The following is a 57,671-nucleotide window of genomic DNA, read 5'->3' on the forward strand; positions in this document are numbered from 1 at the left end:
CAGGTTCGGAATGCTCTACGCGCACCATTCTTGTATCGTAACAATTTATACGATGAATTTCAGGCGCAGGACACTAGCGAGCGAAGGATCGAAATCGCCACCATCGCGAGCGCCACAAAAATGATCATCTGAAAAGCTTCGGTCAAATCGATGCAGGATTCGGTGACGCCACTACTTCGGGTCTTGCTGAGAAACGAAACCTGGTCGAGATCGTATCGGCGTCCGACACAGGCCGGACGCCGATACGTGTTTCACGTCAGCTCACAGGAGCGCCACCGCTCCCGCCGAGGTGGCGGACGAAGAACCGAGCCGAACTGTCGCGCTCGTAGTCGGGCACCGGATAGTGCCTGCCCGAGTAGGCGTGCAGCGTCTTCTCCGTCGAGCCGAAGGCATCGAACAACGCTATCCCCGACGTGCGGTCGTAATCCTTGTCGTCCCAAGGGATCCGGTACTCGACCGGGACCGTGAGCTTTCGTGCCGCTTCGATGAGGGAGTCGTCCACAAAAACTCCACCGAAGCTCACGGCAGCGATCCTGGATTCGACCGGGGCCAACATCAGCCCGGTCACGACCCCTAGCGACACGCCGCCAAAGCCGATCGGAGCGTCGGCGTTGACGTCGGGCAGCGTTTGCAGAGCGTCGATGGTCGCCTGCCATTCCGGCACTGCACGCTCCGCCAGCGATCGGTTGTACTCGACGACGATCGGAGCGATCGGCTCGTGGGCCGCCCTAGCCTGGTGGATCGCCTCGACCCACTGTTCGTCCTGTGCGTTCCGCGGCCGATCGCCATGTCCGGGCGCGTCGATCGCGGCGACTGCGAACCCGTGGGAGCTCACACTGTGGAGTGCGCTGGCAACCAGTCCCGGCGCCTTCTTGTGCATGCCGCCGGAGTGCCCGGACAGCAGAAGTGGTGATCTGACGGATCCGGATGGCGGTGACCAGAGCACGCCGGTGATGTCGTCTACAACGAAATGGCGTTCGATGACACCGTTCGACGTTGTCTCGGAGGTGAATTCGATGGTCTGAGAATTGGATTGCATGGTGTTACCTTTCGGGATTGCCTACTCGGGGCGCTCCCGGCGACACCTACGTCAATCGCCGATCCGTGAACACGAGTGGGAGCACCCACATGGTTACAGCGTTCATGGGTCTCACCTCCTGGCGTGTTGTCACGGTCTCGCACAAGCTATCAACCCGAACCGAAGCTCGTCCAATCATTTTTCCAGCGCGCCCGGCAGCGGTCATACCCGCGATCGGGCGACGCTCTGGCGGACGGCACGGATGTAGCGGCGCGTGACAAACGCCTGTACTCGACGTCCGATCGGAGCGCCGAGACGCACCCACCACGTTCCGGGCTTGGAGAACGCAACGATCTCGATACGAACCGCTTGGCTGGCCTCGTCGAACTGGACGACAAACAATTCCTCCCCGCATTCGGGGTGGCCCGCGCGGGTTCCGTACGCGAAGCCCTTGCGATTGGGTTCGTCTACGACATAGACGATCCGAACGGGGATAGTTACCGGACCGAGTCCGAAGGTCGCATCCTGACCCGCCACGGCGGTCGGGGCTGCCGTCCGTACGGCCAGTCCGGCTCCGCGGTGCATTCCCCAATTCGCGACGGTTCGAGCGGCAACCTCGAAATCCTCCCGTCCGGATCCGACCGTCGCGCTCTCGTGAACGTGGTGATAGCCGGCGGGGAGAACGCCTGACGTTGCGCCCACCTCGAGGTACGTCAGCCCGCCCGGGCGGGACGCCATCATTGCTCGCGTCGGTGGCTGAGGATGTTGATCACGTGGCCGTCGGGGTCGGCAGCGAAGAACCTGCGGACACCCCACGGCTCCTCGGTGACGGGATAGACGATGGTGTCGCCGCGCTGCACCGCGGCCTCGTACGCCGCGTCGAGATCGTCCACCTCGACGGAGACGTCCGGTACTACGGGCGCATGAGCGTCGTGCGTCATGACGCTGATCTGCAATGACGGATCCGTCGGCGAAGCCAACGTCACGATCCACCCGTGATCCATGACAACTTCGAGGCCCAGCACTTCGGTGTAGAAGCGCTGCGCGGCCTCGAGCGAGCTACTCGACAGATCCGAAACTATCCGCGTGACGGCCATGTCCCGCAGGCTACGCCGCCGCCGGAGTCCACCGCGACTTGACGAGGCGCTCGATGTCACCGGAAAGTTCGTCGCTGACGATTCCCGGAAGCAGGATCTGCCACATCTCGTCGACACGATCCGGAAGATCCGAGCGTCGGGTGAGGACGTTCGAAACCAGCTGTACCCCCGTGAATGCCGAGGGCATGAACCTGCCGAACGATTCTGCGCTGACCGATTTTCGGATTTCACCTTCCGCCTGAGCTCTGGCGGTGAGATCGGTGATTGCCGAGATCCATTCGGCGTACGGTTCCACCGGCCCCTCGTACGTGCTCAGTTCCAGCGTGAGGCGAATGCCCGCGCGAACGATCGGCTCGTCGACAATCTGGCGTGCCATTTCGTGCGTGAGCATGATCATCTGTTCCAACGGGTCCTTGCCCGTCGCGGAAATCGCCTGCACCGACTCGATCGAGAGCCGATGCTGTTCGGCAATGATGAATTGCGCGAGCTCGTCCTTCGACGCGAAATGGAAATACAACGCGCCCTTGGTAGTACCGGCCCCCGAGACTATGTCGGCCATGCTGGTGCTGCCGTAACCAGTCTTCTCGAACTGCGCGGCCGCGCCGGCAACGATTTGCTGCCGAGTCAGCTCGGCGCGTGCTTGCTTGACCACTGAATCCCTCTCGTCCTCCAAAGGCCCCGCCCAGCAAACCCCACGGTTCGCGCCACATTCCAGCTATACCCAAAAACTTCACAATTGCCCCACATTACCAGCGCTCCTTCCATTGCTTCAATTACGAATGCAACAAAGTCGCTGGTCAGACGTCCGATTTAGAGGGAATCTCCTCTCCCCAACGTGCTTTCGTCAACCCGCGCACGGTCCACCAACTCTCCGACGAGGAGCGTCAACTCCATCATCTGGTCGGTGATTTCCTCACGCAGCTGCGTTGCATCCGCCTCGGAAATCGCGCTGGACTTGGTATCGAAAGACATCAACAACTCGATATTGGTGCGAAGTGCAGTCAAAGGAGCCAGAAGGTCCTGGCCCGCTTCGGTGATCAGACTTCTCTGGCGTGCCCGCGATTCCGACAACGTCCCGAGCATCCGATTGAAACTGACTGTCAACGACGCCAACTCGTCGTCACCGGTCACCGGGATCGGCGCAAGATCATCCGTTTCGGCGACCCGCCGCGTCGCCGCAGTAAGTCGCGCAATCGGCCGTAATCCTGTGCGTGCCACAGCATCTCCGGCCGCGTAAGCTAGGGCGATTCCGGCCGCCCCGAGTGCCGCCAACACCACTGCCAGTCGCTTGAGTACCGAACGCGTCGGCCCCAGGGATTGCGCGACAACCAAAGTCTGGCCCGCAACCGAGGGCTCGACAAGAATTCGATACGCATCAACCGTCGCGATTGTCTGCGACGAATTGCCGTCTGCGATCGACCTGATGGCGTCTGCGCTCGTGCTGAACGGCGGCAGACCGGGAGTCGCCGTCACCAAGGCGCCGTCGGCAGTGAGAAGCCCCACCGCCTGGATGACCGCTGTATCCGCGCCGGCCGTCAATCCCAGAACCGGTGTGACACCGCCGAAATTGACGGTGTCGGTGATCGCGTCACTCGTGCGCTCGAGTTGTCGATCGACGTTGCCTTGCAAATACGCGTTGAACACTATGTACACCGCCGACGCCGACACGATCACCGCGATCGCCACCAGGCCTGCAGTCAGCAATTTCACGCGAGCATGGAGCGTCCGCACGTGAATTCCCGATGGTTTTCGACGGCTCATTCCGGGAACCGACACTCTCATGCGCGGTCCCGCAGTGCGGCGTCGAAAAATCCCAACATCCCTCCAGTATGGTCACGGAACCTTAGACGAACCTGAAGCGAACGCGATGTCGGCCTCACAGCGCCGTTCCACGACCGAAAGCCGTGAGCCAGTCCATCGCCTCGGCTTCGGTATCGAATGCCGGGACGGTCGCCGGGATCGGTGGTCGTTCGACGACGATCACCGGGATCGACAATTGCCTGGCTGCGGCGATCTTTGCGTACGTCTGCTCGCCGCCACTGTTCTTGGTGATCACGACGTCGATGCTGTGAGTTCGCATCAGATCGACTTCCGCTTCGATGTCGAATGGACCACGTGCGAGCAGCAATTGCGAGTGAGGCGGCAATGTCCCTGAAGGCGGATCGATCGAGCGCACGAGAAACGAGACGCTCTTCACGCGGTCGAACGCCGAAACTCCTTGCCTCCCGATCGTCAGAAAAGCGCGTGAGCCGACCGTCGGCACCAACTCTGCGGCGTGATCGAGATCGTGTGCCGGAAGCCAAGTGTCACCGAGTTGCTCGCGCCAGGGCGGGCGTCGGTACATGGCGTACGGCACGGAATTCGCAAGGCACGCTTCGAACGCATTCTGGGTGATGCGAGCGGCAAACGGATGCGTGGCGTCGAGCACTGCACGAATATCATTGGCCGACAACCACTCCGACAGCCCTTCGGCTCCCCCGAACCCGCCGATACGCACTTCCCCCTCCGGCCATCGAGGATCACGAACCCGGCCGGCCAGCGATGTGACAACCTCGAGGTCGGCTGAACCGGCCAAGCGAGAAGCGATCACTCGACCTTCGCCTGTGCCGCCGAGCAGGAGCACGCGACGACGAGTACCTGTCGAGGTCAGTGTGTGCTTCTCTCGCGCGCTGCCGAGTAGAGGTAGCTGTCCGGAAACCCCTCCGCAGTCAACACTCGGCCGACGATCACGACGGCCGTCTTCGTGATGCCGGCCGCATGAACAAGTTCGACGATCGTCTTCAAAGTGCCTCGAACAACGATCTCCTCGGGCCGTGAGGCGAAGGCGACCACCGCGACCGGGCAGTCCTCGCCGTAATTGTCGGCCAACTCGGATGCGATCTGTTCGATGCGATGAGCGCCGAGGTGAATCACCATCGTCGCGCCGCTGCGGCCGAGGGACCGCAGATCCTCGCCCTCCGGCATCGCCGTCGACAAGGTGGAGACTCGGGTGAGAACAATGGTCTGCGAGACGCCTGGGACAGTCAGCTCGCGCCCCAGCGCGGCTGCAGCCGCGGTAAATGCAGGAACACCGGGAATCATGTCGAAATCGACTCCTGCGGCGTCCAGGCGACGAGCTTGCTCTGCCACTGCACTGAAGATCGACGGATCACCGGAATGCAAACGCGCGACGTCCAGCCCAGCGGAATCCGCTTCGACAAGAATCGCGGTGATCTCGTCCAGGCTCAGCCGAGCAGTGTCCACGACCTGAGCTCCGACCGGGCACCACTCGAGCAACTCCGCTGGAACAAGGCTGCCTGCGTACAAGCACACAGGGCTCGCAGCGATGATCCGTTGCGCGCGGACAGTGATCAAATCTGCCGCACCGGGACCCGCACCGATGAAATGAACGGTCATTGTGTGGATTCCTCCGGCGTATCTGTGTCTGCGCCTGCAGACGGCTGACGTTTTGTGACGGACCATTGGACCACCGGAAGTTGCGGTCGCCAAACGTTGAACGTTCCCAACGGCTCGGCGCGCTGCACCTGAAAGCGTCGCAGCGTCCCACCATGGCGACTCATCCAGCCGAGCAGCAACGATTCGGACTCGGCGGTCACGGCGTTCGCGACCAGACGACCACCCACGCTCAACTGCTCCCAGCATGCTTCGAGCATTCCCAGTTGCGTGACGCCGCCGCCGACAAACACCGCATCGGGACGTCGGACTTCGTCCGCAAACGCCTCCGGCGCGGCCCCTTTCACGTTCAACGCGGGCACGCCGAGATTGAGTGCATTGGCACCGATCTGCGACACGCGGCTCGCCATCTTCTCGAATGTTGTTGCAGTGCAACGTGGGTGAGTTCGCATCCACTCGATGGCGACGGTTCCCGACCCACCGCCCACGTCCCAGAGGTGTTCTCCCGGCGCCGGTGCGAGTGCACACAACGTCAATGCGCGGATCTCCTGCTTGGTCATCTGACCGTCGCCGACAAACGCAGCATCCGGTAGCCCCGGGATTCGAGTCAGCCGCAAGAGAGGATCGGCCGCGATGCACTCGACGGCCAGAACGTTCAACGCGTCCACGTCCTCGTCCGCGTGATCCCACTCGTCTGCGACCGTGACGGTCCGCGATTCCTCGGCCCCGCCCAGCTGGGCCAGCACGGTCACGATCGATCGTCCGAAGCCCGCGCCGGACAACAGACGTGCCACCTCCCCCGGTGTCGAGCGCCCGTTGCTCAGAACCAACAGGCGCGCGCCATCGACCACTGCCGCCAAGACGGTCGCCGAGTCTCGGTTCACCAGGCTCACGACGTCGACCTCGGCCGATGCCCATCCCATTCGCGCGCTCGCCAACGCCACCGACGACGGGTGCGAGATCACTCGCACGTTGTCCGCGCCGAGCAGCCGGACCAACGTGACGCCTAGGCCGTGGAACATCGGGTCACCACTGGCGAGAACACATACTCTGCGGTCCGCGTTCTCGGCGAACATCGACGGCAACGCCGGAATCATCGGAGACGGCCAGGTGAGCCTGGTGGGCGCACGCCGTGCCCCGAGATGTGTCGCCGGGACCAAGTCCAGCTGGCGCGGCGACCCCATCAGGACCTCCGCACCGAGGATTGCGCCCTTTGCGCTCTCGGACAGCCCGTCCCAGCCGTCGGCGCCGATGCCGACGATCACCACCGGGTGTGCGGTCATCGCGGCATCCGGCGCCAGATCGTCTGAGGCAGAAGCCGCATGACGAAGAACACCGGCTGCAGAATTCGCGGAACCCACACACGCGTCGCCCCGGATTTCAGTCCCCGTACGACGGCGTCGGCGACCTGCGACGGAGTGCTCGACATCGGGGCAGGCGACATTCCCTCGGTCATCTTCCCGATGACGAACCCTGGCCGTACCAGCATCAACTGGACGCCCGAACCGTGCAGCGCGTCGCCGAGACCGCTGGCAAAACCGTCCAAGCCGGCCTTTGCGCTCCCGTAGACGTAGTTGGCGCGGCGAACCCGGACGCCGGCGACGGACGAGAACACCACGATCTTTCCGGTTCCCTGTCGGCGCATGATCTCTGCGAGGTGGGTGAGGATGCTGACCTGTGCCACGTAGTCGGTGTGCACCACCGCGACCGCGTGCGCCGAGTCGGTTTCGGCACGCGCCTGATCGCCGAGAATTCCGAAGGCCAGCACTGCAACCGAAATCCGACCGTGCTCGGCGACGACGGCGCCCAGGAGCTCTCCGTGAGTGTCCACGGCGTCGGCGTCGAACTCGACGGTGGAGACGTCGACAGCGCCGGCGTTTTTGAGCATCTGCTCCTGCTCCGACAGCTCTCCGCTGCGTCTGGCAGCCAGAACGATGTTGCGGCCCGGCGCGAGCCTGACCGCGATCTCGAGGCCGATCTCACTTCGTCCGCCGAGGAGCAGTACCGTCTCGATGTCATTCACGTTCGCACCCGCAGTCACCGCTCCAGTGTCCTGGATTACCGTCGTGGCATGACGCTCACCCCCTCCACCACGCCATCGTCACAGCAGACTCTCACCGAAGACGGGCTGAAGTTCGTCGGTGAATACCACCTCGCGACACTCACGACGTTGCGTCCGAACGGCACCCCACACGTCGTTGCCGTCGGGTTCACCTGGGACCAGGAAGCCGGAAAGGCGCGCGTGATCACCAGCGGTGGCTCACAGAAGGCGATCAACGCAGCGCGTGGCGGATACGCCGCCGTCAGTTCGGTCGACGGTGGCCGTTGGCTCACGCTCGAGGGGCCGGCACGCGTGCTCACCGACGCGGACTCCGTGGCCGACGCCGTTCGGCGCTATGCCGAGCGGTACCGCCAGCCACGGGTCAATCCCGCGCGCGTGGTCATCGAAATCGACGTCACACGCATACTCGGGTCCGCTGCGTTCAAGGAAAGCTGATCAGGCGAGGACAGTCAGGCCGTGCGGACGGTTGTTGAACGACTCGCAACCGTCGGCGGTCACGACGACGATGTCCTCGATACGGGCACCCCAACTGCCGCGGAAGTAGATTCCCGGTTCGATGCTGAAGGCCATACCTTCGACGAGTTCGATGGCGTTGCCCTCGACGATGTACGGCTCCTCGTGCACGGACAGCCCGATACCGTGACCGGTGCGGTGAACGAATACCTCTGCAAGCCCTTGTGCGGCAAGCACTTCGCGGGCTGCAACGTCCACGGATTCTGCGGAGACTCCTGGCCGCACCGAATCGACCGCAGCCTGCTGCGCCGCCTCGAGTACCGCGAACTGTGCGGCAACCTCCGCGGACGGCTGCCCCATGCTGTACGTGCGAGTGGAGTCCGAGTTGTATCCGGGCTCGACCGGTCCGCCGATATCGATGACCACGATATCGCCCCTCTCGATCACCCGGTCCGAAACCTCGTGATGCGGATCGGCGCCGTGCGGGCCCGAACCGACAATCACGAACGCGGCCTCGGTATGCCCCTCTTCGAGAATCGCCGCCGAAATCGCTTCGCCTACTTCAGCTTCCGTACGTCCGACGACCAAGAACTCGGCCATGCGGGCGTGGACACGGTCGATGGCCGCACCGGCTCGCCGCAACGCCTCGATCTCGGCGCCGTCCTTGACCATCCGCAATTCGCGCAAGACGCCGGTGGCGAGAATCGGCAACGCGCCCAAGGTGTCTGCGAGCGGGATCAGATGCAGCGCAGGCATCGCATCCGTCACCGCAACCTTCGCGCCGGTCGGGAGTTGCGCCGCCACAATCGCATACGGGTCGACACCGTCGACCCAGTCGAGGACGGTCAACCCGAGATCGCCCACTGCCGATTCCTTCAGCGACGCCAACTCCAGCCGAGGAAGTACGACGGACGCCTTCGCCGTGTCCGCGGCGATGACCAACGCGGTCAAGCGCTCGAACGAGTCAGCCCGAGAACCCGTCAGGTACCGCAGATCCGGACCTGGAGTCACCACCAGACCGTCGAGACCTGCTGATCGAGCCAACTCGGCGGCACGAGCGATACGTGCGCCGTACACGGCGCTGGAGAATCGGGAATCCTGTTCGGCTGGAGACGTCATGGCTTACAGGTTAGTGCCGACTGGCAGGATGGTGACCATGAGTGGGCCATTGCTTCTCCTCGACGGTGCCAGCCTGTGGTTTCGTGCGTTCTACGCGCTGCCCGAATCATTCGTCGACCCCGACGGAAGACCTGTCAACGCGGTGCGCGGTTTCACCGACATGGTTGCTTCCCTGATCACCAAACACCAGCCGAGTCGTCTCGCCGTGTGCCTGGACTTGGACTGGCGACCGCAGTTCCGCGTCGATGCAGTCCCGACGTACAAAGCGCATCGCGTCGAGGAAGGCTCTGACGGTGCGTCCGAAGAAGTTCCGGACACGTTGACGCCTCAGGTCGACATGATCATGGACGTGCTCGCTGCAGCGGGTATCGCGACGGCGGGTGCAGTCGGACTCGAAGCCGACGACGTACTGGGAACGCTTGCCGCCACCGAGCGCGAAGATCTCACCGTCGTCGTCAGTGGTGACCGAGACCTACTGCAGGTCGTCACCGACGAGTACGTGCCCGTCCGTGTCCTGTACGTGGGCCGTGGCCTGTCCAAGGCGGAACTCTTCGGACCGGTCGAGGTTGCGGAGAAGTACGGAGTACCCGGTGACCGTGCGGGCGAGGCTTACGCCGAACTCGCGGTACTGCGCGGAGACGCCTCCGACGGTCTACCCGGCATCAAAGGTGTCGGTGAGAAGACTGCGTCGACACTGATGCTCCGTTACGGCTCGTTGGCCGGACTTCGGGCGGCCGCAGCTGATCCTGAATCGGATATGGCCAAGGGGATTCGCGCAAAACTGACCTCACCTGAGGCAATGGCTTACCTTGATGCTGCGTTGCCGGTCGTACGAGTGGTTCGCGACGCGGACGTTCAGTTCTCGAAGGACGACCGACTCCCGGCGACCCCCGTCGATCCCGCACGCCTCGAGGAAGTGGCGGCCTCGCTGAACATCGAGCGCTCGGCCGGCCGGCTTGCCGCCGCGCTCGAGGCTGCGGCGGCAGGCCGTTCCGACCAATAGGGCGTCAGCTCGGGCGGCTGACCTCGTACGTGCCGTTGTCGTCGACAAACGTCACGGTCACGTTCGACTTCACACCCGCGATCGAAAGCGTGCAGGTGAACTTGTTGCCTGACTTGACTTCCTGGTCCGCGGGGCACTGAACGTTGCTCACGTTCTTCGCCCCGTAGGACTCGGTGACGATCTTCTCGACGCCGGCCTGAGCCGCGCTCTGATCGAGTGTGTTCTTGCCGAAGACTCCGAACACCAGGGCCACCACGACAGCGGCAAGAACGACGAGAACGCCGATCGCACCGAAGATCAGGGGCTTCTTCGACTTACCCGACTGGTTTCCGGGCGCACCGGGACTCGGGAACGGCTGAGCCTGGTTCCACTGGTTCTGCTGTCCCGGAGTCTGCCCGGGGGCCGTGGCGCCCCACGCCTGCTGCGGTGCGGCAGCCGGAGGCTGACCCCACGCCTGGGTTGCGTCAGGTGACTGCTGTTGCCCGGGCTGACCCCACGGCTGTGCGGGAGGTTGTTGCTGGGGTTGTCCCCACGGCTGTTGCTGGCCGGGTTGTCCTTGTCCAGGCTGTTGCGGCTGACCGTACGCAGGCTGACCACCCGGCTGGCCGTAGGCAGGTTGTCCCCACGGCTGTTGCTGGCCGGGCTGCTGACCGGGCTGCGGTGTTTGACCAGGCTGACCCCACGGCTGTTGCTGGCCGGGCTGCTGACCAGGCTGCTGTTGTCCGCCCGGCTGCTGAGGATTCTGCCCCCACTGCTGCTCGTTCGGCTGCTGCTGATCACCAGGACCCCATTGCCGATTCGGATCGTTCGGTCCGTAAGGCCCGCTCATGTTCGCCTCCCACTCGAAATACCAGTCTGCGAATCAAACCACATAGTTGCGGTCATGCTGCGTCGACAGCAACTACCCCGCGACGAATTGCAGCTACCGCCCGCGCCGCAGTCTTCGCGACGTCGGCATCCGTCGAAGTCAGGCGGACCTGATCGAGGAGATCGATCACCTGACGACACCAACGTACAAAGTCACCCGCAGACAGCGCACGACCCTGCACTCCAGCCGCGATCAGTGCGTCGACAAGCGAGTTCTCGCTCGCCCAGTGATAAACGGCAGTGACGAATCCGAGATCCGGTTCCCGCGTCGGCGGCAGCTTGTGGCGAATCTCGTCCGACCGCAGTTCGCTCCACAATCGTTGAGTGTCGTTGAGGGCGTGACGAAGCGCCGCTGTCGGCACCCGATCGACGGTGTCCCCGTCCCGACGTGATTCGTAGACCACCGAGGACACGACGGCCGCCAACTCAGCCGGGCTGAGTCCTGTCCACGCCCCGGTCCGCAGGCATTCGGCGACCAGAAGGTCGCTTTCCGAGTAGATGCGGCTGAGTCGTCGTCCGGATTCGGTGACTTCGGGCGCTGCTTCGGCAGTCATGTACTCACGCTCTTTGAGTAGCTTAATGATGCGGTCGAACGTCCGCGCCAACGAGTTGGTGGTGGCCGCAGCCTTTTCCCTCATCGACTGCGTTTCCCTGGCCAGCCGGTTGTAGCGCTCACCGATCCGGCTCAGATGTTCACGATCGGGCCAGCTGTGGCACGGATGCGAGCGAATAGCACGTCGCAAAGTAGCGACCTCGGCATCTTCGGATGCGCCCGCCTTGTGGCGCTTCTTTCGCCGGGGGGCACTGATCCCGGTACTACGCAACGCCGAGGCCAGATCGCGCCGGATCCGGGCGGTGTGGTGATCGACATGCTTGGGCAGTCGCATCTTTCCCAGAACGTCGGCTGCTTCCGGGAAATCACCCGAGGAGAGTCGGCCGGCCCACTGATCGGCCGTCAGAACCAGCGGACGCGGGTCCTTCGGATCGTTGTCCGGGACGAGGACCACTGCCACCCCTGAATGACGACCGATGGGAATTGCGATCACGTCACCGCGGGCGAGTGCACGGAGGGACTCCACCGCATCTCCGCGTCGGTCTTCGCGGCCCTTACGTTCGAGCGCGCGCTCGCGCGCACTGAGCCGCTCACGCAACGACGCGTATTCGAAGTACTCACCGTCCGCACCGCCGAGTTTCTCCTGCAAACCCTTCAGTGCTTCTTCGTTCCGCTCGATGCCACGCACCAGGCCGACCACCGAGCGATCCGCTTGGAACTGCGCGAAGGAACGCTCGAGCAGCTTCCGTGAATCCGCCGCGCCCATGCGTTCGACGAGATTGATCGACATGTTGTACGAGGGGCGGAACGAACTGCGGAGCGGGAACGTCCGTGTCGACGCCAAGCCGGCGACATCCGTCGGCTCGACCCCGGGCTGCCACAGGACCACAGCGTGGCCTTCGACGTCGATGCCGCGTCGGCCGGCCCGACCCGTCAGCTGCGTGTACTCCCCCGGCGTCAGTTCGGCGTGCGATTCACCGTTGTACTTGACCAGACGTTCGAGCACCACCGTGCGTGCCGGCATGTTGATGCCGAGGGCCAGCGTCTCGGTCGCGAAGACCGCCCGCACGAGCCCCTTGACGAACAGTTCCTCGACTGTCTGGCGGAATGCCGGCAGCATGCCGGCATGGTGAGATGCCAGTCCGCGTCGTAGTGCCTTGCACCAGTCCCGATATCCGAGAACTTCGAGATCCTCTTCGGGTAGTTCCCCGGTGTGTTTCTCGATGATGGTGTCGATCTCGCGGACCTGCTCCGGCGAAGTGAGATCCAGTCTGGACCGCAGGCACTGTGCAAGAGCCGCATCACAACCGGCGCGGCTGAAGATGAAAGTGATGGCCGGGAGCAGTCCGGACTGATCGAGCTGAGCGATGACGTCAGGTCGTGGCAAGGGCCGGAAATCGTTGGAGCTCTGGTAGCTGCCGCGTCGTCCGCGGCCACGCGGCTGCCAGCTCTCGACGCGTTCGAGAGCCTGACGCTGCTTGACGTGGCGAACCAGATCCTGGTCGACGAGCACGGTCTTCGGCCCGGCAGCAGGATGACTACGACTGTCGAAGAGATCGAAGATTCGCCTACCGACCATGATGTGCTGCCACAGCGGGATCGGCCGAGTCTCGTCCACGACCACAGTGGTGTCGCCGCGGACGGTTTCCATCCAGGCACCGAATTCTTCGGCATTGCTCACGGTCGCCGACAAACTCACCAGGCGTACGTCCTCGGACAGGTGCAGGATCACTTCCTCCCACACCGCCCCGCGGAACCGGTCGGCAAGGTAATGCACTTCGTCCATGACGACGTGCGAAAGCCCGCGCAGTGCCTCGGAGTTGGCGTAGAGCATGTTCCGCAGGACTTCGGTGGTCATGACGACCACCGGTGCGTCGGAGTTGATACTCGAATCACCCGTCAGCAGACCGACTTCGCCGGGGCCGTACCGCTCGACGAGTTCGGCGTACTTCTGATTGCTCAACGCCTTGATCGGCGTCGTGTAGAAACACTTGCGGCCCGCCGCGAGAGCCAGGTGGACAGCGAACTCGCCGACCACGGTCTTGCCTGCACCGGTCGGCGCGCAGACAAGGACGCCGTGGCCCGCTTCGAGCGCAACGCATGCCTTCACCTGGAATGGATCGAGTTCGAACTTCAGGCTGGACGCGAACGTGCTCAGTTCACTCTTGTTCATAACCACCTCGTCAGGGTTTCACACGCCGCCGACGTGGTGGCACGGCGCTCAGAGAGTGTCAGTGAAATCCTGGCCGGGCGCGTTGTCGCCGGCGGTGTCGGATTTCTCCGCGACCGGAGCCTTGGACTTGGACTTACGTCCGAACAATCCACTCGATTCGGCCTTGGGTTTGGTCGGATTGTCGAAAGCCTCGTTCAGATCGGACGGAGCCGAGATGGAGGAAGCTTCCTCGTCGGACAGTGCGCCCCAGTCTTCACCGGCTCGCTTGGCCTTACGTTTGTCGTTGAGGCGAGCGATCTGGACCGCGACCTCGAAGAGAAGCGTCAGAGCCAGCGCGAGCGCCAACATCGAGAACGGATCCGACCCTGGCGTGGCAACTGCAGCGAATACGAAGAGCCCGAAGATCAATCCTCGACGCCAGGCCTTCAAACGCTCGTACGTCAGAATGCCGGCAAAGTTCAACACGACGACGAGCAGTGGGATTTCGAAGCTGACGCCGAAGATGAGCAGCAGATTGATGATGAAGCCGAAGTACTCCGAACCACTGAGCGCGGTGATCTGGACGTTGTCACCGATGGTCAGGAGGAAGTGCAAAGCCTTCGCCACGACGAGGTACGCCAGGATTGCGCCGAGAATGAAGAGAGCGGCACCTGCGGTGACGAATCCGACCGCGTAGCGACGCTCTTTGGCGTATAGGCCCGGGGTGATGAATGCCCACAATTGGTAAAGCCACACCGGGCAGGCAAGAACGATGCCGGCGGTGAGCGCCACTTTGAATCGCAGCATGAACTGCTCGAACGGCCCGGTCGCCAGCAATCGGCACGCGTCGTCGGTGCTGAGGTTGGCGCGACTCTCGGACGGAAGCTCACAGTACGGTCCGCGAAGCAGATCGCCCAGACTTTCGAGACCGAGTATCGAGTGTGAATACCAGAAGAAGCCGAACGCCGTGGTGATGATCACGCCGAGGAATGCGAACAACAAACGAGTCCGCAATTCGTACAGGTGGTCGACCAACGACATGGTGCCGTCTGGGTTGACCTTCCGCTTGCGGTTACGCGGGTCTAACGGAATACGCACTGTGCATCCTGGTCTTGGTCAGCAGACAACCGGGGTGAACGAATATTTCACCCCGGCTAGAACGCAGTGTGTACTAGAGCGGCTTGACTTCGGTCGGCTGCGCAACAGGTGCTGCTGCACCGTTTGCGACCACCGCGGTGTTGGCCGTCGGCAACTGTGCTGGAGCAGGCTGTGCGACCGGCGCGCTTGCGGGCGCCGCATCGTCGTTCTGCATTTCCTTGACTTCGCTCTTGAAGATGCGGAGGGAACGACCCAGACCGCGTGCTGCATCGGGAAGCTTCTTCGACCCGAACAGAATTACGACGACAACAGCGACAATCAGCCAATGCATCGGCTGCATTGCACCCATAACGACCTCCCATGATCAGATTCCTCGATGCTACCGGACACAACCGGCGCTCGGAGGTGCCAAAGCACTTACTTCAGCTACCTTTTACCTGTTTGTTTCCTGCGAACTCACTGAACGTGAAGTTTCCCGAAGTTTTACGAACCGATTACGTCATAGGCGTCGAGCGCCGCAACGGCTCGATCATGGACTTCGGAGACCAGTTCCGGCGGATGAAGGACCCGAACGCCCTCACCGAATCCCAACACCAGCCTTGCCATCCATTCAAGTGTTCCGAAACTCATCGTCGCCTCGACCGACCCGTCGTCGTTCACGTGCTCGACGTCCAACGGGTAGTAGTCGAGCATCCACACCCACTCTTTGGTGATGAACAACCGCGCTTCCGGAAGGGAACCGTCGCCGCTGAACAATTCGAGATTCGAATCCTCCTCGAGGGCCTGCGGCGGCGGGTCGGCGGGCTCGTCGAGTTGGACGGCGGCGTCGATCCGATCGAATCTGAACAACCGCACGCCCTCGGCTTGACGGCACCACGCCTGGAGGTAGCTGTAGTTGTCGACCAACACGATACGAACGGGGTCGACGATGCGCTCGGAGACCGCGTCACGCGAGGCCGAGTAATACGTCAATCGCAGGGCGGTCTTGTCTGCGAGCGCGGCTCTGACCGTCGCGGCTATCGGGTCTTCGGCGATGTCCGGCGCAGGCGATGTGTCCCGGTCCTGACCGATGGCTCGTGCCGCGGCCGAGCCTGCTGCGTCCTCGATCTTCGCGATGGCACGCTGCGCCGAGGACGGATCGACCATGCCCGGCATTTCCACCAAGGACCGCAGGGCGATCAGCAACGCCGTCGCCTCCGTCGAGGTGAGGCGCAACGGGCGATCGATCCCGGCCGAGAACGTGACCTCGATACTTTCCTCGGAGAAGGACAGGTCGATGAGATCACCGGGACCGTAACCGGGCAGTCCGCACACCCACAGTTGATTGAGGTCGGTCATCAGTTGAGTGGTGCTGACACCGAGCTCCTCGGCGGCCTCGGCGGGACTGATGCCAGGATTCGCGATGAAGTACGGCACGAGGTTGAGCAGCCGTGCCAACCGCGACGACAGTCGATTGCTCATCAGTGGTCCCCCTGTCCATGGCCGGTGATCGGGCTCGCCGCGGCGGCGCGCAGCTTCGCGACGACCTCAGCACGCAAATCCGGTGGGTCCAGCACCAATGCGTCCAACCCGTGACCGGCGATCAACCGAGCGGTCCATTCCCAGGATCGAACGGGGATGGCCAGCACGCTGCCGTCGCGATCGGTCAACCGCCGTTCGGACGACGACGTCGCAAGCCGCCGAAGCTCATGGGCGCGGCCGTCTGCGACCCATACCGTAGCCGTCCCGGTCACGACGCCCGAACCGGTCACGCGATCGACGACCTCGCGAAGGTCGACACCTTCAGGTTTGTGAACCGAACCGGCCGGGCCGAACTCCCTGACGTCGTCACCGATCCGTGAGAGCCGGAAGGTCCTCACCGCATCACGGTCGACGTCGTGCCCGACCAGGTACCACTTGCCGTTGTGCGTGACGACGCCCCACGGCTCGACGGTGCGCTCGGTGAACGGTTCGTTCAATGCGCCGCGGTGCTGAAAATGAACTGCTCGGCCGGCGTCGACCGCTGCAAGAAGCTTGCCGAGCGCGGGCTCCGAACCGCGGGTGCGCGCGGGAATCGCGGTGACCGGGGCGGCACTGACTTCTGAGTCGACCTGGACGCCGGCCGCTCGGAGTTTGAGTAGTGCACTCTGGGCTGCCGAAATCAGTTCCGGCGACTCCCACAACTGCACCGCGACGGCGACTGCAGCAGATTCCTCGCTGGTGAGGTCCACGTCCGGAAGCTCGTAGGCATTGCGATTGATCCGATACCCCTCGACGGTCGAGAACCGTCCTGCCAGACCGGTTTCCAACGGGACACCCAGGTCACGAAGTTCGTTCTTGTCGCGCTCGAACATGCGACTGAACGCTTCGTAGTTCGCGGAATCGTTGTACCCGGCCACACTGTCACGGATTTTCTCCGCCGTGAGGAACTGTCTGGTGGACAGCAATGCGATCACCAGGTTCATCAACCGCTCGATTTTTGATGTCGCCACGCCGAAATCCTAGTGGCTATCCGATAACCGAACGCGCGCCGGACACTTTCGTGCCCGGCGCGTCGCCGCAAAACAGACCTGCCGTCTTGTACATCTCGAAATTGAGTGACCTACATCGAAGCGATCAAACGCTCGACACGCTCGTCGACGGAGCGGAACGGGTCCTTGCACAGCACCGTTCTCTGCGCCTGATCGTTGAGCTTGAGGTGAACCCAGTCGACTGTGAAGTCCCGGCCTGCTGCCTGGGCTGCGGTGATGAAGTCGCCCCGCAATTTGGCGCGCGTGGTCTGCGGCGGATTCTCGACGGCGTCGTCGATCGTTTCGTCCTCGGTGACCCGCTTGACCAAGCCCTTGCGCTGGAGAACGTCGAAGACACCCCGGCCGCGTTTGATGTCGTGGTACGCCAAGTCGAGCTGCGCGATCTTGGGATCGGACAGATCGAAACCGTGACGGTCCTGGTAGCGCTGGAACAGCTTGCGCTTGATGACCCAGTCGATCTCCGTGTCGACCTTCGCAAAATCCTGAGCTTCGACGGCATCGAGGGTGCGACCCCACAGGTCGACAACCTGCTCCACCTGCGGGTCCGGTTCGCGGTTACGCAGATGTTCGACTGCCTTGGCGTGGTATTCGCGTTGAATATCGAGGGCACTGGCCTGACGTCCACCAGCAAGGCGAACCGGCTTTTTACCGGTCACGTCGTGACTGACCTCGCGGATGGCACGAATCGGGTTGTCCAGCGCGAAATCGCGGAACGACACCCCGGCTTCGATCATCTCGAGCACCAGTGCGGCAGAACCGACCTTGAGCATCGTCGTCGTTTCGGCCATGTTCGAATCGCCGACGATCACGTGCAGGCGGCGGTACTTCTCGGCGTCCGCGTGCGGTTCGTCGCGGGTGTTGATGATCGGACGCGAGCGAGTGGTAGCCGACGAGACGCCCTCCCAGATGTGTTCCGCGCGCTGCGAGAGGCAGAACGTCGCGGCCTTCGGAGTCTGCAGTACCTTTCCGGCGCCGCAGATCAACTGGCGCGTGACGAGGAACGGCAACAAGACATCCGAAATGCGGGAGAACTCACCGGCGCGCGCGACGAGAAAGTTCTCGTGGCAGCCGTACGAGTTTCCGGCCGAGTCGGTGTTGTTCTTGAAGAGATAGATGTCGCCACCAATACCCTCCTCGGCGAGTCTCGCCTCGGCGTCGATCAGCAGTTCTTCGAGCACACGCTCACCGGCACGGTCGTGATTGACCAGCTGGATGAGGCTGTCGCACTCGGCCGTCGCGTACTCCGGGTGCGAACCCACATCCAGGTACAAGCGAGCTCCGTTACGGAGGAAGACGTTGGAGCTGCGACCCCACGACACGACACGACGGAAGAGGTAACGAGCAACCTCGTCGGGGCTCAGTCTCCTGTGCCCGTGAAAGGTGCAGGTAACGCCGAATTCCGTCTCGATACCCATGATTCGTCTCTGCACACTTCGACAGTACAACCAGAATGCGAGGTTCACCCGTGTACTTCGATCGCGTCGTAAGTCACGACTCGACAACGTCGGGCGGCAGCATAGTGTGACGGTGTGAGCCTTATTCGCCGAAAAGTTGTCCGAAGCGACGTCAAAGTCATGGAAAGCACTGGAGCACTGCGCCCTTCCGTGCTCGACCCGACCATGCGGTTTCTCTCCAGAGCCGCCGATCACGGCGTTTTGTGGATGGTTGTCGCCGCCTTGCTCGCGATGATCGGCGGGCGGCCCCGTAGGGCAGCAGCACGCGGGCTGCTCGCACTGGCCGGTTCCAGCGCGCTGGCCAACGGCATACTCAAGCCCCTCTTTCCCCGCCGACGCCCACCGGCACGCGTCTGGCTGAGCCCGAAGCGAGGCGTCGACATTCCGACGTCGTCCTCGTTCCCCTCCGGACATTCGTCTTCGGCCGCGGCATTCACCGCGGCAGTGGCCATGGAGTCCCCGGTTGCTGGAGCTGCTCTCGCACCACTGGCCGCAGCAGTGGCGTACTCACGCGTCCACAACGGAGTCCACTGGCCGTCCGACGTCTTCGCAGGCCTCGCGGTCGGCGGTGCTATCGCTGCCGGCACGCGTCGTTGGTGGGCGGTACGCGACGAAGAGCCCGCCGAACTCGGACCCGAGTGCGTGGTTCCCGCGCTCCCGCGCGGAGAAGGCTTGTTGGTCTTCACCAATCCTGGTTCAGGCTCCGAGGACGACGGGATCGTGGAATCGATTCGAGAACTACTACCGGAAGCGATCGTCTACGAGTTCGACGCGGACATCGACTTCGACATGCAGATCGATGCCAAGATCCCCGAGCTCTCGCCGAAAGCGTTGGGTGTATGCGGCGGCGACGGAACAGTGGTCACGGTCGCGACCGCGGCGACAAAGCACGAGCTACCACTTGCGGTTTTTCCCGGCGGAACATTGAACCATTTCGCCCGCGACGTCGGGGCGGTGAATGTCGAGGAGACCGCACAGGCAGTCGAGTCCGGTCAGGCGGCATTCGTCGACCACGCGGTGGTGCGCACGGATTCCGGAGTGACTGCACGGTTTCTCAACACAGCCAGCCTCGGTGGATACCCGGATGCTGTGCGCCTGAGGGAAAAATGGGAACCACGATTCGGTAAGTGGCCGGCCGCAGGAGCCGCGATGATCCGGGTTCTCGCAGCGGCGGAGCCGATGACGGTGACCATCGACGGGAAGCGGACCACAATCTGGATGCTGTTCGTCGGAAACGGGCGATACTCCCCCGCCGATCAGGTGCCGATGTCGCGTCCGGAGATGAACCGTGGACTACTCGACGTCCGCTATCTGCGCGCGGACAAGAAATTCTCGCGCTCACGTCTGCTGTTTGCGGCTGCCACAGGAACATTGGGCAGCTCGCGGGTCTACGTTCGCGAACTCGTCTCGTCGATGTCGGTTCGAGTCGCCGATTCACCGGTAGCCATCGCCACCGACGGTGAAGTGGTGGCAGACGCGCGCCGGTTCGATTTCGACACCGAACCGGGCGCGGTGGCCGTCTACCGAGTCACTCAGTAACTCCAGACCTGCAGTAACTCCCAGACCTACGGAGTATCTACGAGGGTGCGTCGCCGTTTGCCGGCGGCGCATCCTCGACTGCTGCCGGAGCTGGAAGCATCTCTTCCAAAACCGTTCCAGCGATCCGTTTGAACGCACGGCGTGGACGATTGCTGTCGAGTACGGCAACCTCGAGTGCACTCACATCGAGAGTTCGTGGTTCCGCCTCAGTGGTTCCGGCCGGTGCCGGGCCGCCCTTTTGGAGCGCCCCGACTGCAATCCGCACTGCGGATTCGAGGTCGAGGTCTCGCTGGTACGACTCGCGCATCGCCGTCACGATCGGTTCGGTCGTGCCGCCCATGACCACGAATTCCTGCTCGTCCGCGATGGATCCGTCGTACGTGATCCGGTAGAGCTGAGCCGGCGTACTGCTTCCGAAGCGACCGATCTCGGCAACACAGATCTCGACCTCGTACGGCTTGGGCTGCTCGGTGAAGATCGTTCCCAGGGTTTGTGCGTACGCATTGGCGAGAGAACGCCCGGTTACGTCCCGACGGTCGTACGAGTACCCACGCATGTCTGCGTGGACGATGCCCGCGCGGCGCAGATTCTCGAACTCGTTGTACTTGCCCACTGCCGCGAATCCGAGACGGTCGTACAGTTCGCTGACCTTGTGCAGAGCACGCGACGGGTTCTCGGCGACAAAGAGCACTCCGTCGCGGTAGGTGAGAACGACGACGCTGCGCCCGCGGGCAATTCCCTTGCGCGCCAATTCCGAACGATCGCGCATGATCTGTTCGGCTGATGCGTAGTACGGCATCGTCATAGCGCAGACTCCCCTTCCGGACTCGCGGTCGCCGTGCGAGCCGCGACGATCTCCCGGGCGATCTCGGCAGCCCTGCTGGGCGACAACTCCACAGCGCCGGCCGAGGTGATGGTGACCGCCGTCGGATAGATCCCTCGTGTCAGATCAGGACCACCGGTAGCCGAATCGTCATCTGCCGCGTCGTAGAGCGCCTCGACGGCGAATCGAAGCGCGGTGTCCTCGTCGATTCCCGGTGAATACAGCTTCTTGAGCGCCGATTTCGCGAACAGGGAGCCGGATCCGACTGCGTGATAGCCCGCGCGCTCCTCGTATCGCCCACCGACGACGTCGTAGGAGACGATGCGACCGGCGGTGGACGGATCGACCGCGTCCAGGTCGTAACCCACGAGCAGTGGCACAACCGCCAAACCTTGCATCGCTGCTCCGAGATTTCCTCGAACCATCGACGAAAGTCGATTGGCCTTGCCGTCGAACGTGAGTGGGACGCCTTCGATCTTCTCGTAATGTTCGAGCTCGACCGCGAAGAGCCGGACCAGTTCGATTGCGATCCCGGCCGTACCGGCAATACCCGCAGCCGAGTAGTCGTCCGTGACGTACACCTTCTGCACGTCACGGCTGGCGATGAGATTGCCCATCGTCGCTCGGCGATCACCCGCGAGCAGAACACCACCCGCATAGCTGATCGCGACGATGGTGGTGCCGTGCGGAGCTACGTCTCCCCCGCCCATGACAACACCTCCTGTGTCGGCGAAGCGGTTCTGCGGAAGATGCTCCGGTGCATGCACCCGAAGGTATTCCGAGAATGACGACAGATTCGAGCCGAAGCTCAACCGTGTGTCCCCGTCTGTGATCCGGGGCGCGCGATCCACCGTCACTGGCCGCCCTTCTGGACGTAGGCACGGACGAAGTCCTCGGCGTTCTCTTCCAACACGTCGTCGATCTCGTCGAGCAGGTCGTCGGTTTCTGCAGCGAGCTTCTCGCGACGTTCCTGGCCGGCACTGCCGTCGCCACCAGTGGTTTCGTCGTCTTCGCCGCCACCGGCACGCTGCGTCTGTTCTTGAGCCATCGCCGTCGACCTCCTTGTGTGAAGGGAGCTCTCGCGAGCATCCTGTTCGGCCCAGCAGAGTCGGTAACTGATCCCGCTCGGACCTTCACCCTACCGAGCGGCACCGTCAGGTGTGGAGAGACGCGACGGCGAGCCGCATCGGCTGATTTCAGTGAGTGAGCTGATCAACCAGTTCCGCGGCGCTGTCCACGGAGTCGAGCAACGCTCCGACGTGCGCTTTGGTACCTCGAAGCGGCTCGAGGGTGGGGATACGGATCAACGATTCACCGCCGAGATCGAAGATGACCGAATCCCAGCTCGCGGCCGCGATATCGGCCCCGAATCGGCGTAGGCACTCGCCCCGGAAGTATGCGCGAGTGTCGGTGGGAGGGTTCGTGACCGCGTCGAGAACCTGCTGTTCGGTGACAAGCCGCTCCATGGAGCCGCGAGCAACCAGGCGGTTGTACAGGCCCTTGTCGAGTCGCACGTCGGAGTACTGCAGATCCACCAGATGCAATCGCGGCGCCGACCACGCGAGTCCCTCACGATTGCGGAACCCTTCGAGCAGACGCAGTTTGGCCGGCCAGTCGAGGATGTTCGCGCACTCCATGGGATCGCGCTCGAGGAGATCGAGAACCATCGCCCACTTGGCGACGATATCGTCCGCTCGCGGATCACGATCGGTCTCACGGTCGAGGAACTTCGAGACACGTTCGAGGTAAATGCGTTGCAGCGCAAGCCCTGTCAGTTCACGTCCGTCGGCCAGCGCAACGGTCTTGCGCAGAGTGGGGTCGTGACTGATGTGGTGGACGGCCGTGACCGGACGCGCCAGTTGCAGATCGGTGAGGTCGACACCTGCCTCGATCAGGTCGAGTACCAGCGCCGTTGTTCCAACCTTGAGGTACGTCGACATCTCCGCGAGGTTCGCGTCACCGATGATGACGTGCAGGCGGCGATACTTGTCCGCATCCGCGTGCGGTTCGTCGCGGGTGTTGATGATTCCGCGCTTGAGAGTGGTCTCGAGGCCTACTTCGACCTCGATGTAGTCGGATCGCTGCGAAAGCTGGAATCCGGCCTCGTCGCCGGACTGACCGAGACCCACACGACCGGAACCGCAGATCACCTGCCGGGACGCGAAAAACGGCGTCAATCCGGTCACGATCGAGGCGAACGGGGTCTCACGTGAGCAGAGGTAGTTCTCGTGCGTGCCGTACGAGGCACCCTTGCCGTCGACGTTGTTCTTGTACAGCTGCAGCCGTGGCGCACCCGGCACGCTGGATGCGTGCCGCGCAGCCGCTTCCATGACGCGTTCGCCGGCCTTGTCCCAGATCACGGCGTCGAGCGGGTCGGCGACCTCGGGCGCCGAATACTCCGGATGGGCGTGATCGACGTACAACCGTGCCCCGTTGGTGAGAATCATGTTCGCGGCGCCGATCTCGTCCGCGTCGATCACCGGCGCGGGACCGCTCATTCGCCCCAGATCGAAGCCTCGGGCATCTCGCAGCGGAGATTCGACCTCGTAATCCCAGCGTGTGCGCTTGGCCCGTGGCACGCCCGCTGCGGCGGCGTAGGCAAGCACCGCCTGGGTTGAAGTGAGAATCGGATTCGCCGACGGCTCACTGGGTGAAGATATTCCGTATTCGACCTCGACACCGATGATCCGCTGCATGACACAAGAGCCTATGTGATTGCGGCGCGGCACCCACAGGCGTGGCACAGTTGGAGGAATGCACCAACCTCTCACCGCAGACCTGAATCCCGCGGACGAGGTAGTCGCCGTGTACGACCGGACGGGTAATCCGATCGGCCGAGCACCACGTTCCGTCGTCTACTCGGGTGGGCTCTGGCACGCGAGTGCGGGCGTCCTGGTTCGTACCGGGGACGGCTCCCGCATCTACGTCCATCGCCGAACCGACACGAAAGCGGTGTTCGGGGGCTATCACGACTGTCTGGCCGGAGGTGTCGTCGATCCAGGTGAGACGCCGCAGGAAACTGCGATCCGTGAAGTCGGTGAAGAACTCGGAATCTTCGGAACGGCAGACCAGCCACTCCAACTGACGGAGATCGCTCGAAAATCCTGGGACGGCGAGTGGAACAACTCTCCGTTGCGCTGTCACCTGTTTGCGTTCGAACTCAGATACGACGGGCCGATGGCACATCAGCCCAGCGAGATCGCCGAAGGTTGGTGGTGGACGCCGAAAGAACTCGGCGCCCACCTGCAGGACCCGTCGTGGCCGTTCGTTCCGGACTCACGCGCGCTGCTGGCCGACTATTGCTGGAGCTGAACACCGCTGGGACTGAACACCGCTGGGACTGAACACTGGTGGGACCTGTGATCAGCCCGGGGTGATCGCCGAGAGCCACGCAGCGAACGCGCTGGGGTTGCGGGTCTGCGCGAGAACGCGTCCTGGGCCGGTGAAGTCGAAGACAAATCCTTCACCGGACTTCATCGACTGAATGGTGCGCCCCTGAACGGCGCGCCGCATGTTGAAGTTCATCCCGAGGTCGTAGGCGACCACGTGACCGGTATCGATCGTGACCGTCTCGCCTGGCTGCAAGTCGATGACGTCGATCGCGCCGTAGACGGCCAGCACTACTTCACCGTCGCCACTTGCCCGCAGGCCGAAGCCGCCCTCACCGCCGAAGAGGTTGGACATGCCGCCCCACTTGGACTCGACCGTCACACCGTAGGAGTTGGCCAACCAGGTTCCACGGTTGAGGAAGAACGGGCGATCAGAGGTGATGGTCAGCGGGATCAGATCTCCGGGAAGCACGCCAGTCACGTCGACCCAACCACCTTGCGGCGGAGCGGTATACGTCGTGACGAAAAATGATTCGCCGCTCAGCATCGACCGCTTGAGTCCCTGCAGGACGCCGCCCTGCGCCTTCGCTTCGAGTACTACGCCGGCAGAATGCGCGAGCATCGCCCCGCTCTCCACGCGCAGCGGTTCGCCGGGCGCGAGGTAGCAGCGAGCGACTGTGGACGACGGATTGTGTCGAAGATGTATCTGCACGGCGGGACTCTAAACCAGCGCGACCGACCGGTCCAATCGCAACGAAGTCAACGGCAGCGACGCAGAGATCGGGCCGACAACTCTCGCGGAGTGGCCGGCCCGATCGATGTTCGTTTCGCTACAGGTACTGGCCCGTGTTCGACTCCGTGTCGATCGCGCGGCTTGCACTGGCGTTCTTGCCCGTGACGAGAGTGCGGATGTAGACGATCCGCTCCCCCTTCTTGCCCGAAATACGTGCCCAGTCATCAGGATTGGTGGTGTTGGGCAGATCCTCGTTCTCGGCGAACTCGTCGACGATGGAATCGAAGAGGTGCTGCACACGCAAGCCCGGAGCACCGGTGTCGAGCACAGACTTGATCGCGTACTTCTTGGCGCGGTCGACGATGTTCTGGATCATCGCCCCCGAGTTGAAGTCCTTGAAGAACAGAACTTCCTTGTCGCCGTTGGCGTACGTGACCTCGAGGAAACGATTCTCTTCGCTCTCCGCGTACATGCGATCGACGACGCGAACGATCATCGCCTTCAAGCAGGCAGTGCGATCTCCACCGAACTCTGCCAGGTCGTCTGCATTGATCGGCAGACCGTCCACCAGGTACTTCGAGAAGATGTCCTGAGCGGATTCCGCGTCGGGGCGCTCGATCTTGATCTTCACGTCCAGTCGGCCCGGACGCAGGATGGCCGGGTCGATCATGTCCTCACGGTTGGAAGCGCCGATGACGATGACGTTCTCGAGCCCTTCCACACCGTCGATCTCGCTGAGCAGCTGCGGAACAACCGTTGTCTCGACGTCGGAGGAGACTCCCGAACCACGGGTACGGAAGATCGAGTCCATCTCGTCGAAGAAGACGATCACCGGAGTGCCCTCGGACGCCTTCTCACGAGCACGCTGGAAGATCATCCGGATGTGACGCTCGGTTTCGCCGACGAACTTGTTCAGAAGTTCCGGGCCCTTGATGTTCAGGAAGTAGGACTTGGCGTCCTTGCTGTCCTGACCGCGGGCTTCGGCGATCTTCTTGGCCAACGAGTTGGCGACGGCCTTGGCGATGAGCGTCTTGCCGCAACCAGGCGGACCGTAGAGCAGTACACCCTTCGGCGGCCTCAGCGAATACTCGTGGAACAGATCCTTGTGGAGGAACGGGAGTTCGACGGCATCACGGATCTGCTCGATCTGACGCCCGAGACCACCGATGTCGTCGTAGTGAACGTCCGGAACTTCTTCGAGAACCAGATCTTCGACCTCGGCCTTCGGGATGCGCTCGAAGGCGTACCCGGCCTTGGTGTCGACGAGCAACGAGTCGCCCGGACGCAGTTTCCTGGTCGGAGAATCGGCGTCGTACGCGATGATGTCGGCTTCGGGGTCGGCGAAGACGGCTGCCAACGGCGCTGCGAGCCAGACGATGCGCTCTTCGTCGGCATGACCGACCACCAGTGCGCGCAAGCCGTCGTCGAGTACCTCACGGAGCGTGCTGATCTCACCGACCTGCTCGTAGGTGCCGGCCTCGACGATGGTGAGTGCCTCGTTGAGGCGAACCGTCTGCCCGAGGGCGAGGGTGTCCGTGTCGATGTTCGGTGAGCACGTCAACCGCATCTTGCGACCCGACGTGAACACGTCGACGGTCTTGTCCTCGTGTACCGAGAGAAGGACTCCGTAACCGCTCGGCGGTTGACCGAGTCTGTCGACTTCTTCACGAAGCGCGATGAGCTGCTGACGGGCCTCTTTGAGGGTGTCCATCAACTTGCTGTTTCGGATGGACAACGAGTCCACCTTCGACTCCAGCTCACGCACCTGCTCCGGCGATTGTGCAAGTTGTCGGCGCAGTACTTGTGCTTCCACTCGTAGCGCGTGGAGTTCTTCTGCTGCCGCAACCGAATCCGGGTTCTCTGTCGAGCTCATGTGCGTCTCCTCCCAGTGCGATCCATCAACGCTACCGGCATAAGGCCCCAACTGTCGCCAGACACGGTGCGCGAGTGCGAATTCACACCTGCGCGCGGACCGTGCCGACTGGTCTCGAGCCAGAATTTGGTCATGTTAGCCTTGCCTACAAGATGGAGACAGCGCCTGTCTCTCTTTACAACGAAAGGTAACGCTGTGATCATCCGCAAGACTCTCATCAGCGCTTGTGCTGTCGCTGCCGTCCTGACCATGGGTGCATGCAGCTCGGACGACAACAAGGATTCGACGGCTGCAAGTTCTACTTCCGCCGCCGCCTCGAGCACCACGGCCAAGGCCTCGGCTTCCGCCACGACGTCAGCTGCCGCTGCCGCAGCGGCTCCGACGGCCGAGGAGCTCAACGCTTCGCTCGTCGCTCTGATCGATCCGGCCAAGCCGATCGAGGAGAAGACCGCTCTGGTGGTCGACGGAACCAAGCGTCAGGCCAACATCGAGACGATGAGTGCTGCACTGGGCGGTAACCCGGCCTACGCGATCACGTTCAACGTAAACAACGTCAAGGTCGACGGTCAGACCGCAACTGCAGACGTCGCCGTCGTCAGCCCGCACGGCGCCGCCCCGGCCACCCCGTGGACCTGGGAGCTCGAAGACGGCTCCTGGAAGCTGTCCGACACCTCGGCTTGCGTGCTCCTGGAAATGGGCCGCGCGTCCTGCACCGCATAACTTCCAGCTACGACAAGAGCGGCGATCCGGATACCGGATCGCCGCTCTTGTTGTTTTCGTGTGACTACTTGGCCGCGGTGTTCGAGCCCTTGCCCGCACGCCGCTGCGGCTTCGGGGTGACAGTTCCTTCGGCGAGACGACGAGCGCTCACGAGGAACGCGGTGTGGCCTTGCATCCGATGTTCGGGGCGCACCGCCAATCCGACGACGTGCCAACCGCGCACGATCGATTCCCACGAGCGGGGCTCGGTCCAGCATTCCTGCTCCCGCATCGCCTCGACGACCTTCGAGAGCTGAGTAACGGTCGCGACGTAGACGATCAACACGCCGCCCGGCACGAGTGCCTTCGAGACGGCGGGCAGGACGTCCCACGGGGCCAGCATGTCGAGTACGACGCGATCGACTTTGCCTCCGTGCGCTTCCGGATCGAACTCGGCGAGATCGGCGATGGTCAGTTCCCAGTTCGGCGGACGTTCCCCGAAGAAGGTCTCGACGTTGCGAACCGCATGTTCGGCATGATCGTCGCGGACCTCGTAGGAGATGACCTTGCCCTCGGGTCCGACGGCACGCAGCAGCGAACATGTCAGTGCGCCGGAGCCGGCTCCGGCCTCGAGCACGCGTGCTCCTGGGAACACGTCGCCTTCGTGGACGATCTGAGCTGCGTCCTTCGGGTAGATGACCTGGGCACCGCGCGGCATGGACAGCACGTAGTCCACCAGCAGGGGGCGCAGTGCGAGATAGGGCGTGCCGTTGACCGACTTGACGACGCTGCCCTCGTCGGCACCGATCAGATCGTTGTGAACGATTCCGCCCTTGTGGGTGTGGTATTCGCGGTTCGCCTCGAGAACGATCGTGTAGTGGCGTCCCTTGCCGTCGGTCAGCTGTACTCGGTCGCCGACGCGGAACGGACCTGACGGCCGCTTGCCCGGCGCAGTGAGATCAGCTTCTGGAAGCTCTTGTTCGGGAATCTCGGCGACAGCGGACTGCACAACCTCATCCACTTCGGTCGTGCCTTCTTCTGGTTGCAGCTCGTTCGCCATGCGCAGATGATCCCTGTTCGCTTGTTTCCGGTGTCCTCGCCACCGGCTCCGACGGAGTTGTCGGACCAACCGCATAGCCTGCCAGGTGTGAGCTCTGTCGAATTGCCAACCCCCACTCCAACGGGTGCAACATCACACGAGCGCCCGCGTAGTCGGCCGGCGCTCTCTCCGTCTCGGGCGGGTGACTACAAACAATGCCCCCTGCTCTATCGCTTCCGAGCAGTCGACAGAATTCCGGAAACGCCAACCAGAGCCCAGGTCAGAGGCACCGTCGTACACGCGGCACTGGAAGCACTGTTTGCACTCCCGACCGGTCACCGGGTTCCCGATCGCGCAGCCGAACTCGTCCGTCCCGCGTGGGAACGTGTCAGTGCCGAGTCTCCCGAGGCCGCTGACCTTGTTCCGGAGGGCGAGCTGGATTCGTTCCTCGACGAAGTCGGCAAGCTCGTCGCGACGTACTACACGCTCGAAGATCCCACTCGATTCGATGCCGAGGCGTGCGAGGTCTACGTCGAGACCGAATTGGAGAACGGCGTTCGACTCCGCGGCTTCGTCGACCGGATAGACGTTGCACCGACGGGTGAGGTGCGGGTGGTCGACTACAAGACCGGAAAAGCGCCTCGCGAGTTCACCGAATCCAAGGCGCTCTTCCAGATGAAGTTCTACGCGCTCGTACTGCTGCGCACTCGCGGAATCGTTCCCGCACAACTGCGCCTGATCTATCTGGCCTCCGGCTCGATTCTCACGTACGCCCCGGATCACGACGAGCTCATCCGATTCGAGCGAACCCTCTCCGCCATCTGGAAAGCGATCCTCGCAGCAGGTGCGACCGGAGACTTCAGACCCAAGCCTGGCAAACTGTGCGACTGGTGCGATCACAAGTCACTGTGCCCCTCGTTCGGCGGAACACCTCCGCCCTATCCAGGTTGGCCGGACCTGCTGAGCACCGAACCTGTTGCCGCAAAGGAGAATTCATAACATGACGGACAGTTCGTACTACCGCTACCTCGGAACGACGGAGGAAGGGCACGAGCGGTTCGCGAGCACTCAGGCAACTGTCAGCATCTGGGGCCCGACACTGCAGCACGGCGCTCCCCCGTCGGCGCTATTGGTTCGAGCCCTCGAGCGGTGCGGTGCGCGCGACGAAACCCGTCTGACGCGCGTCGTCGTCGAGATTCTCGGACCGATTCCGATTGCCGACCTCGAAGTCCGGTCCTGGATCGAACGACCCGGTCGCCGAATCGAATTGATCGTCGCCGAACTGTGGGCAACCACCGCCGACGGATCTGCACGCGCGGTTGCGCGCGGTACGGCGTGGCGGATGGAGACGGTGGATACCGGCGACGTCGTCCACGTAGTCGATCCCCCGCTCGAACCCCGCGACAGCGGCACCCCGGGCGTTCTCGAGGGTCTGTGGAGCGTCGGCTATCTCAAGACCCTCGACTGGTCCTGGATTGCTCCGATCGGGTGCGTGGGAACCGGGAAGGTATGGGCGCGCCCCAAGCCAGAGCTGGTCGAGGGTGAGAAGATGTCTGCTCTCGAGCGTTTGTTCGCGGTGGCCGACATCTCAAACGGGGTCGGCGCCAAGCTCGACCCGGAGCACTGGACGTTCCTCAACACAGATCTCACGGTGCATATCTTCCGTGTGCCCGAGGGAGAGTGGGTCGGTGTCGCCGCCGAAACCACAACGGGTCCGGACGGCGTCGGCATGTGTGCGGGCGTGCTCTACGACGAGCAGGGTGCGGTGGGCCGTATCGCCCAGACTTTGCAGATTCGCGCCCGTTCCTGATTTCCAGGAACGGGCGCGAATGCGCGTAAATCTATTCAGGCAGTGATCAGAAAGCGCGTACCGAGCGGATGTTCGACGCGAGGATGGCCTTGGCACCGAGTTCGGCCAAGGCATCCATCACCTGGTTGTGTCCCTTGATCGGGACCATCGCGCGAACCGCGACCCAGTCGGGATCGGCCAACGGCGAGAGCGTCGGCGACTCCATACCCGGAGTCATCTTGATGGCGTCGTCGAGGATGGTGCGCGGGCAGTCGTAGTCGATCATCAGATTCTGCTGCGCGAAGACAATTCCGCGTACGCGTTCGATGAGCTGGTTGCGTGCGGGATCGTCCTGCGGAGCGCCGGTGCGCTCGATCAGGACACCTTCGGAATCGCAGAGCGATTCACCGAAAGCCACGAGGTTGTGTTGGCGGAGAGTACGGCCCGATCCGACCACGTCGGCGATCGCGTCGGCGACGCCGAGCTGAATCGAGATTTCCACTGCTCCGTCGAGACGGATGACGGTGGCGTCGAGTCCGCGATCTGTGAGGTCCTTACGGACCAGGTTCGGGTACGACGTTGCAATGCGCAGGCCGGACAGATCCTCGACGGCCCAGTCCTTGCCGGCCGGTGCTGCGTAACGGAACGACGAACGGCCGAAGCCCAGTGACAGACGCTCGGATACGGGAGCACCCGAGTCGCCGGCGAGATCACGACCGGTGATGCCGAGATCCAGCTCACCGGAGCCGACGTAGATCGCAATGTCCTTGGGGCGCAAGAAGAAGAACTCGACCTGATTGGCCGGATCCAGGACCGTCAGATCACGGGAATCGGTGCGTCGACGGTAGCCGGCCTCGCTGAGAATCTCGGCGGCGGACTCGGACAGTGAGCCTTTGTTGGGAACTGCTACGCGCAGCATGGTGGATGTCCTTTCGGAAGGTGTGGGTGACGTGAGACGACATGAATCGGAAGCCCTGGACGAGCGAGACGGAGTACATCTCGCTGGTCAGCTCCGATCACAGATGTCGGTACACGTCCTCGAGGGTCAGTCCGCGACCGACCATCAACACCTGCGTCCAGTACAGCAGCTGGGAAATTTCCTCGGCTAGCTGCTCATCGCTCTGGTATTCCGCAGCGATCCACACTTCACCGGCTTCCTCGATGACCTTTTTGCCCTGAGCATGCACACCGGCGTCGAGGGCGGCGACAGTGCCGGACCCCTCGGGGCGAGTAGCAGCGCGCTCGGTCAATTCGGCGAACAAGGATTCGAAGGTCTTCACGGGTAGCTATTCTTTCACGAGGACGGAAGCGGTTTTCACACGCCCACGAACAGCGGTGTTCACAGGCCTGCGTCGAGGCTGCGCGAACTCACGAACCTGCGGGTCTGCCCGGTGATCGGATCCGGGTACTCCAACGCTCGCGCCAACAATCGCAACGGAGTCGAGAAGTCACCGGGCACTGCGGGCAGATACTCCGGATAGTAGTTGTCACCGACGATCGGGACGCCCAGCGAGTTGAGGTGCAGCCGAAGCTGATGGGTCCGGCCGGTCCGTGGGAGCAACCTGTATCGCCCGAGCGTCCGGCCGGCCGAGTCGGTGATCACCTCGATCAGTTCGATCGAGGTCTCACTGTTCGGCTCGCCCGCGATTTCGGTAGCCGTCATCTCGCCGTGAACTTTGTTGATGCGGCTGCGCACCGTGCGAGGGAAAGTCAGTTCCGGATCGAAGCCCGCAATCGCCTCGTACTCCTTGACGATCCGCTGCTCGGCAAAAAGTTCCTGGTACGGCCGTCGTAGGTCCGGTGTCACGGTGAACACGATGACACCCGCCGTCATCCGGTCGAGGCGGTGAACTGGCGCAAGATCCGGAAGGTCCAGGTCACGACGCAGGCGCACGACTGCGCTTTCGACGATGTGCGCTCCCCGTGGAATGGTCGCCAGGAAGTGCGGTTTGTCGATCACGAGAATCGAGTCGTCGCGGTACAAGATCTCGATCTCGTGCGGAACCGGAATCTCGGGGGCCGGCTCGCGGTAGAAGTACACGAACCGGGTCGGCTGATAGGGCGTTCGGCTCGTGATCTTCCGCCCGTGCTCGTCGACGACGTCCCCGGCGCTGACGAGGTCCGCCCACAGGTCCCGCTCCCCGGGGTGCTCGCCGACCAGGTGCTCGAGGACGGTCCGCGCCGACGACTCCGCCGGCATCCGCAGCCGGTCAGGTCCGAGACCGTTTCGGATCGGCAACGGAGCCTTGGGCACAGCTCAGTCCTGCTCGAGGTCTGGTGAACAACTCTCGCAGAGCAATTCGAGGGTTCGGCCGTCGCCGTCGATCCGGTTGCGGTACCGCGGGGTCGGGGTACCACAATCGACACACACGCCGAGTGTCTTGGCTTCGGATGAGAACTCGATGTTCATCCGCTTGTCGAACACGTACAGGGAACCGTCCCAGAGGCCGCGGTCGCCGAAAGTCTCGCCGTAACGGACGATTCCGCCGTCCAACTGATAGACCTCGTCGAAACCACGTGAGCGCATCAGCGAAGACAACACCTCACAGCGCACTCCGCCGGTGCAGTACGTGACCACGGCTTTGCCCTTGAGATGGTCGTATTTGCCACTGTCGAGTTCGTTGACGAAATCCCGAGTGGTGGCGACGTCCGGAACTATCGCATCTCGGAAACGGCCGATCTCGGCTTCGAAGGCATTGCGCCCGTCGAAGAACACGACGTCGTCACCGCGAGTGTCGACGAGTTCGTGTAGTTCCTTGGGCACCAGGTGAACTCCTCCGCCGACCACACCGTTCTCGTCGACTTTCAGCTCGTCGGGGGCACCGAACGTCACGATCTCCGAGCGTGCCTTGACACTCAGACGAGGGAAATCGTTCCCGAGGCCGTCCGACCACTTGATGTCAGCGGTACGGAAGGGTTCGTAACCACGCGTACCACGGACATATCGCTTGACATCCTCGATGTCTCCGCCGACCGTCGCGTTGATCCCGTGCGGCGAGACGATGATCCGGCCCGTCAGGTTGTTGGACTCGGCCAGGCTGTGCTGCCACAGCTTGATCGCTTCCGGGTCCGCCAACGGCGTGAACTGGTAGAAGAGAACAATTTTCGGAATAGCCACAGCAAATCCAGCCTAACGTGCCGCGCTCGAGTGAACGTCGTGAAGATCGTGAATGGACAAGTCCAACAGGGACTCTCGAAACACGCGTCCAGGGCCGGCGGGGACGTCGACCTCACACGGAACGACGAGCACCGCGCAACCCGCAGCGCTGGCCGACGCCGTGCCGGTCGGCGAGTCCTCGATCGCGAGGCACTGCGCCGGCTCGAGTCCGAGCAGATGCGCGCCGCGCAGGTACGGATCCGCTGCCGGTTTCCCGTTGGGGACCTCGTCGCCACACACCGAATGGTCGAAGAACTCACGGCCGAGCATGCCGAGTGCCCGATCGACCAGAACTCGCTCGGTGTTGGTGACCAGTGCAGAACGCAGACCACCGTCACGCACGGTCGACAGAGCGTCGCGAGCACCCGGCCGCCAGGTCACGCCGTCCTCGAACAGATCGCCGACGCGGGTGTACATCCAGTCCTTCGCCTCGGCGATGGCATCGGGATGCTTCTCCAGGCCGAGCGCGTCGAACACCGTCGCAAGGGCGAAGGGACTCGACGCACCGATGACGGCAACGCGTGTCGCTTCCGTCATCGGTCCGCCCAGGCGTAGGGACAGCTCACGAAGCGCGATGTCCCACAGCTTCTCCGAATCGAGCAGGGTGCCGTCCATGTCCCACAGGACACCACCGAGCGTTGATTCGGATACTTCGGTCAACAACTCAGACATTGAAATACTTTGCTTCCGGGTGGTGCAGGACAAAAGCGTCCGTGGACTGCTCGGGATGCAGCTGCAGCTCCTCGGACAATTCGACGCCGATTCGTTCGGGTTCGAGCAACGCCACCAACTTGGCTCGATCCTCGAGATCCGGGCACGCGCCGTATCCGAACGAATAACGAGCGCCGCGGTACTCGAGATCGAAGTAGCCGGCAACCTCGGTGGGATCCTGCTCCGCGACGGTGTGACCCTCGGGAAGCACTAGCTCTTCACGGACGCGTCGATGCCAGTACTCGGCCAGAGACTCCGTGAGCTGGACACCGATTCCGTGAACCTCGAGGTAATCGCGGTACGAGTTCGACGCGAACAACTCGTTGGCGAAGTCCGCGATCGGCTGACCCATCGTCACCAACTGGAACGGAAGAACGTCGACCTGACCGGTCGCTTCTGCTTCCTTACGCGAGCGCACGAAGTCAGCGATGCACAGGAAACGGTCGCGATGCTGACGCGGGTAGGTGAACCGGAACCTTTCAGGTGCATCCGGTTTCGGCTCGGTGAGCACGATGACGTCGTCGCCCTCCGAGATCGCCGGGAAGTACCCGTACACGACCGCGGCATGCGCGAGGATGCCCTCGGACGTCAACCGATCGAGCCAGTACCGAAGTCGCGGACGGCCTTCCGACTCGACCAGTTCCTCGTACGTCGGACCGTCGCCCTTGCGCTGACCGCGAAGGCCCCACTGGCCGAGGAAAAGAGCGCGCTCGTCGAGCAGCCCCGAGTACTCGGACAGCGAGATTCCCTTGACGATGCGCGAGCCCCAGAAGGGAGGTGTCGGCACCGCGATGTCGGTTGCGACATCGGAACGCTCCGGCAGGACCACGGGAACCGCTGCAGCCTTACGCTTTTCGGCGATGCGCTTGGAACGCTCGTGACGTGCCTTACGCTCGGCAGCCTTCTCGCGAGCAGCGATGGCCTCCGGGCTGTCCGGCGCCGGGCCGCCACCACGCTTGGTCGTCATGATCTGGTCCATCAAGTTCAGACCCTCGAAGGCGTCGCGGGCATAGCTGACGTCGCCCTCGTACACCTCCTGCAAGTCGTTCTCGACGTAGGAGCGCGTGAGCGCCGCACCACCGAGCAGAACCGGGAACTTCTCGGCGACTCCGCGTGCGTTGAGTTCCTGGAGGTTTTCCTTCATCACGACAGTGGACTTCACGAGCAGTCCGGACATGCCGATCACGTCGGCTTTCTTGTCCAACGCGACGTCGAGGATGGTCGCGATCGGCTGTTTGATACCGATGTTGACGACCTCGTAGCCGTTGTTGCTCAAGATGATGTCGACCAGGTTCTTGCCGATGTCGTGAACGTCGCCCTTGACGGTCGCGATCACGATGCGACCCTTGCCGTCCTCGTCGCTCGCCTCCATGTGCGGTTCGAGGAATGCCACGGCAGCCTTCATGACCTCGGCCGACTGCAACACGAACGGCAACTGCATCTGTCCGGAGCCGAACAGCTCGCCGACGGTCTTCATGCCCGAGAGCAAGGTCTCGTTGATGATGGCCAGCGGAGGCTTGATCGTCATCGCCTCGGTGAGGTCGTCGTCGAGGCCGTTGCGCTCACCGTCGACGATTCGGCGTTCGAGCCGGTCGAACAACGGAAGTCCCGCCAGTTCCTGCGCACGAGACTCACGCGCCGACGCTGCCGAAACGCCCTCGAACAGAGCCATCAGCTTCTGCAGCGGGTCGTACCCCTCGCTACGACGGTCGTAGACGAGGTCGAGTGCGGTTTCACGCTGCTCGTCAGGAATTCGGGCCATCGGCAGAATCTTGGACGCATGAACGATCGCCGTGTCCAGACCTGCCTCGGTGCACTCGTGCAGGAACACCGAGTTGAGGACCTGCCGTGCGGCCGGGTTCAAACCGAACGAGATGTTCGAGATACCCAGGGTGAAGTGGAGTTCCGGGTACGCAGCCTTGAGCTGACGGATGGCTTCGATGGTCTCGATGCCGTCGCGTCGCACCTCTTCCTGACCGGTGGAGATGGGGAAGGTCAAGGCGTCGACGATGATGTCGGACTCGGCGAGTCCCCAGTTTCCCTTGATGTCCTCGATCAGACGCTTGGCGATGGCGACCTTCGTCTCGGCGGTGCGAGCCTGGCCCTCTTCGTCGATGGTCAGGGCGACGACCGCCGCGCCGTGCTCCTTGACCAGAGTCATGATCTTGTGGAAACGCGATTCGGGGCCGGCGCCGTCTTCGTAGTTGACGGAGTTGACGGCGCAGCGGCCACCGAGGTGCTCGAGGCCGGCTTGCAGCACGGCAGGCTCGGTGGAGTCGAGCATGATCGGCAGCGTCGAGGACGTCGCCAGGCGGCTGGCAAGTTCCGACATGTCGGCGGCACCGTCGCGGCCCACGTAGTCGACGTTGAGGTCGAGCATGTGTGCGCCGTCGCGGGTCTGGTCCTTGGCGATGTCCAGGCACTTCTGGTAGTCCGCGGAGAGCATCGCCTCGCGGAAAGCCTTGGAGCCGTTGGAGTTCGTGCGTTCGCCGATCATCAGGATGCTGGCGTCCTGCTCGAACGGCACCGCCGAGTACAGCGAAGAGGTGCTCGGCTCGTGGATCGGCGTGCGCTGGGCCTTCTCGACCTGACGAACCGCGTCGGCGACCGCGCTGATGTGCTCGGGCGTCGTACCGCAGCAGCCACCGACGAGGCCGAGTCCGAACTCGGAGACGAAACCACTGAGGGCTTCGGCCAATTCGTCGGCAGTCAGCGGGTACTCGGCGCCCTTGGGGCCGAGCTGCGGCAGACCTGCATTGGGCATGACCGACACCGGCAGCGTCGAGTACTTGGACAGGTGCCGGAGATGTTCGCTCATCTCGGCCGGCCCGGTGGCACAGTTCAGGCCGATCATGTCGATACCGAGTGGCTCGAGTGCCGTCAGCGCCGCACCGATCTCACTGCCCAGGAGCATCGTTCCAGTTGTCTCTACCGTCACGTGCGTGATGATCGGCAACCGCAGTCCGAGTTGCTCCATCGCGCGCTGACTGCCGAGAATGGCCGCCTTCACCTGAAGCAGGTCCTGGCAGGTTTCGACGAGGATGGCGTCGGCGCCACCGTCGATCATGCCGAGCGCAGCTTCGGTGTACGCGTCACGCAGGACTGCGTACGGTGCGTGTCCCAGGCTGGGGAGCTTGGTTCCCGGTCCCATCGAGCCGAGTACGAATCGGGCCATGCCGTCGCGGCCTGGTCCCATCTCGTCCGCTACTTCACGGGCGAGAGCAGTGCCTTTTTCCGCGAGTTCGCGGATCCGGTGAGAGATGTCGTAGTCGGCGAGGTTGGGCAGGTTGCAACCGAAGGTGTTGGTCTCGACGGCATCGGCACCAGCGGCGAAGTACGCACGGTGGATGTCTTTGAGCACGTCGGGACGGGTGTCGTTGAGGATCTCATTGCACCCCTCGAGGCCGAGGAAGTCGTCCAGGGTGAGGTCCGCGGCCTGCAACATGGTGCCCATCGCTCCGTCGCCGATGACAACGCGCTGTTTCAGCGCATCAAGCAGGGCAGAGTTAAATGGGGCAGACATGCCGTCCAGAGTAGTGGGCGCACCGACAAGCTCTGGCCGTAGGCTGGGTGGGTGAGTCCAAGTGAGTTCCCCGTCACTCCCGACGGCCCGGTCGATTTCGATGATTCCGCGGCCTTCGAGAGCCCTGACGGCTTTGCCGTCGACAGCAGCGACCGCCTCGAGGGCGACATCCCTGTCCTACGTGATCCCATCCTCGTTGCAGCTTTCGAGGGCTGGAACGACGCCGGTGACGCAGCCAGCGGTGCGGTCGAACATCTCGAGCTGATCTGGGATGCCCAGCCGCTCGCCGAACTCGATTCAGAGGACTACTACGACTATCAGGTCAACCGCCCCACAGTCCGGCAGGTCGACGGTGTCACTCGCGAAATCGTTTGGCCGGCAACACGTTTGTCGGTCTGTTCGCCTCCTGGCAGCGAGAGCGACATCGTCCTGCTTCGCGGGATCGAGCCCAACATGCGGTGGCGCAGTTTCTGCGAGGATCTGCTCGAGCTGATCGACCAACTGAACGTCAAGACGGTCGTCATTCTCGGCGCCCTGCTCGCCGATACTCCGCACACCCGACCGGTCCCGGTGACGGGCACGGCCTACAGCAGTGAATCCGCCGCCCGATTCAACCTGGAACAGACGCGGTACGAAGGCCCGACGGGCATCACCGGGGTTCTTCAGGACGAGTGCGTTCGTGCTGGTGTACCCGCTATTTCGTTCTGGGCGGCGGTTCCGCACTACGTCTCGCAGCCACCCAACCCGAAGGCCACAGTGGCTCTCCTTCAACGAGTCGAGGATGTTCTCGACATCGAGGTCCCACTCGGGGAGCTCCCGGCTCAGTCGGAGGATTGGGAGGAAGCGGTCAACGAAATGACCGCGGACGATGAGGAAATCGGCGAATACGTGCGCACCCTGGAAGAACGGGGAGACGCCGAAACCGACATCAGCGAAGCAATCTCCAAGATCGACGGCGATGCCATCGCCGCGGAATTCGAGCGCTACCTCAGACGGCGAGGCCCCGGCAGCTTCGGACTGTGAGCAAGAACACTCCAGAAGAAGGCGGAAGTACACAGCGCCCACTGCGCCTCCGGCTTCAGCTGATCGCGCTGTACGCCGGCGGGTTCCTCGGCCCGTTCGGCGGCGGCGTGGTTGCTTCGATCCTTCCAGAGATCGGTGACGATCTAGGGGTCGGTCCGTCGGCGGCCGCCTCTTCCCTCACCGCGTACCTGCTCCCCTTCGCCGCTCTGATGTTGGTGTCGGGGACACTCGGGACGCGGTGGGGCAAGGTTCGGACGGTGCGCATCGCTTACGGCGTCTACGTCCTCGCGTCGTTGGCATGCTTCCTCGCCCCGACACTCGAGATCTTCCTTGCCGCCCGGGTACTGCAGGGCTCCGCGAACGCATTCACCACGCCGCTACTGCTTGCCTCGTTGGCGGCCGCAACACCGCAGGCACGGCTGGGTCGAGCCCTCGGAGCCTTCGGCGCTTTCCAGGCCGCAGGGCAGTCGTCGGCTCCGTTGATCGGCGGACTGGCGGCCGAATTCGACTGGCGTCTGGCCTTTCTCGTCATCGCAGTGGTCGCGGGCATTCTGGGAGCCGTCGGACTTCCGAAGTCCGAAGCACCGGCAGCGACCACTCCCGCCCGTCTCCGCGATGCATTACGCCCCGAAGTGCTCCGCATCGGTATCGCTGCATTGCTCGGCTGGGGCGCCCTCGGTGGACTGAGCTTCCTGCTCGCCTTCCGCTTCGAAGACGAGTTCGGGCTGTCCCCCACCGTCCGCGGCCTACTGCTCACCGTCTTCGGCGTGGCCGGCATCCTCTCGGCCCGGCGCATCGGAATCCTCATCGATCGCATCGGCGCACGCTCCTCCGTGATGATCGGCGCCCTGGGCGGAGCAGTTCTGGTCTCCGTAGTCGGCCTTGCCGGCTTGGTGCCGGTGATCGCGATCGCATGGTTTGTCGCAGGCGTCGCGAGCCAGTTCGTGCTGGTCGGCGTCAACGCGGCGGTCCTCGGATCCGCGGGGCCGAACCGTGGCGGCGCCGTGTCCGTCGTCCAAGCGATGCGCTTCGGCGGCGCCGCTCTTGCTCCCCTGGCCCTGACACCGATTTACGACTCTTCGCCTGCCGCGAGCTTCCTGATCCCCGCACTACTGCTCGCCGTCGTCGCTCCCCTGATCATGCCGAAGCAACGCTGATCGATCTCCGCAATTTCGAATTTGAAGTTGTGTAGGTAGTGAGTTTCTCGGCGAAAGCGACCACCGTTGTCGCGAGGCTGTCAGGGCGAACATTATTCGGAAAATCTTGTGTTTCCGTCGTCGACAGATATTGATACCATTGGAACATGAGCGAATCTGAGTCGGAACCGGAACGGCCGATCGACATTTTTCGGCGATCGGTTGCCGTCATCGAAGAAAATTTGCCTCCTACCTGGTCTTTGTCGACGCAGCGCTCCCCCGACCTGTCCGAGGCGCCACTCCGACTCGACCTCCGCTCCCCTGACGGCTCGGTGGCCAAATTCGGCGTGTACGCCGCTCACGGTGTCCTGAGCAGCGACGTTCCCGGTATCGCCGATCGCTTCCCCACCGGTCAATCGGGCTTCGTGTGCGCAAAATATCTGTCCGAGCCGGTTCGCCGGCAGCTCGATTCCCACGCGATCTCGTACGCAGACGCCACGGGCAACGTGTCGTTGACCGCTGATCGACCCGCCGTCTGGGTGCGTGGACGCGGAGCCGACGCCGATCCGTGGCGGGGGCCCGGACGTCCTTCCGGACAGTTGACGGGCGATCCGTCAGCTCGCGTCGTGCGTGCGCTTGCCGATTTCGCGGCGCCACTGGCGATCACTGCCTTGGTGCGCCTGGCCGGTGCGTCGACGGGAGCAACCTATCGGGTGGTTCAGACACTGTCGGATCGTGAACTGGTGACCAGGCTCCCCCGCGGTGGGATCGGTGACGTCCGCTGGCCGAAGATGCTTCGTGAATGGGCGGCTGAGGCCGGGGCCAAAGCGCCGACGCCTCACGGCTTTCACGCGCCGGACGGGTTGGAAGCACTCTTCGATCAACTGCGTCAGCTCAGCGGTCACATCTACGCCGGTACCGCCTCGGTGGCCGCCGCACCCTTTGCTCGGTACGCGCCCACTCGACGTGCCCACTTCCATGCCGACAACGTCGATCAGTTCGCCGACGCTCTCGGACTACGGCGGGTGGAATCCGGCGGTGACGTGTGGATCACCGCTCCCCTCTCACCGTCTGCCTTCGACCGATTGCTCACCCGCGACGGCATCCGCATCGTCGCCCCCAGCCAAGCGTTCGCCGATCTGCTGGTCGGCCCGGACTCCGACGAGGCGGCGGCCGAGCACCTGCTCACATGGATGATCGAGAACGAATCGCAGTGGCGACGCGCCGCATCCCCTGCTACGGATCGCCCGTAGGAAAAAGAGGGGGCGTCTCTCGCCTACCCTGTCATGGTGGAAGAAACGAGTGCGCCCGATTACGCCGCGTACGCCGACACCAATCGACTGAAGCTGTTTTCGTTCACGATCGCGGAAAAACGGGCCGAGTACCTCTGGGTACTTCGTGCCTTCGACCATGCTCGCGCCAACTACACCGTCCTGCTGCATGCCGGAGCCGTCGCGCACATCCTCGAGAAGATCGGTGGATCGGATCCGGCGGCCGATCTGTCGGCAGCAGAGGTCACTCCCCTGTTGGATCAGCTCCACGTGTGGGAGATCCTCGAGCGCAGCTACGACGGCACCCGCGCGGCCACGCTGGCCGAGTACCGCAATCGCCACTTCGTCTACCAGTTCGGTCAGGCCGGATACCAGGTCTATCGATCAGTCGAAGACGTTCTCGCCGCACGCCTGGACTCGGCGTCGCTCTCGCGTCTCGCTCTGCCGGACCTGCTCGCAGACATGTCCGAACTCGCCGAGGCCAACCGAAGCTCCGACGGCGATCTGATCTTCCGCAAGCTCAAGCGCCTCGACTCGACACTCTCCGACATGGCCGATCGAGCCGCGCACTTCTATCTGACCCTCGGGGACCTCGTACGGACCACGGAGATCACTCCGCAGGCTTTCCTCACGCACAAGGACGCTCTGCTCACGCACATGCGGGAGTTCAGCTCCGATCTGGCGCGCTACGCCCCCAAGCTCAAGGAAGCGATCGAGCACGTCGAATCCACCGGGGTCGATCGCATGATCCGCCTCGCCGCCGCCAGTGACGAACGGGTGTTCGTCCCGATCACCGAACGCGAAGACGACTGGGCTGCACGTTGGCGAGGATTGACCGCCTGGTTCGTCTCCGCGGAATCGGGGATCAGCGAGTCCGAGCGTCTACGTGAGGGCACGATGAGCGCGATCGCCGCGGTTCTGGCGCTCCTTCGCCGCGTCACGGAAACCCGTCGCGGCGGCGTCAGCCGTGAGAGCCAGCTCCGGCACCTCGCCGGCTGGTTCGCCGCCACGCCGTCCGAAGACGCAGCTCATGCTCTGTTCCAGGCAGTGTTCGACCTCGGTCGTCCACGCCATCTCTCGATGGTGCATCCGGACGCCGACATCATTTCTCACTCACGCTCGTGGTGGGAGGCACCGCCGGTCGAGATCGCGCGAACACTCGCCGAAACCGGCCGCCCGCCCTCACCCGGCTTGCCGAGCAAGGTCGCCCGCAACGACGGCAGCATCCGCCGCCTGCGCGAAGAGCAGTTGGCGGCGCAACGTACGCGCAGTGCCGCGGCGCAATCCCTCGCGTCGAACGGTGTTTATCAGCGCGAACTCAACGAGCAGGAGACCGAAGTTTTGCTGAGTCTGCTCAATGCAGCACTGACCGCGCGCGTTCCGGTGGTGGGACGCGTCAAGAGCTCCACCGGTAGTGAGAACGGGGTGAAGCTGACGCTCAGTCCCTCGGACGGTTCGACCACCATCAAGACTGCTCGCGGACGAATGCATCTCGACGGCATCGAGGTCAGTGTTCGATGAGAGCTCGCGAGATCACGCCCCTAGCCCTCGATTCGTACCAACGAGCGGCGCGTGTGATTCTGTCCAATCACCTGATCACCTCGACGTACCCGGATCGAATTGCGTTGCCGCTCTTGCGCCGTTGGGCCACCGAGCTACGTGACGACTTACTGGAGCTGTTCGGATACCGCCTCGAGGTGACAGAGACCACCGCTCGCCTGTTCACGGTGTCGGATCGGCTCAACCCGTCGGCACCGGCCAGAACTGCCTCCGAGCGAACCTTCGATCGCACGCGCTACGCCTACCTGGCGTTGTGCCTGGCCGCGCTGGGCCGCGCCGGAAACCAGATCACGTTGTCGGAGTTGGCCGATCACGTCGCGGCCGACGCCGCGCAGGTCGACGGCGTGGAACTCTCCACCGATCGTGCGTCGGACCGCGACGCCTTCGTCGATGCCGTCGGCTGGCTCGGCGTCCGGGGCGCCATCGCCCTCGCCGACGGTGACGCAAACGGCTGGGCGTCCAATCCCGAAGCGGGAGAAGCGCTCTACGACATCGATCGTTCCGTCGTCGTGGCCCTGTTCCGTCCGCCGCGCGCCCTGCAGCACCTGCACTCCATCCGAGGGCTGCTGGCGGCGGAGACCTCGAGCGCCTCCGAGGACGACGGAATTCCCGTGGACGCGAAAGAGATCGGACGCCGAGTGCGTCGGGCACTCGTCGAGCGCCCGGTCGTACTGGCCGGTGAACTCGATCAGCACGAATTGATCGCGTTGGCGCAGCCCAAGACCGCGTCGGAAGTCGAACTACTGACGGGGTTGGTGGCCGAGCGTCGCGCCGAGGGAATCGCGATGATCGATCCCACCGGCCGACTCTCCGACGTCCGCTTCCCGAGCACCGGAACGATCGCTCAGGTGGCACTTCTCCTGGCCGGCGAGATTGCCGACCGCGTACTCGACGTCGACGCTCCCGAACTGCCGAAACTTCCGATCCCGCACGTGTCGGACGATCACCTGATCGAACAACTCGATGCCGCCATCCCCGAGGCCGGGATCTTCGAGGACCTCGCCGACGAGGACGACGACTTCGTGCTGCCCGCCGGCGAACCGGCCGAGCCACCGCCACCCGTCACGTACCCGAAAATCGACGACGACTGGCTCGCTGACAAGGTCACCGAGTTGGTGGACCAGTTCGGGCGAACTTTCGCGGCGCAGTGGCAGGCCGATCACAACGGGCTGCGCAAGCAGGCGCTCGGGTTGCTGCAACGTCTGCGCCTGACGCATGCGGTCGACGGCGGCGTACTGGTGTTGCCCGTCCTTGCCCGGTACCGCGACGTCGTGGTCTCCGTGCGCGAACGCGATCCTCAGATCGACTTCGCGGTGGACAACTCCGCACCGGATCCGGTCGACGAATTCGGCCCCGAACCTTCCCCCAACGGCGAACTATCAGAGGTAGAGAACGTATGAGCAACGCCCGCTTCCGACCTACTCGGGCTGGAATCATCAACCTCTGGGATTACCGAGACCAAGAGTTCTCGTTCGCCGACGGTCGACTGGTTCTGCGGGGACCCAACGGATCCGGCAAGACCAAGGCCCTCGAGGTCCTGTTCCCGTTCGTCTTCGACGGCCGCATCGAACCGCGGCGCCTCAACCCGTTCGCCGGTGAAGAGCGCACGATGAAGTCCAACCTGCTCTACCGGGGCCAGGACAGCGCGCACTCCTACGTGTGGATGGAGTTCTGCCGCGGCTCCCTCGAAGATCCCGAGTCGGTGACCGTGGGAATCGGCATGCGGGCAACCCGAACCAACGACAAGGTCACCCGCTGGTACTTCGTCGCCGACGGCCGCGTCGGAGTCGACTTCTCGCTGATCGGCAACGACGATCGTCCTCTCACCAAGAAGCAGTTGGCCGAACAACTCGGCAGCGATTCCATCACCGACCGTCCCCTCGACTACCGCACAGCCATCGACGCGCGAATGTTCGGTCTCGGTGTGCAGCGCTACGACCAGCTGATCAACCTCATTCTCACGCTTCGCCGCCCCCAGCTCGCGAAGAACCTCGACCCGAAGGGCCTTTCGCAGGCACTCACCGACGGTCTCCGTCCACTCGACGATCAGTTGGTCCTCGAAGCTGCGCGTTCGTTCAGCGACATGGAGGAAGTCGGCCGCGCGCTCGAGGGGCTCGCGGCCGCCGATCAGGCAGCCCAGAGTTTCATCGGGGTCTACACCAAGTACCTGCGTCAGCAGTCTCGCGGAGAGATCGAACAGGTCAGCACCCGCCTCGCAGCGGTCACCAGAGGTGTTGCCGCCATGGACGAGTCGTCGCTCGCCCAGACCCGCAGCCGTGAGGCGCGGGCAGCAGCCGAGGAGCGCTTCAACCAGGCCGAGCAGGCACTCGAGAACGCGCGCGCCAATGTCGAAGCACTGCAACGCTCGAGCGCGTACGAAGGCAAACAGCAACTCGACGACCTCGCCCAGGCCGTCGCGACGCTCAAGCTCTCGACCGAGCAGCAGGCAGACAAGTCCCGGAAAGCGCAGGCCGCACTCGCTCAACGCGGCGACGAAGCCGACAAGGCTGCATCGTCAGTCAAGCGTGCGGCCGAAGCACTCTCGCGCGCCGAGGACGAACTTCAGGCAGCAGCCGAGGACGCCGGCATCGTCTGGACTCCCCTGCCCGACGGCTCACGCAGTGACCAGATCACGGCAGCCGTCCGTGGCCATGCCGAGGAGCGTGACGGTGACGTACGCGTCGTCCGCACCGCACTGGCGACCGTCGAGAAGGCGGCGACCGAACGAACCCGGGCCGAAAACAGCTCTCGCCGTGGACAAGAGCTGCTCGAAGCGTCCAAGGCGGCTGTACTCGAGGGCGAAGCTGCCGTGGAACTCGCACGCAGTCAGTGCGCCAGCGGGCTGCGCGCGTGGTGGACCGATCACTCCTCCCTGTTTTCGGCTGTCGGCGCCGACACGTCGCTGTTCGAAGCTCTCGACGCGGCGCTCGCCGAGGTCGGCGACGAAGACGCTCCGGCGCTGTCCGCAGTTCTCGCCGAGCACACCGTGGCCGGCACCGAGACGCTGCGCGAGCGTCGACGTGAGGCCGAAGCTGAAATATCTGCATCACACGCCTCCATCGCGGCTCTCAAATCCGAGCGCAAGGCCGTCTCCGCGGAACACGACGACGCTCCGCCTGCCTTCCACGCACGCTCCGACAACCGCAGTGAACTGGGTGGTGCACCGCTATGGCAGTTGGTGCGCTTCGCCGATTCCGTCGAACCAGACGTGGCCACGGGAATCGAATCCGCACTCCAGGCGGCAAATCTGCTCGACGGCTGGGTCTGCCCGGACGAGAAGATTCCCGAGCACGTCAGCGAGCAGTTCCTGACGGCTCTGCCCGTCAAGCAGCGTCCGAAGGGACGAACGCTGGCCGACGTCCTCGAGGTCGAAGGCAATGCCGACGTGCCCGACGCTCGGGTACAGGACATTCTCGCGTCGATCAGTCTCGTCGAGGCGCCGGGCGACTCCGACGCAAGCGTCGCGATCGGCGTCGACGGCCGCTTCTGGCAGGGCGTCGCGCGTGGCCGGCACGTCAAGGCCGACGCCGAGTACATCGGCACCACAGCACGGGCGCGTCGACGCGAGGCTCGGATCACCGAGATCGACGCGGCTCTGGAAGAACTTGCCGCGGCAGTCGATACGGCCAAGGCACTGGTGGCGCAGACCAACGAGCAACTGAGCCGGATCAACTCTGCGGCAAAGGAATTGCCGAAGACAGGTTCGATCCTGCGCGCACTCAAGACGGTCACCGAATCCGCCGGCGCACTCCGTACTCGTTCGGAGGCCACGGAAACGGCACAACGAGAACTCGATGCGGCGATCGCTGATCTCGCGGCGAAGGAAAAGCAACTCCGAGCGACGGCGTCGCAGCACCGGACGCCGCATATCGGCCGTGAACTCGACTCCCTCGCGGCGGCGATCCGTCATTTCGAGAAGCAGGGCGAACTGGCGCTGCGCTGCCGACGGGAGCATGCCAAGGAAGTCGAACTCGAACGCGAGTCTCGCGACCGTCTCGACGAATCACGCGCCAATGCGGAGGAATTCGCCGAGGAAGCCGCCATCGCCGAGGAGAGTCTGCTCCAGCAGGTGCAGCGTCTCGAGACGCTGCGCGACACCCTCGGTGCCAGCGCCGAGCAGATCGACCTGGACCTGGCAAAAGCCCGCGCGAAGATCGAAGAATGCAAGGTCGAACAGCGTGCGGCGCGAAAGGCGTACGACGCCGCCGTCCTCCAGATCGGCACGGCGGAGGGTGCGTACAACACCGCCGTGGAGACCTTGCGTCACACCCTGACCGAAACCCGCAGTGATGCAGAGCGACTCGCACCCTACGCGCGCCCGGACCTTCTCGAGTTGTTGGGCGTCAAGGAACATCTGAGCTGGCCGGCAAGTTCAGCGGCGTGGATGAGCCCCGATCAGTTGGTCTACCGCATCCAGAACGAAGATCGCAGCGAGGACGCAGCCCACCCGCCCGTCCTCCCCGAAGACGTCGACAAGTTGTACCGAGCGCTCGAGGCTGCGACCTCGGCAGTCCGAGTCACCGACGGCGCCCGAAAGGCAACCCGCACGGCACTGACCTCGGCGCTGCAGGACTTCGACGCGCAACTCGCAGCGGCCGGACAGGACTACCGTCTGCAGTGGGATGCACCGGATGGGCTGACCGTCGTACGAGTCCAGGACGATCAGGGCTATTCGTCGATCGGCGAGTTCGCAACGCGGATCCACGACGCTCGCGGCGATCAGGAGCAGTTGCTCACCGAATCCGAGCGTCGCATTCTCGAAGATGCCCTGTTGACGGGATTGGCCCAGCAGATCCACGAGCGCACGGTCGACGCACGCGAGTTGATCGCACAGATGGGCACCGAGATGCGTGAGCGTCGGATGTCCTCAGGCAATACCATCGGCGTTCACTGGGTGCTCGCCGACAACCTCGACGACAGCTCGCGGGCAATCTCCAAGCTGCTGGATCGAGACGCGTCGGCCCTCGGCGTCGATGAACTAGCTACTCTGCGAGCACATTTCGCGACGCAGATCCGTACCGCCCGCGCGGCGCACCCCGAACGCTCGTACCCGGAGATTCTGTCCTCGGCGCTCGACTACCGTCAATGGCGCGTGTTCTCGTTCACCCTCATCAGCGGTGAGGGCAAGGAAGACCGTCTTACCGTCGCGCGGCACAGCGCGCTGTCCGGTGGCGAGCAGTCCGTCTCGCTGCACCTTCCTTTGTTCGCCGCGGCGCACGTCATGTTGGACTCGGCCGACCCGCACGCCCCGCGTCTGCTGGCACTCGACGAGGCCTTCGCCGGTGTCGACGACAACGGTCGCAGCGAGCTTCTCGGCTTGAGCGTTCAGTTCGACCTGGACCTCTTCATGACCGGCTACGACCTGTGGATCACATACGCAGACGTCCCCGGGTGTGCGCACTACGACCTCGCGCACTCCACGGCCGAACAGGCGGTCAGCGCCGCGCTGCTGGTCTGGTCGAACGGTGAGCTGCTTGCCGAGCACGACGGAACGGATCTGGCGAGGGCATTGGGCTCGCCGCTACGGCGCCGGGTACCGACACCAGCCGAAGGTGCGTTGGACTACGCCTAGAAACTGCTGTGCGCCTTTATTAACCGCGGGCGGTTAATAAAGGCGCACAGCAGGGGTTCAGCGAAGCGAAATACCCAGTAGGGCGTCGACGGCATCGGCGAAATCGCCGGGTGCCTGCGTGTCGGATCCGCCGCCCTCGATGGCGCGGCGGGCCCAACCGTCGAGCGCGTCGAGCGCCTTCGGAGTGTCGAGATCGTCGGCCAGGTGCTGACGCAAACGCGCGACAGTGTCAGTGGCTGACGGCGCAGAACCGAGAGCCGCGGCCTCGCGCCACACCTTCAGCCGCGACTGAGCATCCGCGAGGACCTGATCGGTCCACGCGCGATCCTGGCGGTAGTGGCCGGACAGAAGTCCGAGACGGATTGCCGCTGGGTCCACCCCCTCGCCGCGCAGCTTGGAGACGAAGACCAGGTTTCCGCGACTCTTCGACATCTTCTCGCCGTCGAGACCGATCATGCCGGTGTGCACATAGTGCCGCGCGAATCGGCGGTCACCCGTTGCCGATTCGGCATGCGCGGCCGAGAACTCGTGGTGCGGGAAGATCAGATCGCTGCCACCGCCCTGGACGTCGAAGCCGGAGCCGATGCGGTTGAGTGCAATGGCCGCGCATTCGATGTGCCAGCCGGGGCGACCCGGCCCGAAGGGTGAGGGCCACGAGGGCTCGCCCGGACGCTCCGCACGCCAGACAAGTGCGTCGAGCGGATTGCGCTTTCCGACGCGATCGGGATCTCCGCCGCGTTCGGCAAAGAACTTCTCCATCGTCGCGCGGTCGTAGCCCGACTCGTAGCCGAACTGCTCGGTCGCGTCGGCACGGAAGTAGACGTCGGGGAACTCCGCGTCGTCGACGATGTACGCGGCGCCGGACGCCACGAACTTCTCCACCAACTCGACTACTTCGTTCACCGATTCGACGGCGCCGATGTAGTCCTTCGGCGGAAGCACACGCAGCGCTTCCATGTCCTCGCGGAAGAGTGCCGTCTCACGCATGCCGAGGACGATCCAGTCCTCGCCGTCGCGATTGGCTCGCTCGAACAGCGGGTCGTCCACGTCGGTCACGTTCTGGACGTAGTGGACATCGTGTCCGGCGTCGCGCCAGATGCGGTTCACGAGGTCGAACGTGAGGTACGTGGCCGCGTGGCCGAGGTGGGTGGCGTCGTACGGGGTGATGCCGCAGACGTACATCGTCGCCTTCTCGCCCGGGGTGACGGGGCGAACCTGACGGTCGGCTGTGTCGTACAGCCGCAACGGCGGCCCCTGACCGGGAACGGACGGGAGTGCGGTATCGGACCAAGACTGCATGCTGCCGAGCCTAGTGGAGACTGCTCTGAGGCTGGGAAGGTGCTGGCTGATCCTGCTCTGGTTCGGGCGTCGACGCGAGCTTGCTCGGCCACCAGATCTTCTGACCGATGTCGTAGGTCAAGGCCGGGACCAGCAAGGATCGGACGATCAGAGCGTCGAGCAGGACACCGAACGCCACGATGAACGCGATCTGGGCGAGGAACAACAGCGGGATCACCGCCAACGCCGAGAAGGTTGCTGCCAGAACAACTCCGGCAGATGTGATCACCCCGCCGGTCACCGTGAGTCCCCGCAGAGCGCCCGCCCTGGTGCCGATCTTCAGCGCTTCCTCACGCACCCTCGTCATGAGGAAGATGTTGTAGTCGATTCCCAGAGCCACGAGGAACACGAACGCAAAGAGCGGGACCACCGGATCCGCGCCGGGGAAACCGAAGATGTGGTCGAACACCAGCGACGAAATGCCCAGTGTCGCAGCAAACGAGAGCACAACGGTGCCCATGAGAAGCAGCGGTGCGAGAAGCGAACGCAGCAAGAGCGAGAGAATCACGAACACCACGATGATCACCACGGGAATGATGAGTGTCCGGTCCCGTGTCGAGGTGGTCTTCGTGTCGAGGTCGGTCGCAGTGACGCCACCGACCAATGCGTCGGCGCCCTCCACTGAGTGAACTGCATCACGCAGTCGCACGATGGTGTCTTCGGCCTCGAGCGAGTCGGCAGCGTCAGTCAACGTCGCCTGCAGGGAGACTCGCCCGTCGACAACCAGAGGCGCTCCCCCGTTCTGCACGACGCTCACGTCGCTGACACCCTCCACGCGACTGGCTGCCGCAACGGCATCCACTTGGTCTGCATTCGCGATGACCACGGCCGGTGAACCCGAACCCGCGTCGAAGTGCTCGCCGAGAATCTCCTGGCCTGCAACCGAATCGACATCGAGCAAGAAGATGTCGGACGACGAGACACCGCTGGCTTTGAACTGCGGCATCATCATCGCGAAGATCACCAGCACCAGCGTCGACGCCACCCAGAAGCGGCGCGGATGCCTACCGATTCGAGCAGCGAGCCCGGCCCAGAACCGGTGATCGTTCGCCTCGTCGTGGTGCTCGCGGTCGGCATCGAACCTCGGCTTGGTCGGCCAGTACGCCGTCCTCCCGAACAGAACCAGGACAGCAGGTAGGAAGGTCATCGATGCGAGGAAGGACGCGGCGATACCGATGGCGGCCACCGGACCGAGTCCGCGGTTCGAGTTCAGGTCGGAGAGCAACAGGCACAGAACGCCCGCGATGACCGTTCCTGCAGACGCTGCGACAGGTTCGAGCGTCGCGCGCCACGCAGTGCGCATTGCTGCGTACTTGTCCTTCTCGATCCGCAACTCTTCCCGGTAGCGAGAGACCAGCAGTAGCGCGTAGTCGGTGGCGGCACCGAACACGAGGATGAACAGGATGCCCTGGCTCTGACCGTTCAGTGCGATGACGTCCGCGTCCGCGAGCAGATACACGAGCAAGCTCGACAATCCGAGTGCGAAGATCGCCGAGAAGATCACCACGAACGGCAGGATCGGGCTTCGGTAGACGATGATCAGGATCACGATCACGACGGATCCGGCTACCAACAACAGCAATCCGTCGATACCGGCGAATGCTGCCGACAGATCCGCAACCTGCCCAGCGGGGCCGGTGACCTTGACCGTCAGTCCGTCAGGGCTCGACTCCAGCGCCGCGCGCAGCGCTTTCACGCTGTCCTTGACTTCGAGGGTGCTGTCGACCGGCAGGAACATCTGGAGTGCCTGGCCGTCGGCCGACGGGATCGGCGGCGATGAGGCGTCGCCGAATCCTTCGGTACCGACGAACGAATCGACGGTCTGGGACAGGAAGGTGGAGTCGGCGGGCTCGAGGCCACCCGGTCGTTCCGCCACGATGATGGCCGGCACGAAGCGCGTGTCCGTGAAGCTCTCTTGAAGCTTTGCCACCTCGGTCGCTTCGGCCGACGCGGGCAGGAACGACGTGTTGTCGTTCTGCTGCACCGTGCTGAGCTTTCCGGCGAACGGACCGCCGAATCCTCCGATTGCCAGCCAGCCGATCACGAGGAGAGCTGGCACAATCCATCGAAGGCGACGAACAGGACGATTTTGTACTGGTGTGCTCACTGGGTCTCCAGGGATCGGCAGCAGAGGACTTGCCGACTATTTTGTTCAGCATGCTGAGTAATTGCAAACGGAAGGCAGAAAAATGAGCAGCGACGGCCTGGACGACTGGCCCACCGGCCGGCTGTTGTCCACCGCTGCACGCCTGGTGGAGCACTCGTGGGAGAAGGTCTTGCGGTCTCAGGACATGACGCACGCGGGCCTGATCGTGCTCCACTCGATCGCCGGTGGGGCAGCGTCTCAACGCGACATCGCGAAGAACGCCCGAGTCACCGATCAGACGATGAGCCGCACGATCGACCGTCTCGAACGAGCGGGTTACGTCACTCGTGACACCGATCCGAGGGACGAGCGTCGGCGCGTGATCGCGATAACCGACGCCGGAAGACTGACGTACGAGCGACTACTGACGCTCGAGAAGGAAGATGCGGCGTTGACCGTCGGCGTCGGGGATGTCGCCGCGCTGCGCGAACAACTACTGCGATTGGTTCGCTCACCCGGATTGAAGACGGCAACTCGCGAACAGCAGGAAACGTCTCGCGACTAGAAGGCCGGCCAGGGAATCGTTCGATGGCCGTTCGGCTCAGGCATCACCGCGGACTCGGCGAACTGCATCGCCCGCACCGCCAAAGCCACGATCTCTTCCTCGGTGATCAGTTCGGACAACTCGTCGCCGAGATCCCCGTCGAGAGTTGTCGCGAATTCGGCGACGTCGGCGATCAAAGCACCGGGTACGGGCTGCCCGGCCCACCCCCACAACACCGTCCGCAGCTTGTTCTCCGAGTGAAGACAGATTCCGTGATCAACGCCGTACACCGAGCCGTCGACGCCCTCGAGGGCGTGACCACCTTTACGGTCGGCATTGTTGATGAGGACGTCCAGAACGGCCATTCGCTGCAGCCGTGGATCGTCCGCATGGATCAGAGAGACTGGTTCACCCTCCGAGTCGAAGGCCTGCAGGACCTCGAACCACCCCGGCGGAACGTTGCCGGGACTGCACAGGTCCACCATCTCGAGTCCACCAGATCCATCCGCGCGGCGATCGACGGTGTCGATCCATCGCTGCACCATGCCTGGACCGAAAGGGCCGTCCCGCAACACTGTTCGCGGAATCACTCCCCAACCCAGCGCCTCGGACACGCGGTACGACGCGACCTCACGCCCCGCCAGAGTGCCGTCCGGGAAATCCCACAGTGGGCGTTCACCCCGGACCGGCTTGTAGACCACGCGGGTGGACTTCTCCCCCAGAGTTGACTCACATACCAGCGTGGCGTTGCTCGCCGTGGTGATCTGACCGATCAGAGTCAGATCACCCTCGAGCAGCACGTCCGGCACACCAGGTTCGGACACGACGTCAGACCTCGTCGTCGTCTGCGTCGTCGATCGCGAAACCGAAGGACTCGCCGCGTCGGTACCCATTGGTGCGGATGCAGACGTGCCCCTCGGGCGCCAACGGTTCACCACACAGCGGGCACGGCGCGCGTCCCGCCGCGATGACGCGTTCGGACCGCAGCGAAAACTCGCGCGCTTGCTCCGGAGTCAGGAACACACGGACTGCGTCCGGACCGTCGTCGGCGTCGTCGAGGACAACCGATTCGTCGAACTCCGTCTCGCTGACGGCAAGCAGCTCCACGACGACCGCCCCGGCATCGGCGTCCCAACCGAGCCCCATCGTGCCGACCCGGAACTCCGCGTCGAGTGGTGTGACCAGCGGGCTGAGGTCGGAGACGTCGTCGGCTTGTGGCGGAACCTCGGTTCCGAAGCGTCGATGCACCTCTTCGAGGAGTAAGCCCATGCGATCGGCGAGAACCTGAACCTGCTGCTTCTCGAGCAGCACACTCACCACCCGTGATTCGTGCACGGCCTGGAGATAGAAAGACCTGTCACCGGGTTCGCCCACCGTTCCTGCGACAAATCGGTCAGGAGTGCGAAATACGTGAATCGCGCGCGACATTGCACCTCCTCGAGTTCGAGCAGAACATCACTGAATACCCATTATCCGTCACAGCTCACGCACCGACCTCTCCGCCGGGGACGGACTCCTGCGCGGGAGCCGAACCGTTGGTCGCGGCCTTCGCTGCACCGATCGCGGCGAGCACGTCTCCGGTGTCGTTGACGCGAAGAACGAACGGCAGTGTCGCCGTGTAGCGAATCACACTGACCGAGGCGGGCTCGGCGACGATGCGCTGGAACGAATCGAGATGCATCGCAAACGCGTCGGCGAGAACCGATTTGATGACGTCACCGTGCGTGCACGCGATCCAGACGACGTCCTTGCCGTGTTCTTCGGCCAGCCGTGCGTCGTGCTCTCGGATCGCGGCAACGGCTCGCGCCTGTACCTGGGCCAGCCCTTCACCGCCGGGAAACACTGCACCGGAAGCGTGGCGCTGCACCACTTTCCAGAGCGGTTCTTCCAAGAGTTCCTTGAGCGGGCGACCCGTCCAGTCGCCGTAATCGACCTCGATGAGGCGATCCTCGACCACCGGCGTCAGACCACGGTCGACGGCAATGGGGCCGACCGTCTGCTCACACCGCAACAGCGGCGAGCGGACGATCTCCGCGATGTCCAGACCGACCAGCCGATCGACGACGCCTTCGGCCTGTTTCCGGCCGTGGTCGTCGAGTTCCACACCCGGCGTTCGACCGGCCAGGGTATGGGCAGTGTTGGACGTCGACCGCCCGTGCCGCAGTAGGACAACTGTCATTCCACAACCCTAATGGGGCGGTGGCCGCACGGACGGGTGGTCGACGTCGAAACGGGCCCTATGTCGCGGACACGACCCCTGTGGCCAGCAAAGCAAGGACGACTACGCCGAGAGCGATTCTGTATCCGACGAACCAGTACATGGAGTGATCGACAACAAATCGAAGCAGCCAGGCGATCGCTGCGTAACCGACCGCGAAGGCGATGACGGTTGCCACCAGCAACTGCGGACCGCTCGCGTTCAGACCCTCACCGGCCGGCTCGAAGGCATCCGGGAGGCTGAACAAACCGGAGGCGAGAACTGCCGGAATCGCCAACAGGAACGAGTAACGGGCTGCGGCCTCACGGGTGAGTCCGAGGAAAAGGCCGGCACTGATCGTGCCACCCGAACGTGAGACACCCGGGATGAGCGCGAGCGCCTGAGCCGAACCCATGATGATGCCGTCGCGCGCTGTGAGCGATTCGATCGGGCGCGTCTTGCGTCCGTAGTACTCGGCAGCAGCGATGACGAGCGCGAACACGATCAGCATCGTGGCAATCAGCCACAGATTGCGTGCGCCGGTACGGATCTGGTCTTTGAAGAAGAACCCGAGGATGCCGACCGGGATGGTGCCGATGATGACGTACCAGCCCATCCGGTAATCGAGATCGCCCCGGTGCTCGGCATTGAACACACCTCGGAACCAGGCAGTGATGATCCTCACGATGTCGCGTGCGAAGTAGATCAGGACCGCCAACTCGGTGCCGAGCTGCGTCACCGCGGTGAACGACGCGCCGGCGTCACTGCCGAAGAATATCTCCGACACGATTCGCAAATGTCCGGAAGACGAGATGGGCAGGAACTCGGTCAAGCCCTGCACGAGGCCCAGGATCACGGCCTGGAGCCAGGTCATCGCTTCGCCCATCACTCACCGATCCCGGCTGATTCGAATGGGGTTACTGCACACAGGTTTCGTGTGTCGGGTTCACGTTTCACCGGCGCCACGCTACCGGGGCCCACGGCGCCGCGCCGCGCCCGGCACGTCCGTGTCCGAATACCCCGACTCGAGGCGAGCGCCTACTAGTCTGCACGTGGTGAGATCTCTCGGGTGCCGCACTTGCGCACACGAGTCGGGCGCGAGATGCAGGCGGTTATGAAGCACAGATCTGTCGGAACGAGCGGACTTCGGGTCTCGCGACTTGGGCTCGGCACACTGACATGGGGACGCGACACGGACGGCGACGAGGCTGCTGCGCAGCTACTCGCGTTCGCCGAGGCCGGCGGAACCCTGGTCGACACCTCGCCCGCCTACGGCGCCGGTGCGGCGCAACGAATCCTCGCCGAGTTGCTCGACGACGTCGTTCCACGTGACGAACTCATCATCAGCTCGAGCGCCGGCATCGACCCCACACCGATCGGCACCGACCGCGTCGACTGCTCGCGGCGCGGATTGCTCCGCCAGCTCGACGCGACTCTTCGTGAACTCGGAACCGACTTCCTCGACATGTGGCAGGTCGCAACCTGGGATCCGCTCACGCCTGTCGACGAGGTTGCAGCAACCCTCGACTACGCCGTCTCGAGCGGCAAGGTGCGGTACGTCGGAGTTCGCGGCTACCTCGGCTGGCAGCTCGCGACGGCCGTAGGAGCCGGTGGCGCAACAACACTCGCCGCGACGCAGGCCGAGTACTCGTTGCTCGCACGCGGCGTCGAGGAAGAATTGTTCGCAGCGGCGGCCCATCACGGCGTCGGAGTGTTCGCCGCAGTACCCCTCGCGGGCGGTGTGCTGACCGGCAAGTACCGCGACGGCATTCCAGTCGATTCCCGCGGCGCCGACGAAGCACATTCGCAGGATGTGCAGAGCTATCTGACCGATTCCTCGATCCGGGTGGTCGACGCAGTCGTTACCGCTGCCGACGGTCTGGGTACTTCCCCACTGGCGGTGGCACTGGCCTGGGCGCGCGATCGCGCCGGGGTGGCCAGCGCCGTCGTCGGCACGCGTGATCTCGCCCAGTTGACAGGAGTACTGGCAACCGAAGAATTGGAACTTCCGAAAGCGATTGCCGCGGCTCTCGACGATGTGAGCGCTTGATCTGTCCCGCTGATCGAAATACCGGAGGTATCGTGTTGGCGAGGGCAGGCTAACCTAGTAGGCAACGCTTGACTACAGCCTCAGGAGAATCAATGACCACGCTCGACGTAGACAGCCTTTCCGCAGACGCAGGCCCAGCCTTCTCCGAACGAATCAAGACCGAGACGGACGCAGCACACCGCAAGACGGAGCAGTCGCGATTCGTAGGCGCACTACTCGGCGGTGAGCTGACCACGGCTGGCTACGCCGCACTTCTGGGACAGACGTACCTCGTCTACACGAGCCTCGAAGAGGCCGGCCGCACACACGCCGACAACGAGTTGGTCGCCCCGTTCCTGTCCGAGGATCTGTTGCGCGTGGCTTCACTCGAGGCCGATCTCGAGTTCCTCGGCGGACCGAACTGGCGCGACGAACTCGTGGCACTGCCGGCAACCGAGCGCTACATCGCCCGCCTGAAGGAGGTGGCGTTCGACTGGCCTGCCGGCTTCGTCGCACATCACTACCTTCGGTACATGGGCGATCTCTCGGGCGGACAGATCATCCGCCGGATGCTCGAACGCGCCTACGGATTCGAGACCGACGGACTTCGCTTCTACATCTTCGAAGGCATCCCCAAGCCGAAGCCTTTCAAGGACGACTACCGCTCGAATCTGGATGCACTGCAGATTCCCGCCGAGGAACAGCAGCGTTTCATCGACGAGGTGAATCTGGCATACCGCCTCAACGGCGACCTGTTCGCCGACCTCGAAGGCGACATCGAGAGCTACCTCGTCAAATGATGAAGCGCTTGGCCGCGGCGGCTCTGGTCGCAGCAGCCGGTTTCGGTCTGGTGGCTTGCGGGTCCAGCGACACTTCGACGACATCTCAGGGTGCCAGGACCGCGGTACTCGAAGATTCCAG

The 57,671-nt window shown here is 63.6% G+C and carries 53 protein-coding genes (1 of these 53 running past the window's edge); 17 read left to right on the forward strand and 36 right to left on the reverse strand.

Annotation, left to right across the window (positions count from 1 at the left end):
• Window positions 1–256: 256 nt before the first annotated feature.
• From V3587_RS26695 to V3587_RS26735, 9 genes are all read right to left on the reverse strand, one after another.
• Window positions 257–1,039, reverse strand: coding sequence for an alpha/beta hydrolase (locus tag V3587_RS26695; RefSeq protein WP_283377426.1), 783 nt, complete (start codon window positions 1,037–1,039; stop codon window positions 257–259).
• A 201-nt stretch (window positions 1,040–1,240) separates the two neighbouring features.
• Window positions 1,241–1,756: a DUF1990 family protein gene (locus tag V3587_RS26700; RefSeq protein ID WP_007729847.1), complete on the reverse strand. Its 516-nt coding sequence runs from the start codon at window positions 1,754–1,756 to the stop codon at window positions 1,241–1,243.
• Window positions 1,756–2,115 carry a VOC family protein gene (locus V3587_RS26705; protein WP_019748498.1) on the reverse strand — a complete coding sequence of 120 codons (360 nt, stop codon included), beginning with the start codon at window positions 2,113–2,115 and terminating at the stop codon, window positions 1,756–1,758. Before V3587_RS26705 ends, V3587_RS26700 begins: the two co-directional genes overlap by 1 nt.
• 10 nt (window positions 2,116–2,125) lie before the next feature.
• Window positions 2,126–2,767: a ScbR family autoregulator-binding transcription factor gene (locus tag V3587_RS26710; protein WP_019748499.1), complete on the reverse strand. Its 642-nt coding sequence runs from the start codon at window positions 2,765–2,767 to the stop codon at window positions 2,126–2,128.
• Between the two features lie 158 nt (window positions 2,768–2,925).
• The gene (locus tag V3587_RS26715) at window positions 2,926–3,825 is read right to left on the reverse strand and encodes a HAMP domain-containing protein (protein ID WP_283377427.1); all 900 of its coding nucleotides are present in this window, start codon (window positions 3,823–3,825) and stop codon (window positions 2,926–2,928) included.
• Between the two features lie 166 nt (window positions 3,826–3,991).
• Complete coding sequence (locus tag V3587_RS26720) at window positions 3,992–4,738, reverse strand: cobalt-precorrin-6A reductase (RefSeq protein WP_058226718.1); 747 nt, start codon at window positions 4,736–4,738, stop codon at window positions 3,992–3,994.
• 23 nt (window positions 4,739–4,761) lie between these two features.
• Window positions 4,762–5,511, reverse strand: a complete 750-nt coding sequence (gene cobM / locus V3587_RS26725; RefSeq protein WP_003944967.1) for a precorrin-4 C(11)-methyltransferase — start codon at window positions 5,509–5,511, stop codon at window positions 4,762–4,764.
• Complete coding sequence (gene cbiE / locus V3587_RS26730) at window positions 5,508–6,791, reverse strand: precorrin-6y C5,15-methyltransferase (decarboxylating) subunit CbiE (RefSeq protein ID WP_283377428.1); 1,284 nt, start codon at window positions 6,789–6,791, stop codon at window positions 5,508–5,510. Before cbiE ends, cobM begins: the two co-directional genes overlap by 4 nt.
• Window positions 6,788–7,549 carry an SDR family NAD(P)-dependent oxidoreductase gene (locus tag V3587_RS26735; RefSeq protein ID WP_007729858.1) on the reverse strand — a complete coding sequence of 254 codons (762 nt, stop codon included), beginning with the start codon at window positions 7,547–7,549 and terminating at the stop codon, window positions 6,788–6,790. Before V3587_RS26735 ends, cbiE begins: the two co-directional genes overlap by 4 nt.
• A gap of 30 nt (window positions 7,550–7,579) precedes the next feature.
• Here V3587_RS26735 and V3587_RS26740 point away from each other — a divergent pair, with 30 nt between their 5' ends.
• A complete protein-coding gene (locus V3587_RS26740; protein WP_030536346.1) occupies window positions 7,580–8,005 on the forward strand; it encodes a PPOX class F420-dependent oxidoreductase in 426 nt (141 codons plus the stop codon).
• Here the strand turns inward: V3587_RS26740 and V3587_RS26745 are convergent, their stop codons facing one another.
• Complete coding sequence (locus tag V3587_RS26745) at window positions 8,006–9,142, reverse strand: M24 family metallopeptidase (protein ID WP_283377429.1); 1,137 nt, start codon at window positions 9,140–9,142, stop codon at window positions 8,006–8,008.
• A gap of 37 nt (window positions 9,143–9,179) precedes the next feature.
• On the opposite strand from V3587_RS26745, the gene V3587_RS26750 reads away from it, so the two are divergent.
• On the forward strand, window positions 9,180–10,145 hold the full coding sequence (locus V3587_RS26750; protein ID WP_003944862.1) for a 5'-3' exonuclease: 966 nt from the start codon (window positions 9,180–9,182) through the stop codon (window positions 10,143–10,145).
• 4 nt (window positions 10,146–10,149) lie between these two features.
• On the opposite strand, the gene V3587_RS26755 is transcribed toward V3587_RS26750, so the two are convergent.
• The 7 genes from V3587_RS26755 to pafA form a co-directional block, all read right to left on the reverse strand.
• Window positions 10,150–10,974: a DUF4333 domain-containing protein gene (locus V3587_RS26755; protein WP_003944884.1), complete on the reverse strand. Its 825-nt coding sequence runs from the start codon at window positions 10,972–10,974 to the stop codon at window positions 10,150–10,152.
• A gap of 52 nt (window positions 10,975–11,026) precedes the next feature.
• Complete coding sequence (locus tag V3587_RS26760) at window positions 11,027–13,738, reverse strand: DEAD/DEAH box helicase (protein WP_283377430.1); 2,712 nt, start codon at window positions 13,736–13,738, stop codon at window positions 11,027–11,029.
• A gap of 48 nt (window positions 13,739–13,786) precedes the next feature.
• Window positions 13,787–14,815 carry a twin-arginine translocase subunit TatC gene (gene tatC, locus V3587_RS26765; protein WP_003945030.1) on the reverse strand — a complete coding sequence of 343 codons (1,029 nt, stop codon included), beginning with the start codon at window positions 14,813–14,815 and terminating at the stop codon, window positions 13,787–13,789.
• A gap of 73 nt (window positions 14,816–14,888) precedes the next feature.
• The gene (gene tatA, locus V3587_RS26770) at window positions 14,889–15,164 is read right to left on the reverse strand and encodes a Sec-independent protein translocase subunit TatA (protein ID WP_003944836.1); all 276 of its coding nucleotides are present in this window, start codon (window positions 15,162–15,164) and stop codon (window positions 14,889–14,891) included.
• A 134-nt stretch (window positions 15,165–15,298) separates the two neighbouring features.
• Window positions 15,299–16,276: a helix-turn-helix transcriptional regulator gene (locus V3587_RS26775; protein WP_030536343.1), complete on the reverse strand. Its 978-nt coding sequence runs from the start codon at window positions 16,274–16,276 to the stop codon at window positions 15,299–15,301.
• Complete coding sequence (locus tag V3587_RS26780) at window positions 16,276–17,286, reverse strand: helix-turn-helix transcriptional regulator (protein WP_042919732.1); 1,011 nt, start codon at window positions 17,284–17,286, stop codon at window positions 16,276–16,278. The genes V3587_RS26775 and V3587_RS26780 overlap by 1 nt, the downstream gene beginning before the upstream one ends.
• A 110-nt stretch (window positions 17,287–17,396) precedes the next feature.
• Complete coding sequence (gene pafA / locus V3587_RS26785) at window positions 17,397–18,755, reverse strand: Pup--protein ligase (RefSeq protein WP_007729869.1); 1,359 nt, start codon at window positions 18,753–18,755, stop codon at window positions 17,397–17,399.
• Window positions 18,756–18,899: 144 nt separating this feature from the next.
• Here pafA and V3587_RS26790 point away from each other — a divergent pair, with 144 nt between their 5' ends.
• Entirely contained in the window at window positions 18,900–20,318 is a 1,419-nt protein-coding gene (locus V3587_RS26790) for a bifunctional phosphatase PAP2/diacylglycerol kinase family protein (protein ID WP_007729871.1), read from the forward strand.
• A 37-nt stretch (window positions 20,319–20,355) separates the two neighbouring features.
• On the opposite strand, the gene prcA is transcribed toward V3587_RS26790, so the two are convergent.
• The 4 genes from prcA to dop form a co-directional block, all read right to left on the reverse strand.
• Complete coding sequence (prcA, locus tag V3587_RS26795) at window positions 20,356–21,123, reverse strand: proteasome subunit alpha (RefSeq protein WP_003945006.1); 768 nt, start codon at window positions 21,121–21,123, stop codon at window positions 20,356–20,358.
• The gene (gene prcB, locus V3587_RS26800) at window positions 21,120–21,998 is read right to left on the reverse strand and encodes a proteasome subunit beta (protein ID WP_030536341.1); all 879 of its coding nucleotides are present in this window, start codon (window positions 21,996–21,998) and stop codon (window positions 21,120–21,122) included. Before prcB ends, prcA begins: the two co-directional genes overlap by 4 nt.
• Entirely contained in the window at window positions 21,995–22,189 is a 195-nt protein-coding gene (locus tag V3587_RS26805; RefSeq protein WP_003944925.1) for a ubiquitin-like protein Pup, read from the reverse strand. Before V3587_RS26805 ends, prcB begins: the two co-directional genes overlap by 4 nt.
• A gap of 148 nt (window positions 22,190–22,337) precedes the next feature.
• A complete protein-coding gene (dop, locus tag V3587_RS26810) occupies window positions 22,338–23,837 on the reverse strand; it encodes a depupylase/deamidase Dop (protein WP_003944852.1) in 1,500 nt (499 codons plus the stop codon).
• A 58-nt stretch (window positions 23,838–23,895) separates the two neighbouring features.
• Here dop and V3587_RS26815 point away from each other — a divergent pair, with 58 nt between their 5' ends.
• Entirely contained in the window at window positions 23,896–24,453 is a 558-nt protein-coding gene (locus tag V3587_RS26815) for an NUDIX hydrolase (protein ID WP_054828098.1), read from the forward strand.
• Between the two features lie 51 nt (window positions 24,454–24,504).
• On the opposite strand, the gene V3587_RS26820 is transcribed toward V3587_RS26815, so the two are convergent.
• On the reverse strand, window positions 24,505–25,182 hold the full coding sequence (locus V3587_RS26820) for a TIGR00266 family protein (protein ID WP_003944961.1): 678 nt from the start codon (window positions 25,180–25,182) through the stop codon (window positions 24,505–24,507).
• Between the two features lie 118 nt (window positions 25,183–25,300).
• Window positions 25,301–27,076 carry a proteasome ATPase gene (gene arc, locus V3587_RS26825; RefSeq protein ID WP_003944870.1) on the reverse strand — a complete coding sequence of 592 codons (1,776 nt, stop codon included), beginning with the start codon at window positions 27,074–27,076 and terminating at the stop codon, window positions 25,301–25,303.
• Window positions 27,077–27,271: 195 nt separating this feature from the next.
• Here arc and V3587_RS26830 point away from each other — a divergent pair, with 195 nt between their 5' ends.
• Window positions 27,272–27,796: a hypothetical protein gene (locus V3587_RS26830; protein WP_065352493.1), complete on the forward strand. Its 525-nt coding sequence runs from the start codon at window positions 27,272–27,274 to the stop codon at window positions 27,794–27,796.
• Between the two features lie 64 nt (window positions 27,797–27,860).
• On the opposite strand, the gene V3587_RS26835 is transcribed toward V3587_RS26830, so the two are convergent.
• Window positions 27,861–28,784, reverse strand: a complete 924-nt coding sequence (locus tag V3587_RS26835) for a tRNA (adenine-N1)-methyltransferase (protein WP_007729892.1) — start codon at window positions 28,782–28,784, stop codon at window positions 27,861–27,863.
• 138 nt (window positions 28,785–28,922) lie between these two features.
• On the opposite strand from V3587_RS26835, the gene V3587_RS26840 reads away from it, so the two are divergent.
• Both V3587_RS26840 and V3587_RS26845 read left to right on the forward strand, forming a co-directional pair.
• Window positions 28,923–29,813 (forward strand): RecB family exonuclease, encoded by an 891-nt coding sequence (locus V3587_RS26840; RefSeq protein WP_370852750.1) that lies wholly within the window; start codon window positions 28,923–28,925, stop codon window positions 29,811–29,813.
• A 1-nt stretch (window position 29,814) separates the two neighbouring features.
• Complete coding sequence (locus V3587_RS26845) at window positions 29,815–30,624, forward strand: thioesterase family protein (RefSeq protein ID WP_003944950.1); 810 nt, start codon at window positions 29,815–29,817, stop codon at window positions 30,622–30,624.
• 46 nt (window positions 30,625–30,670) lie between these two features.
• On the opposite strand, the gene hisG is transcribed toward V3587_RS26845, so the two are convergent.
• From hisG to metH, 6 genes are all read right to left on the reverse strand, one after another.
• Window positions 30,671–31,522 carry an ATP phosphoribosyltransferase gene (hisG, locus tag V3587_RS26850; protein WP_003944905.1) on the reverse strand — a complete coding sequence of 284 codons (852 nt, stop codon included), beginning with the start codon at window positions 31,520–31,522 and terminating at the stop codon, window positions 30,671–30,673.
• A gap of 97 nt (window positions 31,523–31,619) precedes the next feature.
• On the reverse strand, window positions 31,620–31,883 hold the full coding sequence (locus V3587_RS26855; RefSeq protein ID WP_003944933.1) for a phosphoribosyl-ATP diphosphatase: 264 nt from the start codon (window positions 31,881–31,883) through the stop codon (window positions 31,620–31,622).
• 59 nt (window positions 31,884–31,942) lie between these two features.
• Window positions 31,943–32,803, reverse strand: a complete 861-nt coding sequence (locus tag V3587_RS26860; RefSeq protein WP_047270562.1) for a pseudouridine synthase — start codon at window positions 32,801–32,803, stop codon at window positions 31,943–31,945.
• A gap of 57 nt (window positions 32,804–32,860) precedes the next feature.
• The gene (gene trhO / locus V3587_RS26865) at window positions 32,861–33,721 is read right to left on the reverse strand and encodes an oxygen-dependent tRNA uridine(34) hydroxylase TrhO (protein ID WP_042450983.1); all 861 of its coding nucleotides are present in this window, start codon (window positions 33,719–33,721) and stop codon (window positions 32,861–32,863) included.
• Between the two features lie 12 nt (window positions 33,722–33,733).
• Window positions 33,734–34,432, reverse strand: a complete 699-nt coding sequence (locus V3587_RS26870) for an HAD family hydrolase (RefSeq protein ID WP_007729900.1) — start codon at window positions 34,430–34,432, stop codon at window positions 33,734–33,736.
• Entirely contained in the window at window positions 34,425–37,994 is a 3,570-nt protein-coding gene (gene metH / locus V3587_RS26875; RefSeq protein WP_151098068.1) for a methionine synthase, read from the reverse strand. Before metH ends, V3587_RS26870 begins: the two co-directional genes overlap by 8 nt.
• 168 nt (window positions 37,995–38,162) lie before the next feature.
• Between metH and V3587_RS26880 the strand changes: the two genes are divergently transcribed.
• From V3587_RS26880 to V3587_RS26905, 6 genes are all read left to right on the forward strand, one after another.
• Complete coding sequence (locus V3587_RS26880; protein WP_223257810.1) at window positions 38,163–39,017, forward strand: PAC2 family protein; 855 nt, start codon at window positions 38,163–38,165, stop codon at window positions 39,015–39,017.
• The gene (locus V3587_RS26885) at window positions 39,014–40,174 is read left to right on the forward strand and encodes an MFS transporter (RefSeq protein ID WP_050655280.1); all 1,161 of its coding nucleotides are present in this window, start codon (window positions 39,014–39,016) and stop codon (window positions 40,172–40,174) included. The genes V3587_RS26880 and V3587_RS26885 overlap by 4 nt, the downstream gene beginning before the upstream one ends.
• A 146-nt stretch (window positions 40,175–40,320) precedes the next feature.
• A complete protein-coding gene (locus tag V3587_RS26890; protein WP_007733759.1) occupies window positions 40,321–41,406 on the forward strand; it encodes a hypothetical protein in 1,086 nt (361 codons plus the stop codon).
• Between the two features lie 33 nt (window positions 41,407–41,439).
• Window positions 41,440–42,945, forward strand: coding sequence for a TIGR02677 family protein (locus V3587_RS26895; protein WP_007733760.1), 1,506 nt, complete (start codon window positions 41,440–41,442; stop codon window positions 42,943–42,945).
• Window positions 42,942–44,384, forward strand: a complete 1,443-nt coding sequence (locus tag V3587_RS26900) for a TIGR02678 family protein (protein WP_058226710.1) — start codon at window positions 42,942–42,944, stop codon at window positions 44,382–44,384. The genes V3587_RS26895 and V3587_RS26900 overlap by 4 nt, the downstream gene beginning before the upstream one ends.
• Window positions 44,381–48,556, forward strand: a complete 4,176-nt coding sequence (locus V3587_RS26905; protein WP_283377431.1) for a TIGR02680 family protein — start codon at window positions 44,381–44,383, stop codon at window positions 48,554–48,556. Before V3587_RS26900 ends, V3587_RS26905 begins: the two co-directional genes overlap by 4 nt.
• Window positions 48,557–48,613: 57 nt before the next feature.
• On the opposite strand, the gene mshC is transcribed toward V3587_RS26905, so the two are convergent.
• Together mshC and V3587_RS26915 are read right to left on the reverse strand one after the other, a co-directional pair.
• Window positions 48,614–49,855, reverse strand: a complete 1,242-nt coding sequence (mshC, locus tag V3587_RS26910; RefSeq protein WP_047270508.1) for a cysteine--1-D-myo-inosityl 2-amino-2-deoxy-alpha-D-glucopyranoside ligase — start codon at window positions 49,853–49,855, stop codon at window positions 48,614–48,616.
• Window positions 49,856–49,865: 10 nt separating this feature from the next.
• Window positions 49,866–51,956 (reverse strand): MMPL family transporter, encoded by a 2,091-nt coding sequence (locus V3587_RS26915; protein ID WP_411742247.1) that lies wholly within the window; start codon window positions 51,954–51,956, stop codon window positions 49,866–49,868.
• 127 nt (window positions 51,957–52,083) lie between these two features.
• Between V3587_RS26915 and V3587_RS26920 the strand changes: the two genes are divergently transcribed.
• Window positions 52,084–52,545: a MarR family winged helix-turn-helix transcriptional regulator gene (locus V3587_RS26920; protein WP_003946187.1), complete on the forward strand. Its 462-nt coding sequence runs from the start codon at window positions 52,084–52,086 to the stop codon at window positions 52,543–52,545.
• On the opposite strand, the gene V3587_RS26925 is transcribed toward V3587_RS26920, so the two are convergent.
• Genes V3587_RS26925 through V3587_RS26940 form a run of 4 tightly spaced genes read right to left on the reverse strand, consistent with a single transcriptional unit; the run spans window position 52,542 to window position 55,607 of the window.
• Window positions 52,542–53,348 (reverse strand): SCO1664 family protein, encoded by an 807-nt coding sequence (locus V3587_RS26925; RefSeq protein WP_030537533.1) that lies wholly within the window; start codon window positions 53,346–53,348, stop codon window positions 52,542–52,544. The two genes, V3587_RS26920 and V3587_RS26925, sit on opposite strands and share 4 nt — an antisense overlap.
• Window positions 53,349–53,352: 4 nt before the next feature.
• Window positions 53,353–53,952: a DUF3090 domain-containing protein gene (locus tag V3587_RS26930; protein WP_003946200.1), complete on the reverse strand. Its 600-nt coding sequence runs from the start codon at window positions 53,950–53,952 to the stop codon at window positions 53,353–53,355.
• Between the two features lie 55 nt (window positions 53,953–54,007).
• On the reverse strand, window positions 54,008–54,703 hold the full coding sequence (locus tag V3587_RS26935; RefSeq protein ID WP_003946173.1) for a histidine phosphatase family protein: 696 nt from the start codon (window positions 54,701–54,703) through the stop codon (window positions 54,008–54,010).
• A gap of 58 nt (window positions 54,704–54,761) precedes the next feature.
• Window positions 54,762–55,607, reverse strand: coding sequence for an undecaprenyl-diphosphate phosphatase (locus V3587_RS26940; protein ID WP_030537531.1), 846 nt, complete (start codon window positions 55,605–55,607; stop codon window positions 54,762–54,764).
• Window positions 55,608–55,835: 228 nt separating this feature from the next.
• Between V3587_RS26940 and V3587_RS26945 the strand changes: the two genes are divergently transcribed.
• The 3 genes from V3587_RS26945 to V3587_RS26955 form a co-directional block, all read left to right on the forward strand.
• Window positions 55,836–56,771: an aldo/keto reductase gene (locus tag V3587_RS26945; RefSeq protein WP_003946175.1), complete on the forward strand. Its 936-nt coding sequence runs from the start codon at window positions 55,836–55,838 to the stop codon at window positions 56,769–56,771.
• 92 nt (window positions 56,772–56,863) lie between these two features.
• Window positions 56,864–57,550: a biliverdin-producing heme oxygenase gene (locus tag V3587_RS26950; RefSeq protein WP_054187388.1), complete on the forward strand. Its 687-nt coding sequence runs from the start codon at window positions 56,864–56,866 to the stop codon at window positions 57,548–57,550.
• Window positions 57,547–57,671, forward strand: partial view of a heme/hemin ABC transporter substrate-binding protein gene (locus V3587_RS26955; RefSeq protein WP_054187387.1) — the 5' end (the start) only. It continues 883 nt past the right edge of the window; 125 of the gene's 1,008 nt are visible here — the first part of the coding sequence; its start codon is at window positions 57,547–57,549; its stop codon lies off the right edge, out of view. The genes V3587_RS26950 and V3587_RS26955 overlap by 4 nt, the downstream gene beginning before the upstream one ends.

It is taken from the genome of Rhodococcus sp. IEGM 1306, assembly GCF_036541985.1.
Lineage (GTDB): Bacteria > Actinomycetota > Actinomycetes > Mycobacteriales > Mycobacteriaceae > Rhodococcus_F > Rhodococcus_F qingshengii.

Coding starts and splice junctions, on each gene's coding strand:
- V3587_RS26700 (WP_007729847.1), bottom strand. CDS start 1,756: ATGGCGTCCCGCCCGGGCGGGCTGACGTACCTCGAGGTGGGCGCAACG.
- V3587_RS26860 (WP_047270562.1), bottom strand. CDS start 32,803: ATGCCGGCGGAGTCGTCGGCGCGGACCGTCCTCGAGCACCTGGTCGGC.
- V3587_RS26740 (WP_030536346.1), top strand. CDS start 7,580: ATGACGCTCACCCCCTCCACCACGCCATCGTCACAGCAGACTCTCACC.
- V3587_RS26805 (WP_003944925.1), bottom strand. CDS start 22,189: ATGGCTCAAGAACAGACGCAGCGTGCCGGTGGCGGCGAAGACGACGAA.
- V3587_RS26815 (WP_054828098.1), top strand. CDS start 23,896: ATGCACCAACCTCTCACCGCAGACCTGAATCCCGCGGACGAGGTAGTC.
- arc (WP_003944870.1), bottom strand. CDS start 27,076: ATGAGCTCGACAGAGAACCCGGATTCGGTTGCGGCAGCAGAAGAACTC.
- tatA (WP_003944836.1), bottom strand. CDS start 15,164: ATGGGTGCAATGCAGCCGATGCATTGGCTGATTGTCGCTGTTGTCGTC.
- V3587_RS26755 (WP_003944884.1), bottom strand. CDS start 10,974: ATGAGCGGGCCTTACGGACCGAACGATCCGAATCGGCAATGGGGTCCT.
- V3587_RS26890 (WP_007733759.1), top strand. CDS start 40,321: ATGAGCGAATCTGAGTCGGAACCGGAACGGCCGATCGACATTTTTCGG.
- dop (WP_003944852.1), bottom strand. CDS start 23,837: ATGCAGCGGATCATCGGTGTCGAGGTCGAATACGGAATATCTTCACCC.
- V3587_RS26760 (WP_283377430.1), bottom strand. CDS start 13,738: ATGAACAAGAGTGAACTGAGCACGTTCGCGTCCAGCCTGAAGTTCGAA.
- metH (WP_151098068.1), bottom strand. CDS start 37,994: ATGTCTGCCCCATTTAACTCTGCCCTGCTTGATGCGCTGAAACAGCGC.
- V3587_RS26930 (WP_003946200.1), bottom strand. CDS start 53,952: ATGTCGCGCGCGATTCACGTATTTCGCACTCCTGACCGATTTGTCGCA.
- mshC (WP_047270508.1), bottom strand. CDS start 49,855: ATGCAGTCTTGGTCCGATACCGCACTCCCGTCCGTTCCCGGTCAGGGG.
- V3587_RS26750 (WP_003944862.1), top strand. CDS start 9,180: ATGAGTGGGCCATTGCTTCTCCTCGACGGTGCCAGCCTGTGGTTTCGT.
- V3587_RS26900 (WP_058226710.1), top strand. CDS start 42,942: ATGAGAGCTCGCGAGATCACGCCCCTAGCCCTCGATTCGTACCAACGA.
- V3587_RS26920 (WP_003946187.1), top strand. CDS start 52,084: ATGAGCAGCGACGGCCTGGACGACTGGCCCACCGGCCGGCTGTTGTCC.
- V3587_RS26745 (WP_283377429.1), bottom strand. CDS start 9,142: ATGACGTCTCCAGCCGAACAGGATTCCCGATTCTCCAGCGCCGTGTAC.
- V3587_RS26905 (WP_283377431.1), top strand. CDS start 44,381: ATGAGCAACGCCCGCTTCCGACCTACTCGGGCTGGAATCATCAACCTC.
- V3587_RS26705 (WP_019748498.1), bottom strand. CDS start 2,115: ATGGCCGTCACGCGGATAGTTTCGGATCTGTCGAGTAGCTCGCTCGAG.
- V3587_RS26950 (WP_054187388.1), top strand. CDS start 56,864: ATGACCACGCTCGACGTAGACAGCCTTTCCGCAGACGCAGGCCCAGCC.
- V3587_RS26775 (WP_030536343.1), bottom strand. CDS start 16,276: ATGAGCAATCGACTGTCGTCGCGGTTGGCACGGCTGCTCAACCTCGTG.
- V3587_RS26845 (WP_003944950.1), top strand. CDS start 29,815: ATGACGGACAGTTCGTACTACCGCTACCTCGGAACGACGGAGGAAGGG.
- V3587_RS26935 (WP_003946173.1), bottom strand. CDS start 54,703: ATGACAGTTGTCCTACTGCGGCACGGGCGGTCGACGTCCAACACTGCC.
- cbiE (WP_283377428.1), bottom strand. CDS start 6,791: ATGACCGCACACCCGGTGGTGATCGTCGGCATCGGCGCCGACGGCTGG.
- V3587_RS26695 (WP_283377426.1), bottom strand. CDS start 1,039: ATGCAATCCAATTCTCAGACCATCGAATTCACCTCCGAGACAACGTCG.
- V3587_RS26895 (WP_007733760.1), top strand. CDS start 41,440: ATGGTGGAAGAAACGAGTGCGCCCGATTACGCCGCGTACGCCGACACC.
- V3587_RS26870 (WP_007729900.1), bottom strand. CDS start 34,432: ATGTCTGAGTTGTTGACCGAAGTATCCGAATCAACGCTCGGTGGTGTC.
- cobM (WP_003944967.1), bottom strand. CDS start 5,511: ATGACCGTTCATTTCATCGGTGCGGGTCCCGGTGCGGCAGATTTGATC.
- hisG (WP_003944905.1), bottom strand. CDS start 31,522: ATGCTGCGCGTAGCAGTTCCCAACAAAGGCTCACTGTCCGAGTCCGCC.
- prcA (WP_003945006.1), bottom strand. CDS start 21,123: ATGACGATGCCGTACTACGCATCAGCCGAACAGATCATGCGCGATCGT.
- V3587_RS26790 (WP_007729871.1), top strand. CDS start 18,900: ATGGAAAGCACTGGAGCACTGCGCCCTTCCGTGCTCGACCCGACCATG.
- V3587_RS26940 (WP_030537531.1), bottom strand. CDS start 55,607: ATGGGCGAAGCGATGACCTGGCTCCAGGCCGTGATCCTGGGCCTCGTG.
- V3587_RS26945 (WP_003946175.1), top strand. CDS start 55,836: ATGAAGCACAGATCTGTCGGAACGAGCGGACTTCGGGTCTCGCGACTT.